The 57,007-nt window shown below is 72.4% G+C and carries 49 protein-coding genes (1 of these 49 cut by a window edge); 19 read left to right on the forward strand and 30 right to left on the reverse strand.

Annotated features, from left to right (window positions below; genetic code table 11):
* Positions 1-122: 122 nt before the first annotated feature.
* Positions 123-677, reverse strand: a complete 555-nt coding sequence (locus MRBLML1_RS00005; protein ID WP_364509715.1) for a DUF998 domain-containing protein — start codon at positions 675-677, stop codon at positions 123-125.
* 162 nt (positions 678-839) lie between these two features.
* On the opposite strand from MRBLML1_RS00005, the gene MRBLML1_RS00010 reads away from it, so the two are divergent.
* The 3 genes from MRBLML1_RS00010 (at position 840) to MRBLML1_RS00020 (ending at position 3,566) form a co-directional block, all read left to right on the forward strand.
* Positions 840-1,349: an RNA polymerase sigma factor gene (locus tag MRBLML1_RS00010; RefSeq protein WP_364509716.1), complete on the forward strand. Its 510-nt coding sequence runs from the start codon at positions 840-842 to the stop codon at positions 1,347-1,349.
* Positions 1,342-2,769 carry a hypothetical protein gene (locus MRBLML1_RS00015; protein ID WP_364509717.1) on the forward strand — a complete coding sequence of 476 codons (1,428 nt, stop codon included), beginning with the start codon at positions 1,342-1,344 and terminating at the stop codon, positions 2,767-2,769. The genes MRBLML1_RS00010 and MRBLML1_RS00015 overlap by 8 nt, the downstream gene beginning before the upstream one ends.
* A 74-nt stretch (positions 2,770-2,843) precedes the next feature.
* Complete coding sequence (locus MRBLML1_RS00020) at positions 2,844-3,566, forward strand: hypothetical protein (RefSeq protein ID WP_364509718.1); 723 nt, start codon at positions 2,844-2,846, stop codon at positions 3,564-3,566.
* 69 nt (positions 3,567-3,635) lie between these two features.
* Here MRBLML1_RS00020 and sucD read toward each other — a convergent pair whose 3' ends face one another.
* On the reverse strand, positions 3,636-4,532 hold the full coding sequence (gene sucD / locus MRBLML1_RS00025) for a succinate--CoA ligase subunit alpha (protein WP_364509720.1): 897 nt from the start codon (positions 4,530-4,532) through the stop codon (positions 3,636-3,638).
* 29 nt (positions 4,533-4,561) lie between these two features.
* Positions 4,562-5,728, reverse strand: coding sequence for an ADP-forming succinate--CoA ligase subunit beta (gene sucC, locus MRBLML1_RS00030; RefSeq protein ID WP_364509721.1), 1,167 nt, complete (start codon positions 5,726-5,728; stop codon positions 4,562-4,564).
* A 322-nt stretch (positions 5,729-6,050) separates the two neighbouring features.
* On the opposite strand from sucC, the gene MRBLML1_RS00035 reads away from it, so the two are divergent.
* A complete protein-coding gene (locus MRBLML1_RS00035; RefSeq protein WP_364509722.1) occupies positions 6,051-7,100 on the forward strand; it encodes a M23 family metallopeptidase in 1,050 nt (349 codons plus the stop codon).
* A 273-nt stretch (positions 7,101-7,373) separates the two neighbouring features.
* Positions 7,374-8,300 (forward strand): hypothetical protein, encoded by a 927-nt coding sequence (locus MRBLML1_RS00040; protein WP_364509724.1) that lies wholly within the window; start codon positions 7,374-7,376, stop codon positions 8,298-8,300.
* Between the two features lie 103 nt (positions 8,301-8,403).
* On the opposite strand, the gene pcrA is transcribed toward MRBLML1_RS00040, so the two are convergent.
* From pcrA to MRBLML1_RS00065, 5 genes are read right to left on the reverse strand one after another with little or no spacing between them, the layout of a single operon-like run.
* The gene (pcrA, locus tag MRBLML1_RS00045) at positions 8,404-10,851 is read right to left on the reverse strand and encodes a DNA helicase PcrA (protein WP_364509725.1); all 2,448 of its coding nucleotides are present in this window, start codon (positions 10,849-10,851) and stop codon (positions 8,404-8,406) included.
* Between the two features lie 45 nt (positions 10,852-10,896).
* Positions 10,897-11,253 carry a hypothetical protein gene (locus tag MRBLML1_RS00050; RefSeq protein ID WP_364509726.1) on the reverse strand — a complete coding sequence of 119 codons (357 nt, stop codon included), beginning with the start codon at positions 11,251-11,253 and terminating at the stop codon, positions 10,897-10,899.
* A gap of 20 nt (positions 11,254-11,273) precedes the next feature.
* Positions 11,274-12,167, reverse strand: coding sequence for a M15 family metallopeptidase (locus MRBLML1_RS00055; protein WP_364509727.1), 894 nt, complete (start codon positions 12,165-12,167; stop codon positions 11,274-11,276).
* Positions 12,164-12,823 (reverse strand): response regulator transcription factor, encoded by a 660-nt coding sequence (locus tag MRBLML1_RS00060; RefSeq protein WP_364509729.1) that lies wholly within the window; start codon positions 12,821-12,823, stop codon positions 12,164-12,166. Before MRBLML1_RS00060 ends, MRBLML1_RS00055 begins: the two co-directional genes overlap by 4 nt.
* The gene (locus tag MRBLML1_RS00065) at positions 12,816-14,111 is read right to left on the reverse strand and encodes a PspC domain-containing protein (protein WP_364509731.1); all 1,296 of its coding nucleotides are present in this window, start codon (positions 14,109-14,111) and stop codon (positions 12,816-12,818) included. Before MRBLML1_RS00065 ends, MRBLML1_RS00060 begins: the two co-directional genes overlap by 8 nt.
* Positions 14,112-14,254: 143 nt before the next feature.
* Here MRBLML1_RS00065 and MRBLML1_RS00070 point away from each other — a divergent pair, with 143 nt between their 5' ends.
* From MRBLML1_RS00070 to MRBLML1_RS00080, 3 genes are read left to right on the forward strand one after another with little or no spacing between them, the layout of a single operon-like run.
* Entirely contained in the window at positions 14,255-15,430 is a 1,176-nt protein-coding gene (locus MRBLML1_RS00070; protein ID WP_364509733.1) for a PspC domain-containing protein, read from the forward strand.
* Positions 15,427-15,720, forward strand: coding sequence for a hypothetical protein (locus MRBLML1_RS00075; protein ID WP_364509735.1), 294 nt, complete (start codon positions 15,427-15,429; stop codon positions 15,718-15,720). The genes MRBLML1_RS00070 and MRBLML1_RS00075 overlap by 4 nt, the downstream gene beginning before the upstream one ends.
* Positions 15,711-16,259, forward strand: a complete 549-nt coding sequence (locus tag MRBLML1_RS00080) for a YbaK/EbsC family protein (RefSeq protein ID WP_364509737.1) — start codon at positions 15,711-15,713, stop codon at positions 16,257-16,259. The genes MRBLML1_RS00075 and MRBLML1_RS00080 overlap by 10 nt, the downstream gene beginning before the upstream one ends.
* A gap of 96 nt (positions 16,260-16,355) precedes the next feature.
* On the opposite strand, the gene npdG is transcribed toward MRBLML1_RS00080, so the two are convergent.
* A complete protein-coding gene (gene npdG, locus MRBLML1_RS00085) occupies positions 16,356-17,054 on the reverse strand; it encodes an NADPH-dependent F420 reductase (protein WP_364509739.1) in 699 nt (232 codons plus the stop codon).
* A 154-nt stretch (positions 17,055-17,208) separates the two neighbouring features.
* Here npdG and MRBLML1_RS00090 point away from each other — a divergent pair, with 154 nt between their 5' ends.
* The 5 genes from MRBLML1_RS00090 to MRBLML1_RS00110 all read left to right on the forward strand — a co-directional run bounded on the left by MRBLML1_RS00090 (position 17,209) and on the right by MRBLML1_RS00110 (position 25,668).
* Positions 17,209-18,246, forward strand: coding sequence for an LLM class F420-dependent oxidoreductase (locus MRBLML1_RS00090; RefSeq protein ID WP_364509741.1), 1,038 nt, complete (start codon positions 17,209-17,211; stop codon positions 18,244-18,246).
* Positions 18,246-19,394, forward strand: a complete 1,149-nt coding sequence (locus tag MRBLML1_RS00095) for an acyl-CoA dehydrogenase family protein (RefSeq protein WP_364509743.1) — start codon at positions 18,246-18,248, stop codon at positions 19,392-19,394. The genes MRBLML1_RS00090 and MRBLML1_RS00095 overlap by 1 nt, the downstream gene beginning before the upstream one ends.
* A 177-nt stretch (positions 19,395-19,571) precedes the next feature.
* Positions 19,572-21,704 carry an MMPL family transporter gene (locus tag MRBLML1_RS00100; RefSeq protein WP_364509745.1) on the forward strand — a complete coding sequence of 711 codons (2,133 nt, stop codon included), beginning with the start codon at positions 19,572-19,574 and terminating at the stop codon, positions 21,702-21,704.
* 59 nt (positions 21,705-21,763) lie between these two features.
* Entirely contained in the window at positions 21,764-23,068 is a 1,305-nt protein-coding gene (locus MRBLML1_RS00105; protein ID WP_364509747.1) for a hypothetical protein, read from the forward strand.
* A gap of 53 nt (positions 23,069-23,121) precedes the next feature.
* On the forward strand, positions 23,122-25,668 hold the full coding sequence (locus MRBLML1_RS00110) for a bifunctional FO biosynthesis protein CofGH (RefSeq protein ID WP_364509749.1): 2,547 nt from the start codon (positions 23,122-23,124) through the stop codon (positions 25,666-25,668).
* Here MRBLML1_RS00110 and MRBLML1_RS00115 read toward each other — a convergent pair.
* Positions 25,644-26,270, reverse strand: a complete 627-nt coding sequence (locus tag MRBLML1_RS00115) for a DUF4126 domain-containing protein (protein WP_364509751.1) — start codon at positions 26,268-26,270, stop codon at positions 25,644-25,646. The two genes, MRBLML1_RS00110 and MRBLML1_RS00115, sit on opposite strands and share 25 nt — an antisense overlap.
* Positions 26,271-26,313: 43 nt before the next feature.
* Here MRBLML1_RS00115 and MRBLML1_RS00120 point away from each other — a divergent pair, with 43 nt between their 5' ends.
* Positions 26,314-26,769, forward strand: coding sequence for a DUF5709 domain-containing protein (locus tag MRBLML1_RS00120; protein WP_364509753.1), 456 nt, complete (start codon positions 26,314-26,316; stop codon positions 26,767-26,769).
* Positions 26,770-26,832: 63 nt separating this feature from the next.
* Here the strand turns inward: MRBLML1_RS00120 and MRBLML1_RS00125 are convergent, their stop codons facing one another.
* The 4 genes from MRBLML1_RS00125 to MRBLML1_RS00140 form a co-directional block, all read right to left on the reverse strand.
* On the reverse strand, positions 26,833-28,071 hold the full coding sequence (locus MRBLML1_RS00125) for an endonuclease/exonuclease/phosphatase family protein (RefSeq protein ID WP_364509754.1): 1,239 nt from the start codon (positions 28,069-28,071) through the stop codon (positions 26,833-26,835).
* Positions 28,072-28,182: 111 nt separating this feature from the next.
* Positions 28,183-29,592 (reverse strand): sugar ABC transporter permease, encoded by a 1,410-nt coding sequence (locus tag MRBLML1_RS00130; protein WP_364509756.1) that lies wholly within the window; start codon positions 29,590-29,592, stop codon positions 28,183-28,185.
* A gap of 9 nt (positions 29,593-29,601) precedes the next feature.
* A complete protein-coding gene (locus tag MRBLML1_RS00135) occupies positions 29,602-30,381 on the reverse strand; it encodes an ATP-binding cassette domain-containing protein (RefSeq protein WP_364509758.1) in 780 nt (259 codons plus the stop codon).
* Between the two features lie 82 nt (positions 30,382-30,463).
* Complete coding sequence (locus tag MRBLML1_RS00140) at positions 30,464-31,669, reverse strand: sugar ABC transporter substrate-binding protein (protein ID WP_364509760.1); 1,206 nt, start codon at positions 31,667-31,669, stop codon at positions 30,464-30,466.
* Positions 31,670-31,846: 177 nt separating this feature from the next.
* Between MRBLML1_RS00140 and MRBLML1_RS00145 the strand changes: the two genes are divergently transcribed.
* Entirely contained in the window at positions 31,847-33,022 is a 1,176-nt protein-coding gene (locus tag MRBLML1_RS00145; RefSeq protein WP_364509762.1) for an ROK family transcriptional regulator, read from the forward strand.
* 73 nt (positions 33,023-33,095) lie between these two features.
* The gene (locus tag MRBLML1_RS00150; protein ID WP_364509764.1) at positions 33,096-33,239 is read left to right on the forward strand and encodes a GPGG-motif small membrane protein; all 144 of its coding nucleotides are present in this window, start codon (positions 33,096-33,098) and stop codon (positions 33,237-33,239) included.
* 60 nt (positions 33,240-33,299) lie between these two features.
* Here the strand turns inward: MRBLML1_RS00150 and MRBLML1_RS00155 are convergent, their stop codons facing one another.
* From MRBLML1_RS00155 to MRBLML1_RS00170, 4 genes are all read right to left on the reverse strand, one after another.
* On the reverse strand, positions 33,300-34,397 hold the full coding sequence (locus MRBLML1_RS00155; RefSeq protein ID WP_364509766.1) for an FAD-dependent oxidoreductase: 1,098 nt from the start codon (positions 34,395-34,397) through the stop codon (positions 33,300-33,302).
* Entirely contained in the window at positions 34,394-35,275 is an 882-nt protein-coding gene (locus tag MRBLML1_RS00160) for a DUF1295 domain-containing protein (protein WP_364509768.1), read from the reverse strand. The genes MRBLML1_RS00155 and MRBLML1_RS00160 overlap by 4 nt, the downstream gene beginning before the upstream one ends.
* A gap of 45 nt (positions 35,276-35,320) precedes the next feature.
* Positions 35,321-35,695, reverse strand: a complete 375-nt coding sequence (locus MRBLML1_RS00165) for a hypothetical protein (protein WP_364509770.1) — start codon at positions 35,693-35,695, stop codon at positions 35,321-35,323.
* Positions 35,696-35,778: 83 nt separating this feature from the next.
* Positions 35,779-37,185, reverse strand: coding sequence for a lamin tail domain-containing protein (locus tag MRBLML1_RS00170; RefSeq protein ID WP_364509772.1), 1,407 nt, complete (start codon positions 37,183-37,185; stop codon positions 35,779-35,781).
* A 197-nt stretch (positions 37,186-37,382) separates the two neighbouring features.
* Between MRBLML1_RS00170 and MRBLML1_RS00175 the strand changes: the two genes are divergently transcribed.
* Positions 37,383-39,044, forward strand: coding sequence for a calcium-binding protein (locus MRBLML1_RS00175; RefSeq protein WP_364509774.1), 1,662 nt, complete (start codon positions 37,383-37,385; stop codon positions 39,042-39,044).
* Between the two features lie 27 nt (positions 39,045-39,071).
* On the opposite strand, the gene MRBLML1_RS00180 is transcribed toward MRBLML1_RS00175, so the two are convergent.
* A complete protein-coding gene (locus MRBLML1_RS00180) occupies positions 39,072-40,055 on the reverse strand; it encodes a LysR family transcriptional regulator (RefSeq protein ID WP_364509776.1) in 984 nt (327 codons plus the stop codon).
* 149 nt (positions 40,056-40,204) lie between these two features.
* Between MRBLML1_RS00180 and MRBLML1_RS00185 the strand changes: the two genes are divergently transcribed.
* Positions 40,205-41,338 (forward strand): hypothetical protein, encoded by a 1,134-nt coding sequence (locus tag MRBLML1_RS00185; protein WP_364509778.1) that lies wholly within the window; start codon positions 40,205-40,207, stop codon positions 41,336-41,338.
* Between the two features lie 7 nt (positions 41,339-41,345).
* Here MRBLML1_RS00185 and MRBLML1_RS00190 read toward each other — a convergent pair whose 3' ends face one another.
* The 3 genes from MRBLML1_RS00190 to guaA form a co-directional block, all read right to left on the reverse strand.
* Positions 41,346-43,142, reverse strand: a complete 1,797-nt coding sequence (locus MRBLML1_RS00190) for a thiamine pyrophosphate-requiring protein (RefSeq protein WP_364509780.1) — start codon at positions 43,140-43,142, stop codon at positions 41,346-41,348.
* Positions 43,143-43,147: 5 nt separating this feature from the next.
* Positions 43,148-43,627, reverse strand: a complete 480-nt coding sequence (locus MRBLML1_RS00195; RefSeq protein ID WP_364509782.1) for a pyridoxamine 5'-phosphate oxidase family protein — start codon at positions 43,625-43,627, stop codon at positions 43,148-43,150.
* Between the two features lie 73 nt (positions 43,628-43,700).
* Positions 43,701-45,287 (reverse strand): glutamine-hydrolyzing GMP synthase, encoded by a 1,587-nt coding sequence (gene guaA / locus MRBLML1_RS00200; RefSeq protein ID WP_364509784.1) that lies wholly within the window; start codon positions 45,285-45,287, stop codon positions 43,701-43,703.
* A gap of 105 nt (positions 45,288-45,392) precedes the next feature.
* Here guaA and MRBLML1_RS00205 point away from each other — a divergent pair, with 105 nt between their 5' ends.
* Complete coding sequence (locus MRBLML1_RS00205) at positions 45,393-48,719, forward strand: InlB B-repeat-containing protein (protein WP_364509786.1); 3,327 nt, start codon at positions 45,393-45,395, stop codon at positions 48,717-48,719.
* Here MRBLML1_RS00205 and MRBLML1_RS00210 read toward each other — a convergent pair.
* The 8 genes from MRBLML1_RS00210 to MRBLML1_RS00245 form a co-directional block, all read right to left on the reverse strand.
* Positions 48,661-49,275 carry a hypothetical protein gene (locus MRBLML1_RS00210; RefSeq protein ID WP_364509788.1) on the reverse strand — a complete coding sequence of 205 codons (615 nt, stop codon included), beginning with the start codon at positions 49,273-49,275 and terminating at the stop codon, positions 48,661-48,663. The two genes, MRBLML1_RS00205 and MRBLML1_RS00210, sit on opposite strands and share 59 nt — an antisense overlap.
* Positions 49,265-50,521: a DUF7224 domain-containing protein gene (locus tag MRBLML1_RS00215; RefSeq protein WP_364509790.1), complete on the reverse strand. Its 1,257-nt coding sequence runs from the start codon at positions 50,519-50,521 to the stop codon at positions 49,265-49,267. The genes MRBLML1_RS00210 and MRBLML1_RS00215 overlap by 11 nt, the downstream gene beginning before the upstream one ends.
* Positions 50,518-51,255, reverse strand: coding sequence for an ABC transporter ATP-binding protein (locus MRBLML1_RS00220; protein ID WP_364509791.1), 738 nt, complete (start codon positions 51,253-51,255; stop codon positions 50,518-50,520). Before MRBLML1_RS00220 ends, MRBLML1_RS00215 begins: the two co-directional genes overlap by 4 nt.
* Before the next feature lies 1 nt (position 51,256).
* Positions 51,257-51,733, reverse strand: coding sequence for a hypothetical protein (locus tag MRBLML1_RS00225; protein ID WP_364509792.1), 477 nt, complete (start codon positions 51,731-51,733; stop codon positions 51,257-51,259).
* Between the two features lie 286 nt (positions 51,734-52,019).
* Positions 52,020-53,735 carry a GMC family oxidoreductase gene (locus MRBLML1_RS00230; protein WP_364509794.1) on the reverse strand — a complete coding sequence of 572 codons (1,716 nt, stop codon included), beginning with the start codon at positions 53,733-53,735 and terminating at the stop codon, positions 52,020-52,022.
* A 4-nt stretch (positions 53,736-53,739) separates the two neighbouring features.
* On the reverse strand, positions 53,740-55,368 hold the full coding sequence (locus MRBLML1_RS00235) for a succinic semialdehyde dehydrogenase (RefSeq protein ID WP_364509795.1): 1,629 nt from the start codon (positions 55,366-55,368) through the stop codon (positions 53,740-53,742).
* A 123-nt stretch (positions 55,369-55,491) separates the two neighbouring features.
* Complete coding sequence (locus MRBLML1_RS00240) at positions 55,492-56,946, reverse strand: aldehyde dehydrogenase (protein WP_364509797.1); 1,455 nt, start codon at positions 56,944-56,946, stop codon at positions 55,492-55,494.
* Positions 56,943-57,007 carry the final stretch of a hypothetical protein gene (locus tag MRBLML1_RS00245; protein ID WP_364509799.1) on the reverse strand. It continues 1,102 nt past the right edge of the window, so the window shows 65 of its 1,167 coding nt (coding positions 1,103-1,167); its start codon lies beyond the right edge, outside the window — the gene reads right to left on this strand; its stop codon occupies positions 56,943-56,945. Before MRBLML1_RS00245 ends, MRBLML1_RS00240 begins: the two co-directional genes overlap by 4 nt.

Genomic DNA, 57,007 nt, shown 5'->3' on the forward strand with positions numbered 1-57,007 from the left:
GGACATGAGGGCCTCCGGTCGGGTGAAGCGGTTCCTAGACAGCTCCACTTCACAACCGGAGGCCTTCGTCTGTCAGACAGGCTCACCGATGCCGGGCGGTACAACCTCCCTGGACATCACACCTAGCGCGCCAGGACCACCGCGAAGCAGCCGAACCACACCGGCACCACCGTCAGCCACCACCGCTCGGTGAGCCCGATCCAGCCCCGCAGCCGCGGCAGCAGGGTCGCGAGGAAGGCGTAGAACGCGACCCGCGCGACCCAGGTCAGCGCCTCCACCAGCCCCGAGCCGGTGTCCACCGAGGTCATGAAGGTGAACAGGCCGGCGAAGGTGGCGATGGCCAGCACCCAGTGCACGACGCCGGTGGCGGTGCGCGTCGTACCGGTCAGGTCGGTGGGGAAGGCCATCAGCGCCACCTGGGCGACCGCGGCGCCGGCCAGCACGAGCAGTGTCCAGCGCGGCTCCACGCCGGTGTGGGCGGCGCCGATCAGGACCAGCAGGTAGGCCAGCACCGACAGCACCCCCATCAGCGTGTACGCCGGCCGGCTCGGCCCGGTCCCGTAGTCGCTGACCGTGCCGCGCCGTACGTCGACGTGGCGGGCGGTCTGGTGGAGCCGGACGAAGACGATGAGGCGGACGAGGAGCAGCGCGACCGCGGCGTACATCAACAAGGTCATGCGGCAAGCGTGCGCGGACCGGTCGTTCCGGCCACCTGACATCCGTCATCGGATCCGTCGGCGAAATGTCCCGTTCCGGTGCAACCGGGCCGGCCTGCCGGGCGTAGATCCCTCGACAGCCCCGCACCCGGGGGCCCAGGATCGGTCCGAGAGGAGGTCGGCGTGGAGGCCAGCGAGTTCGACGAGTTCTACACCGCGTCGTTCCGGCGGGTGACCGGCCAGGTCTACGCGATGATCGGGGACCTCGACGAGGCGACCGAGTGCACCCAGGAGGCGTTCGCCCGAGCCTGGGCGCACCGCCGCAAGCTGGACCGGGCGGAGTACCCGGAGGCGTGGGTGCGCACCACGGCGTACCGCCTCGCCGTCAGCCGGTGGCGCCGCCGCAAGCGCGCCGAGCGCTCCCCCGACCGCGCGCTGCAGGGCACCGGCACGGTCGCCGCGGCCGACGAGTCGCACGTGGCGCTGGTCGCGGCGCTGCGCCACCTGCCCGAGGCCCAGCGCCAGGCGCTGGTCCTGCACCACATCGCCGACCTCCCCGTCCACCAGGTGGCGGCCGAGGTCGGCGTGCCCGAGGGAACCATCAAGGCCCGCCTCAGCCGCGGCCGCACGGCACTGGCCGCGCTGCTCGCCGACGAGAACGGCCTGGCCGGAGGAGGGGTGACCCATGCCTGAGCAGCACGACCCGATCGACGAGCTCGCCCGGTTCGGGGCGAGCCTCGGCTCCCCGAACCCAGGAGGCGACATGCCCCGCTCCCCGGCCGAGGTACGACGCCGGGGGGACCAGATCCGGCGCCGTCGTGCCGCCCTGGTGGCGGGAGGCGCGGCACTGGCCGTCGCCGCCGTCGCCGTCCCCGTCCTCGCCGTCGTCGGTGACGACGACCCCAAGAGCGACCGCGACCGGATCGCCGAGGACGTCCCCGCGCTCGCCGAGATCGACCTGCTCCGCGACGCCGACACCCAGTACTTCCCCGGTCAGAAGGACGCCTACCGCACCGTCGGCACCTTCGCCGACGACCGTGGGGACGGGCTGGCCCGCTGCGAGCAGAAGAGCCTGAGCACCCTCGGCCCGACCCGCAGCTTCACCCGGACCTACAACTTCGCCCCGGTCTACCGCGAGGGCGAGACCCCGGAGAAGGACCTGACGCCCTACGACCTGGTCGAGCGGGTCGCGGAGTTCACGACGCCCGAGGCGGCCCGGGCGGCGTACGACACCCTCGGCGAGTGGATCCTCGACTGCCGGATCCCGGGGGCCGACCGGCTCACCGTGGTGCCGAAGGCGCGCACGGTCGACCTGCCCGGCGCCGACGGGGTGATCTACAGCGCCACCTGGACCCCGTCCCCGGACCCGTACGCCGGCTACCTCGGTGAGTTCGGCCTGCTGCTCCAGGGCGACCGGATCGCGGTGCTCCAGCAGTCCGTCATCGGCCAGGACCAGGACTGGGAGGAGAACCGCAGCCCCGTCGCGCTGATGATGCCGGCCGTCGCGGCGCGCCTGCTCCCCGAGCAGCCCACCAGCGACCGCCCGTCGGCGGCCATCCCCGACGACTTCCCGCTGACCCGGGGCTGGCCCGCGACGGCCGGCGACGGGGACGGCCCGAAGGGCCCGGCCCGTGACCTGGACCCCGTCGAGCACGCGCCCTGCGGCACCGGGCTCCCCGACCCGCCGCACGAGGACCGGCTGCTGGCGACGTACGAGGACGCCGAGGACTACCGCACCCGCCAGCTCACCACCTACGCCGACCCGGACGCGGCCACCGCCGCCTTCGACGACATCCGGCAGCAGTACGTCGACTGCCCGTTCGGCCCGAAGGGCGCCGACGGCAGCACCCCGGTCTGGGCCGTGCACGACGTCGCCGGCGTCGGTGACGAGGCGTTCGCGCTGCTCGGCTGGGACGAGCTCGACGGTGCGCCGACGCCGCACGGCGAGACCCTGCTCGTCGTACGGCGGGGCGGGTCGGTGCTCGTCGTCGTCCACGCCGGCGAGGCGGGCGCCCCGAGCGGCAGCACGGACCAGGGGGCCATCGACGAGATCACCCAGGAGACGAAGGACGTGGCCACTCGGATGTGCGCCTGGAGCACCGACGGCTGCTGAGCCGGCAACTTTCTGGCGGGTCACGGCGTCACAGCTGACGACGACAGCCCCGCTCCCGCACCAAGGAGATCCCCATGCAGCACCGACTCGCCCTCGCCGTCGCGGCGCTCGCCACCACCGGCCTCCTCGCCGGCTGCGGCGACGACTCCACCGGCGCCGACCCGTCGCCGACCGGCACCCCCACGAGCACGCCGACCAGCCCGGCATCGCTCGGCAAGGACGTCCTGCTGACCGACGACGACACGGTCTACAGCGACGGCGCCGACTGGTTCCGCACCGAGGCCTTCGAGGGCGACGGCCAGGACGTCTTCAACCCGTGCACCCGGGAGAGCCTGGAGGGCACCGGCGCCACCAGTGTGTTCCGCGCGAACTTCGAGCTGCGCAACAGCGCCGCGAAGGCACCCGAGGTCAACGGCGACTTCCTCACCCAGGTCGTCGGTGAGTACGCCGACGAGGCCGCCGCCACCGCGGCGTACGACGAGATCACCGGCTGGCTCGCGCACTGCTCGCCCCGGCCGGAGGGGATGGAGGAGTACCGGTCGCAGCCGCCGCGCGAGGTGAAGGTCGACGGCGCCACCGCCCAGATCGTCGACTCCACCTACGGGCCGGCGCCGAAGGAGATCGACCCGACCGGCGACGCGGCGTACATCATGGAGACCGGGCTGGTCCGCCAGGGCGCCCGGCTGTCCGTGCTGACCTCGGTCATCGTCGGCCAGGACTACAACTTCACCGAGGAGGACGGCGGCACCCCGGTCAACCGGATGCTGCCGAAGGTCGCCGCCCGGATGACGCCGTAGCAGCACGAAGGCCCGCCACCCTCGCGGGTGGCGGGCCTTCGCTGTGCTCAGTGCGTCGTGCTCAGTGCGTCAGAGCGACTGCAGGATCTCGCGCGCGAGCGCCGCGGTCTCGGACGGCGTCTTGCCGACCTTGACCCCGACGGCCTCGAGGGCGTCCTTCTTCGCCTGGGCGGTGCCCGCGGAGCCCGACACGATGGCGCCGGCGTGGCCCATGGTCTTGCCCTCGGGGGCGGTGAAGCCCGCGACGTACCCGACGACGGGCTTGGTGATGTTCTCCTTGATGTACGCCGCCGCACGCTCCTCGGCGTCGCCACCGATCTCGCCGATCATGACGATGACCGAGGTCTCCGGGTCCTCCTCGAAGGCCTGGAGCGCGTCGATGTGCGTGGTGCCGACGATCGGGTCGCCGCCGATGCCGATGGCGGTCGAGAAGCCGAAGTCCCGCAGCTCGTACATCATCTGGTAGGTCAGCGTGCCCGACTTGGACACGAGACCGACCGGGCCCTTGCCCGCGATGGTGTGCGGCGTGATGCCGGCCAGCGACTCGCCCGGGGTGATGATGCCGGGGCAGTTCGGGCCGATCATGCGGGTCTTCTTGCCCTGCAGGTACGACCACACCTCGGCCGTGTCCTGGACCGGGACGCCCTCGGTGATCACGACGATCAGCGGGATCTCGGCGTCGATCGCCTCGATCGCGGCGTCCTTGGTGAACGCCGGCGGGACGAAGAGGACCGAGACGTTGGCGCCGGTCTCCTTCATCGCCTCCGCGACCGTGCCGTAGACCGGCAGCTCGACGTCGGCGCCCTGGGCGTCCTTGTGGGTGACGGTGGTGCCGGCCTTGCGGGCGTTGACACCGCCGACGATCTCGGCGCCCGAGTCGAGCATCAGGGCGGTGTGCTTGGCACCCATGCCGCCGGTGATGCCCTGGACGATGATCTTGCTGTTCTTGTCGAGGTAGATGCTCATGTCTCTTCGCTCTCTATCGTCGTCAGGGCTCAGGCGTTAGCGAGCTCGGCGGCCTTGTCGGCCGCGCCGTCCATGGTGTCGACCTGGGTCACGAGCGGGTGGTCCAGCTCGTTCAGGATCGCGCGGCCCTGGTCCACGTTGTTGCCGTCGAGGCGTACGACGAGCGGCTTGGTCGCCTTGTCGCCGAGCAGCTCGAGCGCGCCCTTGATGCCGTTGGCGACCTCGTCGCACGCGGTGATGCCACCGAAGACGTTCACGAAGACCGACTTGACCTGCTCGTCGTTCAGGATCACGTCGAGGCCGTTGGCCATCACCTGGGCGTTGGCGCCGCCGCCGATGTCGAGGAAGTTGGCCGGCTTGACGCCGCCGTGCTTCTCGCCGGCGTACGCGACGACGTCGAGGGTGCTCATCACGAGGCCCGCGCCGTTGCCGATGATGCCGACCTGGCCGTCGAGCTTGACGTAGTTGAGACCGAGGTCCTTGGCCTTCGCCTCGAGCGGGTCGGCCTCCTCACGGATCTCGAAGGACTCGTGGTCGGGGTGGCGGACCTCGGAGGCGTTGTCGTCGAGCGACACCTTGCCGTCGAGGGCCTCCAGCTTGTCGCCGGCGAGGCGGGCCAGCGGGTTGACCTCGACGAGGGTCGCGTCCTCCTCGACGAAGACCTTGTAGAGGCTCTCGATCATCGCGACGGCCTGCTCGAAGACGGGCTCCGGGAAGCCGGCCTCGGTGGCGATCTCGCGGGCCTTGGCGCTGTCGACGCCCTTGCCCGGGTCGATGGCGATCTGCTTGACGGCGTCGGGGTTGGTCTTCGCGACCTCCTCGATCTCGACACCACCCTCGACGGAGGCGATGCAGAGGTACTGCCGGTTCGAGCGGTCCAGCAGGAAGGAGAAGTAGTACTCCTCCTCCGGCGGGGTCGCCGGCGTGACCAGCACCCGGTTGACCGGGAGGTCCTTGATCGTCAGGTTCAGGATGTCCGTGGCGTACTGGAAGGCCTCGTCAGGGGTCTTCGCGAGCTTGACGCCGCCCGCCTTGCCGCGGCCGCCGGCCTTGACCTGCGCCTTGACGACGGTGACGCCGCCGATCTGCTCGGCCGCCGCCTTCGCCTCCTCGGCGGTCTCGACGACCCCCCCGAGGGTCGTGGCCACACCGTGCTTCGCGAAGAGCTCCTTCGCTTGGTACTCCATCAGGTCCACTGATACGTCCTCACATCTGGGTCAGAGGTTGGTGCGCACACCTGCCGCACCCCCGGGCACACTAGTCCTGACCCACCAGTAGGACGAGTCCGGGCTGTGCTACGTGACACGGGTCACGGCAGTTGTGCGCTTGGGGAGGCGCGTACTGTGCCCAGGTCGTACGATTTCAAGCCTGTGCCGTGATCGGATATGGTCGGCACGCATGTTTCACCCGGCTGTCACCCGACAGCCACCTCGGTCGGAGCCACTCGGGTTCCTCGGACGAGAAGGTGCGGGTCGAAACGACGCCTGCACGAACGTCCCCCAAGGAGTCAGCAGTCGAATGGGTAGCCACCGAGCGGACAACCGCGCGCCGCGACCCGACGCCTCGACCCCCTACGTGGGCAAGCGCGTCGCCCAGCGCACGGAGACCGAGGCTCCCTCGTCGTACGTCGGCAAGCGGGCGGCCCGCCCCGTCGCCGCCGCACCGGCCATGGCCGTCGCCGAGCCCGTCGTACGCCCGGTCGAGCGGACCCCCACGGTCGAGCTCCCGGCGCTGCGCGACATCGCGCTCTTCGACCCGCTGACCGACTCCTCGACCTCGCAGCTCAAGGCGATCCAGCCCGCCGGCAAGCGCCGTGCCACCAAGCACGCCGGCTCCCGCGGACCGCTGTTCAAGACGCTGCCCAGCATCCCCGTCGCCGTCGGCGTCGCCACCCTCGCGGTCGCGATCGGCGGCGCCGTCGTCTCCGCCGACCCGCAGCTCGCCTCCTCCGGCGACCGGGTCACCGCCGCCAACGCCGTCACCGGCTCCTTCGGCAACGGCTCGGTCACCGAGCGGGTCGCCACCGTGAGCCGCGACTCCGAGCGCGACACCCTCGCCCAGGCCAACGGCACCGACCTGGTCGCCCAGGCCGAGCGCTCCGCCGCCGAGCGCAGCAGCGCCCTCGACAGCCTCGCCAAGGCCGCCGAGAAGGAAGCCGCCGAGATCGCCCTCAACCGCTGGGTGCTCCCGCTGCACAGCTACCGGCTGACCGCGAAGTTCGGCGAGTACGGCCTCTGGTCGAGCTACCACACCGGCCTCGACTTCGCCGCCCCCGTCGGCACCCCGATCTACGCCGTCACCAACGGCACCGTCTCCTCCGCGGGCTTCGACGGCGCCTACGGCAACAAGACCGTCATCACCCTCGAGGACGGCACCGAGCTGTGGTTCTGCCACCAGTCGGCCTTCAACGTCTCCGCGGGGCAGAAGGTCCGCGCCGGCGAGCTGATCGGCTACGTCGGCGCCACCGGCCACGTCACCGGCCCGCACATGCACCTCGAGGTGCGCCCCGGCGGCGGCGACCCGGTCGACCCGGACGCCGCCTTGCGCCAGCACGGCGTCACTCCCTGACGCATTCCGACCCCTGAGGTCGGACCCTGGTGCCAGGGTGAGGCATGGCCGTCGACAGCCCTGCCGAACGTGACGACTTCCAGCGGGAGGTCGACGAGGCGCTGCGCCACAAGCGCACCCTCGCGAACATCCTGATCGTCGTCGCACCCCTTCTGGCGTTGGCCTTGAGCGCACTGGCCTACGTGACCACGACCCCGAGCCGCGGCCGCAACCCGTGGACCCGCCACCTCGTCGGCGACTGGATGAGCTGGGCCGACGCAGGTCAACGCCACGGTGATCGGTCTGCTGACGGCGGTGCTCACGCTCTATGTGGCCACCGCCCTGCAGTCGATCGGACCGGACGTCAGTCCTTCGGGGGCGGCCTCTCGCATCCTGCTCGACGACGTCACGGTCCTGGCCTGCTTGGCCGGGTCGGTGCTCTCCTGGGTCCTGGCAGCGGCCGCAGGCTGGCATGCGCGCACCGCGCTGGCGTGGGGGCCCGCTGTCGCAACCGCCGTGCTGCTGTCGGTCCTGGCTGCCAGCACGGAGTCCCGAGCGCTGACTCGTCGGCAGGACCACTACGCCCTACTTCGAGCACGCCGCCAGTTGCAGGACGCCGTCGGGTCCGCGCCACGGCTCAGCTGGCCCCGCGCCTTCCCCTGGCTGTGGGCTGCGGGGCTCGCCGTCGTCGCCACTACCCCTGCAACCATCGGGTTCGGCATCGCCTTTCCAGCGCCGTCGACGGTGGCCGTGCTGACCCTGCTGGTGGCGGCGGTCTGGTTCGTACTGATCGCGGGCCTCTGGGACAGCATCGCAAGGGTCCGTGCCCACCAGGTCCGTCGTGACCAGTTGCTCCCGAGCGACGTCGCCATCATCCTCTGGTGCGACGCCGCCCTCCTCCTCTTGCCGGTCGTCGTCACGTGGTCGGGCACCAACGCCTGGGGAATCGCTAGCCTCGCCATCGCTCTCCTCGTCGGCCTCGCCCCGGTGCGGTTCCCGATGACCGACCGACTGCGCGAGCGTCAGCTGCACCGCCACCTGACCCAGGTCGAGAAGGAGCTCGACCGTGCGCGCACCCGGCTCGCTGCGCTACCCGAACCGCCTGCGCCGCCGTCTGGCGGCGCTCCCTCCTGGGTGGCCGGCGACGGCGACCTCGCCTGGGTGATCCAGATCGGCGGCCTGCGGATCCTCCGCTTCAAGGCCAGGCCGAACGCCGGGTGAGCGCAGCGCGTCGTACCGGACGAAATGGTCGTGATCAGGGCGAATTCACGACCATTCTGCCCGGTGCGACGGGCAAGGACCGCCCGGAGGGGATGACCCCGGGCTAGAGCTTCTCCACCGGCGCGTACCGCAGCAGCAGCCGCTTCACCCCGTCCGAGCCGAAGTCGATCGAGGCGACGGACTTCTCCCCCGCCCCCTCGACGGACACGACCGTGCCCATCCCGAACGAGTCGTGGGTGACCTTGTCCCCGGGGGCGAGCACCGGGATCGGACGCGACGACTTCGACTTCGAGGCGGCGTCGGCGCGGGCGGCGGCGGAGCTGAAGTTGCGGCGGCCGGCGGCGGTGGGGGCGCCGAGGCGGTTGCCGGAGGGGCCGTCGTCGTAGCGCCCGCCCGAGGACCCGTACGACGAGGGCCGGTTCCAGCGCGTCTGGTCCGCCTCTGTGCGACGCCAGTCGACCAGGTCGATCGGGAGCTCGTTGAGGAAGCGGGAGCCGGGGTTCATCGCGGGCGCGCCCCAAGCGGAGCGGACCATTGCCCGGGAGACGTAGAGCCGCTGGCGGGCGCGGGTGATGCCGACGTAGGCGAGCCGGCGCTCCTCCTCCAGCTCCGGGCGGTCCCCCAACGCACGCGAGTGGGGGAAGACGCCGTCCTCCATGCCGGTGAGGAAGACGACGGGGAACTCCAGGCCCTTCGCGGTGTGCAGGGTCATCAGGGTGACCACACCGGTGTCCTCGGGGGCGTCCGGGTCGTCGGGGTCGGGGGCGTCGGGGATCGAGTCGGCGTCGGCGACGAGGGCGACCCGTTCGAGGAAGTCGCCGAGACCGACCTCCACGACGCCCGCGTCGACGTCGGCAGGGTCGGCGGAGGGCCCGGCGACGGGGTCCTCGGCGAACTCGCGGGCGACGGCGACGAGCTCGCCCAGGTTCTCGATCCGGGTGGCGTCCTGGGGATCGTCGGAGTCCTCGAGGCTGGCGAGGTAGCCGGAGCGGTCGAGCGCGGTCTCCAGGATGACGTCCGGCCGCTCGTCGGCCTCGACCATCTGCTGCAGCTCGGTCAGCATCTTGACGAAGGCCTCGATGTTGGTCTGGCTGCGGGTGGCGAGCCCGGGCGCCTCGCCTGCGCGCTGCAGGGCCTCCCAGAAGGTGATCCGCTCGCGGTCGGCGAAGGTCGTGATCGCCAGGACCGCGCGGTCCCCGATCCCGCGCTTGGGGGTGTTGAGGATCCGGCGCAGGGAGACCTGGTCGTCGGGGTTGACCAGCGTGCGTAGGTAGGCGAGCGCGTCGCGGACCTCGCGCCGCTCGTAGAAGCGCACCCCGCCGACGACCTTGTAGGGCATCCCGGTGCGGATGAAGATCTCCTCGAACACCCGGGACTGGGCGTTGGTGCGGTAGAACACCGCGACGTCGGACGGCTTCAGCCCCGTGTCGGTGAGCTTGTCGATCTCCCCGGAGACGAAGCGGGCCTCGTCGTGCTCGTCGTCGGCGACGTAGCCGATGATCTTCTCGCCGTCACCGGCATCGGACCACAGCCGCTTGGGCTTGCGGCTCTCGTTGCGCTCGATGACCGCGTTGGCAGCGGTCAGGATGGTCTGCGTGGAGCGGTAGTTCTGCTCCAGCAGGACCGTCTCGGCGTCGGGGAAGTCCTTCTCGAAGTCCATGATGTTGCGGATGTCGGCGCCCCGGAAGGCGTAGATCGACTGGTCCGCGTCACCGACCACCATCAGCTCCGCCGGCGGCACCCGGCCGGCCGGCACGCCGTCGAGGGTCTCCGGGTCGTGCTCCTCCAGGTCCTGCCCGCAGAGCTGGTGGATGAGGGCGTACTGGGCGTGGTTGGTGTCCTGGTACTCGTCGACCAGCAGGTGCCGGAACCGCCGCCGGTAGGTCTCGCGCACCTCCGGCTTGAGCTGGAAGAGCCGGACGGTCTCCATGATCAGGTCGTCGAAGTCCATCGCGTTGGCCTCGCGCAGCCGCCGCTGATAGATCTTGTACGCCGCGGCGTACGTCTCGTCGATGCTGTTGCGGGCCTCCGCGGCCACCTCGTCGGGCTCGCGCAGCTCGTTCTTCTGGTTGCTGATCCAGTGCAGCACCGGCCCGGGCTGGTAGCGCCGCGGGTCGAGCTCGAGGTCGTTGCAGACCAGCGTGATCAGCCGCTTCTGGTCCTGGGCGTCGTAGATCGAGAAGTTCGACCTCAACCGCTCGTAGCCCAGGTGCTCGACCTCCTTGCGCAGGATCCGCACGCAGGCCGAGTGGAAGGTGCTGACCCACATGATCCGGGCGCGGTTGCCGACCAGCTCGGCGACCCGCTCCTTCATCTCGGCGGCCGCCTTGTTGGTGAAGGTGATCGCGAGGATCGAGCCCGGGTGCGCCTTGCGGACGGCGATCAGCCAGGCGATCCGACGGGTGAGCACCCGCGTCTTGCCGGAGCCCGCACCGGCGACGACGAGCAGCGGCCGGCCCTCGTGCCGGACAGCCCGGCGCTGGGGGTCGTTGAGCCCGTCGAGGAGGGCGTCGGCGGTGAGGGCGGGCGGTGCGGCGGTGGTCTCAGACATGCTCCACCCAGCCTACGGCGCCGTACCGACGACGGCACGGCGCGGTCAGCTGTGGACGGGCGACCAGAGCACGGCGACGCAGACCTCGGCGACGGCGAGCACGAGCAGGCCGGCCCACAGGCCCTGCGGGATCTTCGCCTTGCGCATGTTGGCCATCACCAGGACCAGCAGGACCAGCCCGATGACGAGCTTCACCGCGACCTTGGCGTGGTTGACCGGGTCGTCGCCACCCTCGAGCACGCCGACGAGCAGCAGGCCGGCGAGGAACGCCGTGCCGATGCCGTCGCGCATCACGCCGGTGACCTTCTTCTCACCGGGCCCCACCTGCGCCAGCAGACCGCCGATCAGGGCCGAGAAACCGAGGATGTGGACGATGAGCAGGATCAGGCGCAGGGTCTCCATGGCCGAACTGTAGTGGTCGCTCAGCGGCCGGTCGCGGTGAAGTGCTGGTAGTCCTTCAGTGAGCTCCACGAGCCGCCCCACGACCACCCGATCCGTGCGAACTCGCGCACGACCAGGTCGCCGGGATGGATGATCCCGGGCTGCGTCCGGCTCCGGTCGAGGTACGCCGAGGCACGCTCCGGCAGCACGACCTCGCCCTTGCTGTAGGGGTTGAGGAACGGGTTGACGTCGATCGCCAGGCCGTAGGCGTGCGCCGACCAGCTCGTCGCGCCGCGCGTCGCCCGGCACACCAGGGCCGCCGTGTCGTTGCCGTCGCCGGTGGGCTCCGCCTCGAGGTCGGCGGTGGTCGGCAGCCGCATCTCCTCGATCGGGTAGTCGGCCGCGAACAGCGCGCGGAAGACCGACACCACGTCCTCGGCCTCCGACGCCGCCAGCACCAGCTCGCCGGTGTGCGCGGCGCCGTCGAAGCCGCGGAAGGAGACGGTGAGGTAGCGCAGGTCCGCCAGCCCCACCGGGCAGGCGGGCGACCAGGTCTCCCCCATCCGCTCGCGGATCGCGGGCGTCACCGGCCCGGTCGTGGAGTGGAAGCGCCCGTCGGCCGGGGGCGGCAGCAGGTCCTTCGTCCTGAACAGCCGGTGCCGCAGCGCCTTCGGCGTCGGCCGGACCTCGCCGAAGCCCGCGGGGGTGCGGGGCAGGACGTGGACGCCCAGCTCCCAGTCGGAGTACGCCGGCCCCGGGCTCGCGCTGGCGCTCGGCGCGCTGCTCGGCGTACGGCTCGGCGCGGGCGAGGGCGTGGTGGCCGCGGCGCCGGGCGAGGTGGGCGAGCCCGAGGGCTCCGCGACGGGCTCGTCCGCGTCCGAGCAGCCGGCCAACAGCAGCACCGCGGCGACGAGCACCGCGGCGAGCCGCCTCACAGCAGCCGCCGGTCCGAGGCCCAGCGGGTCAGCTCGTGCCGCGAGGAGAGCTGGAGCTTGCGCAGCACCGACGACATGTGGGTCTCGACGGTCTTGATCGAGATGAACAGCTCCTTGGCGACCTCCTTGTAGGAGTAGCCGCGCGCGATCAGCCGCATCACCTCGCGCTCCCGCTCGGTGAGCCGGTCGAGGTCCTCGTCGACGCTGGCGAGGTCGGCGGAGAGGCCGGCCCCGGCGAAGGCGTCGAGCACGAAGCCCGCCAGCCGCGGCGAGAACACCGCGTCCCCGTCGGCGACCCGGGCGATGGCGTCGACGAGCTCGGGGCCGGTGATGGTCTTGGTGACGTAGCCGCGGGCACCGCCGCGGATCGTCCCGATGACGTCCTCGGCGGCGTCGGAGACCGACAGGGCGAGGAAGCGGACGTCGGAGTCGTTGACCCGGCGGATCACCTCGACCCCGCCACCACCGGGCAGGTGCACGTCCAGCAGCACGACGGAGGGCCGGTGCTGGGTCACCGCGGCGACGGCCTCGTCGACGTCGGCGGCCTCGGCGACGACCTCGACCCGCCCGGCGCCGGTGGCGCCCAGCTCGGCGCTGACCCCGCGGCGGAACATGGCGTGGTCGTCGACGACCACCACGCGCACCGGCTCACTCATCGGACTCCTTCGCTCGTCGGTCCAGGTGCAGGCGCACCTCGGTCCCCTCACCGGGCGCCGAGCGGATCTCCGCCCGGCCGCCGTGCCGCTCCATGCGGTCGATGATGCTGCGTCGTACGCCGAGCCGGTCCTCGGGGGTCGCGTCCGGGTCGAAGCCGGCGCCCCGGTCGCGGACGAAGACGTCGATCGCCACGGGGGTGATCTCGGCGTAGACGTCGACCCGCGCGACGCCGGCGTGCTTGGCGGCGTTCGTGGTGGCCTCGCGCGCGGCCATCACGACCGGGCGGGCCGGCTCGTCGTAGTCGCAGTCACCGACGGCGACCACGTCGACGGTGATGCCGTAGGCGTCCTCGATCTCGGCCGCGGCGGCGCGCAGGGCGCTGGCGACGGTGGCCTCGTCGAGCGACTCCCCGGCGTAGAGCCAGGCGCGCAGGTCGCGCTCCTGGGAGCGGGCCAGGCGGGCGGCGTCGGTGGGGTTCTTCTGGATCAGGGCCAGGGTCTGCAGGACGGAGTCGTGCAGGTGCGCGGCCACGTCGGCCCGCTCCTGGGTGCGCACCCGCTCCTCGCGCTCCTCGCTCAGCTCGGTCATCAGCCGGTAGACGAAGGGCCCGACGACGATGCCGATCCCGCCGATGCCGAGCAGGATCGCCAGGGTCGCGTCGCGGGCGACGCTCAGCGAGCCGTCGCGCAACGCGAACAGCAGCATCGCGACGACCACCAGGCCGAGCCCGGCCGCGATCCTCGCCCAAGCGGCCCAGCCGCCCCCGCCGAGCACGACCCGGACCGGGTCGACCTTGCCGGTGGCGTCCAGCCAGCGCTCGCGCTGCGCCTCGTCGGCCTGGCGCCACAGCAGCGCGACACCGACCACGGCGATGGCGACCGGCCACAGCCACCAGCCGGTGCCGAGCAGCGTGCCCAGCGCGAAGATCGCGCCCACGCCGAGCACGGACAAGATGATGACCGGCCCGACGTCGGAGAACCGCCGGCCGCGGCGGCCCGGGCGCCGGCCGTCCCGGCTCGCGCTCTCCAGCCCGGGGGCGAGCACCGACGGCGGCGGCCCGGCGGGGAGCATCACCCACAGGACGGCGTACGCCGCCACCCCGGAGCCGCCCACGAAGGTCAGCACGACGAACGCGGCCCGCACCCACAGCACCGGCGCGCCGAGGTGCGCCGCCAGCCCGGCCGCGACCCCGCCGAGCACAGGCGAGCGCAGGTCGCGCCACGCGCGCCGGGTCTCCCGGGGCGCGGGCGCGGCGGCGGGGGCGCTCGCGGCGGCAGTGCTCGTCATGATGGTTCCATCGTCACACAGCGGGTCGCCCGCGAGCAGGGGGAACGACCCTGGTCCGACCCTGAGCCGGACCTCGGGGGAATGCGGCAGGATCAGGGCTTCCCCCGATGGTGCAGGACGCCGACCGACAGCAGGCTTGAGGCATGAGTTCACCGCACGACACCGAGACCGGGCCCGAGGCGGGCCACGACGGCCCCCGGGTGACCCGCGACGAGATCAAGGACCTCGGCCGGCTGCGCCGCAGCCGCACCGAGCGCAAGATCTCCGGTGTCGCCGGTGGCATCGCCCGCCACTTCGACGTGGACCCGCTGCTGGTGCGGGTCGCCTTCGCGATCCTCACCTTCTTCGGTGGCGGCGGCATCCTGCTCTACGGCGTCGCCTGGGTCCTCGTGCCCGAGGAGGACACCGAGGACACCGTGATCCGCACCGAGGAGTCGGTGCGCACCATCGCCCTGCTCATCGCGGGCGTCATCGCGGTCGCGTCCGTCGTGGGCGACTCCTTCGGCGGCCTCGACTTCCCGTGGCCGCTCATGCTGGTCGGCCTGGTGCTGCTCGTCGTCTTCGGCGGCAAGCAGGCCAAGGAGAACCGCGCGGCGGGACTCGGCACCGCCACGCCCCCGCCGCCGCCTCCGCCGGGGGCCGGCGCACCGACGTACTCCAGCTATCGGCCGGGACCGGTGCCGCCGCCGCGGGTGCGCGACCCCCGCAAGCGCGGTCCGCTCCTGTTCCCCTTCACCTTCGGCCTCGCCGCGCTCGGCCTGGGCGTGGTCGGGACCCTGCAGCTGGCGGGCGTGGACGTCACCCCCTCGGCGTACCCCGCGACCGTGCTGGGCGTGGTGGGCGTGATGCTCCTGGTCGGCGCGTTCTACGGCCGGGCCGGGGGGCTCATCCTGATCGGCCTGCTCGCCGCCGTCGCCACGGCCGCGACGACCGCCCTCGACGACGTGACCGCCGGGCAGGAGACGCCGACGCCGCGGACGGCGGCGGCCCTGCAGGACGGCTACGACCTGGGTGTCGGCGAGATCGTCCTCGACCTGACGAAGATGGACGCCGCCGAGCTGGCGAAGCTGGACGGCCGCACGGTCGACGTCGACCTGAACGTCGGCCACATCCGCGTGATCGTCCCCGACGAGGGCCTGCGCGTCGACGTGGACGCCTCCCTCGAGGTCGGCGAGGTCGTCCTGTTCGGCGACAAGTCCGACACCTCCACGAAGGCCTCCCACGGCGACCCCGACAAGCCCGACGAGCCCACCCTCGGCATCGACGCGGACATGTTCCTCGGCCAGATCGAGGTCATGACCAAGAAGGAAGCAGCATGAGCACCTCCGAGCACGACCTCACCGAGCGCCCCCGCGAGGAGACCACTACCGAACGCCCCGGGGGCACCCACCCGGTCAACGTCGGCCACCTGGTGATGGGCGTCGCCTTCGTCGGCCTGGTGGTCGTGTGGGGCCTGGTCCGCAGCGAGACCGTCCACCTGCGCGACGCCGGCTGGATCCTCGGCCTCCCCTGGCTGGCCGCCGGCGCCGCGGGCCTGCTCGCCACCGCGCTGCGGCACCGGGGCGCCGCCGATCAGGGGTCGTCGGGCACGATGCACGGGTGGCAGTAGCACTCCCTCACCTGGCCGGCCTGACCTCGCTCCCCGCGCGGGAGCACCCCGAGCTCCTCGCCCCGCCCGTCGCGGCCGCCCTGGCTGCGTGGCCGGTGGCCGAGGGCGTCGCGGTCGTGGAGATCGACCCGGAGCTCGCGGACACCGCGGCGATGAGCGCGGCCTACGACGTACCGATGGAGGCCGGCGCCAACTGCGTGCTGGTCGCCGGCAAGCGCGAGGGCCAGGAGCGGGTCGCGGCCTGCCTGGTCCGTGCCGACACCCGGGCCGACGTCAACCACACGGTCAAGCGACTGCTCGACGTGCGCAAGCCGTCGTTCCTGCCGCTGGACCGCGCGGTCGCCGAGTCGGCCATGGAGTACGGCGGCATCACCCCGGTGGGCCTCCCCGCCGGCTGGCGGCTGCTGGTCGACGCCCGCGTCGCGGACATCGAGGTCGCGGTGATCGGCTCCGGGCTGCGCCGCTCGAAGCTGCTCGCGCCGGGCAGCCTGCTGGTGCGGCTGCCCGGCGCCGAGGTCGTGGAGGGCCTGGCGGGCTAGCGCCGGAACATGTAACTAAGTGTTCAGACCTCTACCAGGGTGCTGTGACTGGTCACAGCACCCTGGTAGAGGTCTGAACACTTAGTTACAAGGGGATCAGTGCTCGCCGAGCCCGGTCACCCGGATGCCCGAGTGCGCCTTGTACTTCCGGTTGATCGAGATCAGTACGGCGGTGAACGGCTCGAGCACCCGCGCCAGGCGGAGCTTGCCGCCGTCGATGCCGGGCCGGCCGGTCACGGACGCGGCGAGGTCGATCGCGACCTGCTTGCCCTCGGCGGTGTCGCCGACGACGATCACGTCCTCGTCGAGGAACGCGTCCTCGCCCCACAGGCCCACGGCGGAGACGTTGTGGAAGGCGCCGACGACGGTCGCCTCGGGGGCCAGCCGCGCGGCGGACTCCGCGGCGGAGCCCTCGCCGCCGTCGATGACCTGGCCGTGCGCGCCGCGCTTGTCGAAGGCCAGCGGGTTGACGCAGGAGACGACGGTCTTGCCGGCGAGCGCACCGGCGAGGGAGGCGACGAGGTCGTCGTGGCCGTCGTAGGGGACGGCGAGGAGGACGACGTCGGCGGCGGCGATCGCGTCGCCGTTGGCGGCGCCGCGCGCGCTGCCGGCGCCGTCGACGCCGGCGAGGCGCTCGGTCACCTCGGCCGCGACGCTCTCGGCCTTCTCGGCGGCACGGGAGCCGAGCACGACGTCGTGCCCGTGCCGGGCGAACCGGTAGCCCAGGCCCTTGCCCTGGGGGCCGGTGCCGCCGATGACGGCGACGGTGTAGCGGGTGGTGGTCTCAGTAGTCACGCTTCCTCCTATCACGGCCACGCCCGGCGGGCCGGGCGGAGGTCTCGACCAGGGAGACCATGGACATTGTGACAGTATTACTGTCACAGTTGTGCTGGCGGGCCCGGACCCGTCCACTCACGTCGATCGCGGCCACCGGCCGGAAGGGAACTCCATGAAGCTCTCGATGCCCCTCGTCTACGCGGGCAACCCGCGCGAGTCGGCCGACCAGGTCGTCGCACTGGAGAAGGCCGGCCTCGACACGATCTGGGTGGCGGAGCCCTACGGCTTCGATGCGCCCACGCTGATGGGCTACCTGGCCGCCAAGACCGAGACGGTCGAGATCGGCGCCGGCATCCTCAACGTCTACTCGCGCACCCCCGGTGCCCTGCTGCAGACCGCCGCCGGGCTCGACAACGTCTCCGGCGGCCGTGCCGTGCTCGGCCTCGGCGCGTCCGGCCCGCAGGTCATCGAGGGCTTCCACGGCCTGCCCTACGACCGCCCGCTGACCCGCACCCGCGAGGTCATCGAGGTGCTCCGCGCGGGCCTGCGCGGCGAGCGCCTGGACTTCCAGGGCAAGACCATCCAGGTCCCGCTCCCCGAGGGCCAGGGCCTCGGCCTCGGCAAGCCGCTGAAGCTGCTCAACAAGCCCGAGCGCGCGGACCTGCCGATCTGGGTCGCCGCGCTCGGCGACAAGAACGTCGCCATGACCGCCGAGGTCGCCGACGGCTGGCTGCCCTTCCTCTACTACCCGGAGAAGGCCCAGGAGGTCTGGGGCGAGGCGCTCGCCCGGGGCGCCGCGAAGCGCTCGGCCGACCTGAAGCCGCTGGAGATCTCCGCGGGCGGCATGGTCGCCATCGGCGAGGGCCCCGAGACCAAGGCCCTGCTCGACTTCATGCGCCCCCTCTACGCCCTGTACGTCGGCGGGATGGGCGCGCGCGACAAGAACTTCTACAACCAGCTGGCCTGCGAGTACGGCTTCGAGAAGGAGGCCAAGGAGATCCAGGACCTCTACCTCTCCGGCAAGAAGAAGGAGGCCGAGGCGCTGGTCCCGCTCGAGTGGCTGGAGGCCGGCAACCTGGTCGGCCCGGCGTCGTACGTCCAGGAGCGGATCGCCGCCTTCAAGGAGTCCGGCGTGACCAACCTTTCCGTCGCGCCGGCGTCCGACGACCCGGCCGGCACCATCGCACAGATCAAGGAGTGGGTGAGCTGATGCCCGAGCGTCCCAGCATCTACGAGACCGAGCACGAGGACTTCCGCACGACCGTGCGCGCCTTCATGGAGCGCGAGGTCATGCCCTACCACGACCAGTGGGAGAAGGACGGCGTCGTCGACCGCGAGGTCTGGCGCAAGGCCGGTGCGGCCGGCCTGCTGTCCTTCGAGGTCCCCGAGGAGTACGACGGGCCGGGCATCAAGGACTTCCGCTACAACGCGATCGTGGCCGAGGAGACCGCTCGGGCCGGCGCGAGCGGCCCCGGCTTCGCCGTCCACACCGACATCATCGTGCCGTACCTGATCGCGATCGGGAACGAGGAGCAGAAGCAGCGCTGGCTCCCGGGCACGGTCTCCGGCGACATCATCACCGCCATCGCGATGACCGAGCCGGGCGCGGGCTCGGACCTGCAGGGCATCCGGACCACGGCCGTCGACAAGGGCGACCACTACGTCCTCAACGGCTCGAAGACGTTCATCAGCAACGGCATCCTGTCCGACCTGGTGATCGTCGTCGCGCGCACCAACCCCGAGGCGGGCGCCCACGGCATCAGCCTGCTCGTGGTGGAGCGCGGCATGGAGGGCTTCACCCGCGGCCGCAACCTGGAGAAGCTCGGGCTCAAGGCACAGGACACCGCCGAGCTGAGCTTCGACAACGTGGTCGTGCCGAAGGAGAACCTGCTCGGCGAGGAGGGCCAGGGCTTCATCTACCTGATGCAGAACCTGCCCCAGGAGCGGATCTCCATCGCCACCATCGCCGTCGCCGCGATCGAGCACGTGCTGGACCTGACCCTCGACTACGCCAAGACCCGCGAGGCCTTCGGCAAGCCGATCGGCAAGTTCCAGAACACCCGCTTCGAGATCGCGGAGATGGCCACCGAGGCCTACATCGCGCGGGTCTTCGTCAACCACTGCATCGAGCGGCTCAACGCCGGCGACGTCGACACCGCGCTCGCCTCGATGGCGAAGTGGTGGACGACCGAGCTGCAGAAGAAGATCGTCGACCAGGGCCTGCAGCTGCACGGCGGCTACGGCTACATGCTGGAGTACCCGATCGCCAAGGCGTACGCCGACACCCGGATCCAGACGATCTACGGCGGCACGACCGAGATCCAGAAGGAGATCATCGGCCGGTTCCTCGGCCTCTGATCCTCCTCGTCCACCACCGCAGCACCCCGGGACGTCACGTCCCGGGGTGCTGCGGTGTCTGGTGGGTGCGGGAAAGGCAAAAAGTTCCCGCCGGGCGATGACTCAGGGGCGATCTCAGGGTCGGATCGGGAGAAGTCCCGATGCCCGCGTCGGCCCCCCAGGAGAAGAGTTCCCGCCATGCACCGTCAGATCGCCGGCAAGCTGACCGGCCCCGTCACCAAGTGGATCGTCCTCGTCGCGGTCGTCCTGATCGCGGGCGGCCTCGCCTCCTTCGCGGGCAAGCTGGTCGACGTCCAGAACAACGAGACCGAGTCCTGGCTCCCCGACAGCGCGGAGTCCACGAAGGCCTTCGAGAAGCTCGAGGCGTTCCAGGACCCCTACGACGTCGGCACGACCGTCGTCTACCACCGCTCCTCCGGCCTGACCGCCGCCGACCTCTCCGCCATCGAGGAGGACGCGACCGAGATCGCGAAGCTCGACGGGGTCAGCAAGGTGCTCTCCCCCGCGCAGGCGAAGACGGCCGGCTCCCCGGTGCCCTTCGTCTCCGAGGACGGGCAGGTCGCCAAGCTCGAGTTCACCGTCAACTACGGCGACAAGCTGTGGGAGGAGCTGCCTGACCTCAAGCCGGAGATCGACAAGATCATCAAGATCGACGGCGTCGACTCCTACCTCGCCGGGGCCGGCGGCCAGAGCGCCGACGCGGCCACCGTCTTCTCCTCCGGTGACGGCAAGCTGCTCGGGATCACCCTGCTGGTGGTGATCCTGATCCTGCTGGTGACCTACCGCAGCCCGATCCTGTGGCTGCTGCCGATCATCAGCGCGGTCGTCGGGCTCGGCGCCTCCATGGGCCTGCTCTACTTCCTGGCCAAGAACACCAGCCTCACCGTCAACGGCCAGACCCAGTTCATCCTCACCGTGCTGGTGATCGGGGCCGGCACCGACTACGCCCTGCTGCTCGTGGCGCGCTACCGCGAGGAGCTCCGGCGGCACGAGGACCGGCACGAGGCGATGGCCTTCGCCCTGCACCGGGCCGCGCCGGCCATCCTCGCCAGCGCCGCCACCGTGGTCGTCGGCCTGCTCTGCCTGATGTTCGCCGACCTCAACTCCACCGCGGGCATGGGCCCGGCCAACGCCGTCGGCGTCGCGGTCACCTTCGTGGTGATGGTGACCCTGCTCCCCGCCCTGCTCGTCATCTGCGGCCGGTGGGTGTTCTGGCCGTTCGTGCCGCGCTTCGGCAGCGAGGAGCCGACCGCCTCGGGCCTGTGGGCCAAGGTCGGCAGGGGCATCGCCCCGCGGCCTCGCATCGTCTGGGTCGGTACGGCGGCCGCGCTCGCCGTCGTGTGCCTGGGCTTCCTGCGCCTCGACACCAGCGGCATCCCCAGCGACGAGCAGTACACCACCACGCAGGACTCCGTCACCGGCCAGAAGATCCTCGTCGAGCACGGCCTGGTCGACGCCAGCACGCCGGTCCAGGTCGTCGCGAACGCCGACGAGGCGCCCGCCGTGATCGAGGCGATGTCGAGGGTGGAGGGGATCGCCGCGCCGGTGCAGGTCGCGGAGAAGGACGGCATCGCGCTGATCGTGGCCGAGCTGACCAGCGATCCCTACTCCGACACCGCCTTCGACGCGGTCCACGACGTGCGCCGAGCCGTGCACGCCGTACCGGGTGCCGATGCGCTGACCACCGGCATGTCCGCGGTGAGCGTCGACGTCATGGACGCCTCCTCGCGCGACAACAAGGTGATCATCCCGATCGTGCTGGGTGCGGTGCTGCTGATCCTGATCGGGCTGCTGCGCTCGCTCGTGTCGCCGGTGCTGCTGATCGGGACGGTGATCCTGTCCTTCGGGGCGGCGCTGGGCATCTCCGGGCTGGTGTTCGACTTCCTCTACGGACGCGAGCACACCGATCCGGGCTTCCCCCTGTTCGCCTTCGTGTTCCTCGTCGCCCTGGGCATCGACTACAACATCTTCCTGATGACCCGGGTGCGGGAGGAGGCCGCTCTCCACGGCACCCGCAAGGGCTCGCTCATCGCGCTCTCCTCGACCGGTGGCGTGATCACCTCGGCAGGGCTGGTGCTGGCGGCGACCTTCGCGATGCTGGGCACGATGCCGATGACCTTCACCCTGCAGCTCGGCACGACGGTCGCGCTCGGCGTCCTGCTCGACACGATCATCGTCCGCTCGGTGCTGGTGACCGCGCTCAACCTCGACCTCGGGGGCAGGATCTGGTGGCCGAGCAAGCTCGACGCCGGTGCCCCGGTCGTCGAGCCACCGGCCACGGAGCAGGACAAGGTCCCGGCAGGCGTCTGAGGTTTGCCTACGATGCTCCCACGGGCCGTACGGGCGGTCCGTGGGAGCAAGGGGACGACATGAGCGACGGGAACGGGCCGATCTGGCCGGCCGACCAGCCGACCAACCCCGGCGGACGGCCGAGCGCGCCGCCGCCCGCGGGACCGCCGCCGGCGCAGCCGCCGACCGCGCTGCCGCCCCAGCAGTGGGGTGCTCCGCCCCAGGGCCCGCCCCAGGGCCCGCCCGCACCGCCGTACGGCGGCCCGCCGCCCGGCTTCCCCGGCCCCGGCGGCTGGGGCGGTCCTCCTCCCCCGCCCCGCAAGAGCCGCGTGGGCCTGGTCATCGCCGGCGTGCTCGCGCTGGCCCTGGTGATCGGCCTGGGCGTCGGCGGCTTCCTCTACTTCACCGGGCGCCTGGGCTTCGGCCCGCTCAGCGCCAGCGACAAGGCGGCCGCGGCGGCGATCTCCGACGGCGTGGAGAAGCCGGACTGGGCCAGCGACGGCGACGTCGAGTGCGCGGTCGACGACCTGGTCGGCGAGCACCGCTCGGGCGGCCTGGAGGAGCGGGGCCTGGTCAGCGGCAGCGGCGAGGACTGGTCCTACTCCGGTGAGTGGCAGCGCGAGGACGCCACCGCGTTCTACGACAAGCTGCTCGACTGCACCGACGACTGGGCCGACCAGGTCGGCAAGGAGTGGAAGCTGGAGGACACCGACTGCCTCGACGACATCGGCAGCTCCACGATGGCCGCCTACTTCGCCCAGGACGGGCTGAAGCTCTCCGACGGCGAGGACGCCGCCGAGGAGGACCGCGACAAGGCCGTGAAGAAGCTCGACGAGTGCTACGTCAAGACGCCCCCGGCTCCGCAGGCCACGGCCACGCCCGCCTACCGCGCGGTGACCTTCACCTTCACCCAGGCCGCCTCCGAGGGCGGCCAGGTCGTCATCAAGACCGGCGGCGAGGGCAGCTGGTCCCCGCTGAGCGGTACGACGACCGACGTCGACACCGAGGAGGGCGGCGCCCGGGGCTGCGTCGAGGCGCAGGCCGAGACGTCGTACCCGTGGGGCTCGACGGCGACCTCGGAGAAGGAGTTCTGCGGGACCTCGAAGCCGAAGCGGGTCTACTGGACGAAGGTGAGCCGTTGCACGGCCGAGCCGGGCTGCTACGCCTTCAAGCTGCAGTACGAAGGCTTCAAGGACTTCGCGCCGGTGACCGCGAGGTACAGCAGCAACGGCGGCAGCTGCCTCGCGGTCAGCGGCAGCTGCACCGACACGGTGTCGGCGCTGCCCGGCGGACGCGGGACGGTGACCACGTGGAGCTTCCCCGGCTCCTACCGCGGGAACTTCGTCGCGCGGGTCGGCAACCTGAAGGTCAAGCTGCCCAACTGACGGCGTCCGACGATGACTGGAACGTGTTCTAGTTTTCAGGAAGGCCCGGTACCATGAGCATCGTTATGACCGATGGCCCGAACCCCCAGCAGATCCGCCGGGCGCTCGCGCGCGCCGAGCGCGGAGCGGCCCTCGACGTGGCGGAGGCCGAGGCCCTCCTCGCCGCCACCGGGGACGATCTCGACCGGCTGACCGCGGCCGCCGCGAAGGTCCGCGACGCCGGGCTGACGGCGGCCGGCCGGCCCGGCGTGGTGACCTACTCCCCCAAGGTCTTCATCCCGATCACCAAGCTGTGTCGCGACCGCTGCCACTACTGCACCTTCGTCGAGACGCCGGCCCAGGCCGCGCGGGAGGGCCGCGCGCCGTACCTCTCCCCCGACGAGATCCTCGACATCGCCCGCCAGGGCGCCGAGCTCGGCTGCCTGGAGGCGCTGTTCACCCTCGGCGACCGGCCCGAGGAGCGCTGGCCCGAGGCGCAGGCATGGCTCGACGAGCAGGGCTACGACTCGACGCTCGCCTACATCCGGGCGATGGCGATCCGGGTGCTGGAGGAGACCGGGCTGCTGCCCCACCTCAACCCCGGGGTCATGTCGTGGGAGGAGCTCAACCGGCTCAAGCCGGTCTCCCCCTCGATGGGGATGATGCTGGAGACCACCTCGCGCCGGCTCTTCGAGACCAAGGGCCTCGCCCACTTCGGCTCCCCCGACAAGGACCCCGCGGTCCGGCTGCGGGTGCTGGAGGACGCCGGGCGGCACGGCATCCCGTTCACCACCGGGCTGCTCGTCGGCATCGGCGAGACGCTGACCGAGCGCGCCGAGACGATCTTCGCGCTGCGCGCCAACGCCCGGGCCTACGGCGCGGTGCAGGAGGTCATCGTCCAGAACTTCCGGGCCAAGCCGGACACCGCGATGCGCCACGTCGACGACCTCGACCTGGCCGACTACCGCGCCGCCATCGCCGTCACCCGGCTGGTCCTCGGGCCCAAGGCCCGGATCCAGGCGCCGCCCAACCTGGTCGACCTCGCCGAGTGCCGGGCGCTGCTCGACGCCGGCGTCGACGACTGGGGCGGCGTCTCCCCGCTCACCCCCGACCACGTCAACCCCGAGCGCCCGTGGCCCTCGTTGGAGCGGCTGCGCTCGATCACCGCCACCTGCGGCTTCACGCTGACCGCGCGGCTCACCGTGCACCCCGAGTACGTCGTCGGCGCGCTCCGCGACGGCCAGGCCTGGATCGACCCGCGGCTGCACGCCCACGTCGCCGCCCTCGCCGGGCCCGACGGCCTCGCCATCCCCGAGGTCCGCCCGACCGGCCTGCCCTGGCAGGAGCCGGACGTCGTCCTGGAGTCCGCCGGGCGCACCGACCTGTTCGCCGCCGTCGACACCGAGGGGCGCACCGAGGACCGGCGCAGCGACTTCGCGTCGGTCTACGGCGACTGGGACGCTGTCGGCGAGGCGGCCGCCCGCACCGGTGCCCCCGCCGTGCTGCACGCCGAGGGCGGGGACGCCCTGCGCGCGGCCGAGGCGGACCCGGGCAACCTCTCCGACGAGCACGCGCTGACGCTGATGACGGCCGAGGGCGACCTGCTGCGCTCCGTCGTACGGCTGGCCGACGACCTGCGCCGCGAGACCGTCGGCGACGACGTCACCTACGTCGTCAACCGGAACATCAACTTCACCAACGTCTGCTACGTCGGCTGCCGGTTCTGTGCCTTCGCGCAGCGCAAGACCGACGCCGACGCCTACTCGCTGTCCTACGACGAGGTCGCCGACCGGGCCCAGGAGGCCTGGGACCTGGGCGCGACCGAGGTCTGCATGCAGGGCGGGATCGACCCGGAGCTGCCGGCGTCGGCGTACTTCGACATCGCCGCGGCCGTGAAGACGCGGGTCCCCGGCATGCACGTGCACGCCTTCTCGCCGATGGAGGTCGTCAACGGCACCGCCCGCACCGGGCTGTCCATCGAGGACTTCCTCATCAAGGCGCGCGAGGCCGGCCTCGGCTCGCTGCCCGGCACGGCGGCGGAGATCCTCGACGACGAGGTCCGCTGGGTGCTCACCAAGGGCAAGCTGCCGACCCGCACCTGGGTCGAGATCGTCTCCACCGCGCACCGGATCGGGCTGCCGACGACGAGCACGATGATGTACGGCCACGTCGACAACCCCCGGCACTGGGTCGGCCACCTGAACGTCCTTAAGGGCATCCAGGACCAGGCGCTGGAGAACGGCGGCACCGGGTTCACCGAGTTCGTGCCGCTGCCGTTCGTGCACACCAGCGCGCCGATCTACCTCGCCGGTGTCGCCCGCCCCGGGCCCAGCCTGCGCGACAACCTCGCCGTGCACGCGATGGCCCGGATCCTGCTGCACGGCCGGATCTCGAACATCCAGACCAGCTGGGTCAAGCTCGGCGTCGAGGGCACCCGCGCGATGCTGAGCGCCGGCGCCAACGACCTCGGCGGCACGCTGATGGAGGAGACCATCTCCCGGATGGCCGGCTCCGAGCACGGCTCGGCCAAGACCGTCGCCGAGCTGGTCGAGATCGGCGCGGGCATCGACCGGCCGGTGCGCGAGCGGACGACGCTCTACGGCGTGCCCGTGCGCGACTGACCCGGCCCCACCGCAGGTCCGGTACGACGGGTGCGCCACGCCTGCAGGCGGGCCCAGCCGCGCCGTACGAGCCGCCAGGCGAGCCACAGCAGCACCAACCCCGCCACCAGCAGGACCAGCGCGACCACGGCTGCCGCCACCGGGTGCTCGACGGCGAACCAGACGACCGCGAGCACGGTGACGTCCTCGCCGAGGCTGATCCCGATGTTGGTGAACGGCTCCGGCACGGTGTTGACCGCCATCCGGGTGCCGGTCTTCACCGAGTGCGACGCGAGCGCGCTGCCGCCGCCGACGACCCCGCCCACCAGCCCATCGAGCGAGGTGGAGTCGCCGGCGATCAGCACCCCCACGACCCCGCCCACCACCGGGCGGATCGCGGTGGACACGACGTCCCAGGCGGAGTCGACGTAGGGGATCTTGTCGGCGACGAACTCGAACGCGTAGAGCAGCGCCGCCACCGCGAGCACCTCCCACCGGCCCAGCACGTCCGGGATCGAGGCGACCGTGCCGACCCGGTCGGCCACGCCGAGGACGAGGACCACGAGATAGCTGTTGATCCCGCTGGCCCAGCCCGAGGAGAAGGCGAGTGCGAGTGACTCCACGACGACAGCGTAGGACGAGCGGACCTTCGGGTACCGCAGGCGCATGACGAACAACGATCCCGAGACCTACGAGGGCTACAGCGTCGACGACGAGGACCAGCTCCAGCCGGAGGACACCCTGGTCGGCGACGACGTCGAGGACGAGCTGGACCGCGGCTTCTCACCGCCCGAGAAGTACTCCCCCGCGCAGAAGTACGGCACCACGCCCTGGGAGCAGGCCCACGCCCGCCCGCTCGACGACCGGCTCGCCGAGGAGGTGCCCGAGCCCGACCCCGCGACCGAGACGCTCGACGAGGACGGGCTCCCGCACGAGGCCGAGGAGGAGGGCGTCGACGTCGGCGAGGAGCGCGCCGGACGCCTGCTCGCACCCGACGAGGGCCTCGGCGAGGACACCGAGAAGAGCCTCGTCGCCGAGGACGTCGGGATCGACGGCGCGGGGGCCAGCGCCGAGGAGGCCGCCATGCACGTGGTGCCGGAGGACGGGACGGGAGCCGACTGAGCCGCCGCTGACGTCCGGGGCCGGGCGGGCGCGCGTGGGACCACGCGCGCCCGCCCGCCTGCGTCAGCGCACGTCCAGCCAGACCATCCGGTGGTCGGAGGTCGGGAACGGGAAGACGCCGGTCAGCCGGGAGAGCGGGTCGCCGGCAGCCGGCCAGAAGACGCCGCCGCCGACGGGTCGCAGACGCCGCGAGGGCAGGACGTAGTCGACCCGGAGGTTGCCCGGCGCGCCGTCGGCGAAGTCGGCGGTGTCGAGGCGGGGGTCGCCGGTCTGGGTCAGGTTGGCGCCGCCCTGCAGCACGGCCGCCTCCGGGGCGCCGGCGGAGGACGGTGGGAAGCGGCTGTCGATCCGCGGGTGGTCGAGCAGCTGGCGGGCGGCGTGCTCGACGGAGTCGCCGTCGAGGGGGTCGGCGTTCAGGTCGCCCGCGATCACGAAGGACGCCCCGGGGCGCAGGCCGCCGCGGTGACCGGCGTCGTCGTAGATGTAGCGGCTGCGGGCCGGGCCGGCGACGTAGTCGGCCCAGAACCGGATCTCGTCGTGGTTGCGGGTGCCGTTGCGGTCCTCGGGCCCGTCGAAGGTGGGCGGCGTGGGGTGCGAGACGAGGAAGTGGACGGTGCGCCCCGGCAGCCGGATCGGCAGGTCCCAGTGCGACTTGGAGGAGAGCCGGAGGACCTCCTGCTCGGCGGGTGAGTACCAGTCACGGGGCGCGGCGGTGGCCGGGTCGTCGGGCAGCAGCGCGCCGGGCATGTCCTTCCAGCGGAAGGTCCGGAAGGTGCGCGCCGCGCGGGTGTCGATGGGGTACTTCGAGTAGACGACCAGGCCGTACTGGCCCGGGAAGAGCCCGAAGCCGAAGGCGTCGTCGCCGCCGGCGACCTTGCCGTCGTTGTTGAGGTCGAAGCCGCTGGGCACGCCGGTGTTGACCGGCGCGACGAAGGCGTACGGGTAGCGCACCGGGGCGGCCCCGTGGTGAGCGACCTCGAGGTAGTTGCGACGGAAGAGGTCGACAGCGTCCGGGGCGTGGTCGAACTCGTTGACCAGCACGACGTCCGGGTCGACCCGCTGGATCGTCTCGGCGACGTTGCTCGCCTGGGGGTCGTCCGGGGTCGACAGGTCGGCCACCAGCTCGCCCTCGGCACCTCGGTTGAGCGAGGCGTTGAAGGTCGCGAACCGGACCGGCTCCCGGTGGCCGTGCCCACCGGGCCCGTGACCCCCGCCCGGTGGGTGCGCCTCGGCCGGCGCCAGCAGCGCGCCGAGCGGGGCCAGGACGGCCAGGGTGAGCAGGATGGTCAGCAGACGTCGCACGAGCGTTCCTCCGAGCAGGGGTGCGGGACCCGACCGACCCTAGGCGCCGGGTCCGACACCATGCACCCCGTGCGGCGGTGAAGACTCGGTGAACGCCGTCGGCGCGACGCGTCAGCGGGTCCGGGCCCGCCGCCGCGAGATCGCGTCCACCGCCGCCGCGAGGAGCAGCACGACGCCCGTCGCGACCTGCTGCCACTGCGGGTCGAGGCTCGGCCGGAGCAGCAGGCCGTTCGGGATGATCACGATGACGAGCGCACCGATCACGGCGTCCCGGGGCTTGCCGCGACCACCGAAGAGCGACGTACCGCCGATCACCGCCGCGGCCACCGAGAACAGCAGCGTGTTGCCGCCACCGAGGTCGAGCGAGGCCGAGGACTGGAAGGACACCAGCATGATCACGCCGAAGGCGCCGAACGCCGAGCACAGGATGAACGCGGTGACCTTCATGTGCACGACGTCGATGCCGGCCCGGCGGGCCGCCTCCTCGTTGCCGCCGGTGGCGTAGAGGTGGCGGCCCCAGGTGGTCTTCGACAGCAGCAGGGTGCAGGCGATCATCAGCGTGATCACGACGACGGCCGCGACCGGGATGCCCTCGATCGCGCGGTAGGGGTTGAGGCTGCGGTTGCCGCTGGCGAGCGCGGTGATGACGACGCCCGCGAGCGCGAGCGCGCCGCCGCGCAGCAGCACCAGGCTGAGCGAGTCGCGGGCGAGCCCGGCCCGCTTGGCCCGCAGCGACTCGAGGACGCTGTAGGCGACGTAGCCGGCGATCACCACGATCACGAAGACCCAGCTCCAGGTCACGCTCAGCGTGCCGTAGGTCAGGTCGTGCCACAGGTCGAACTCGGAGACGTTGATCGGCTGGCCCTGGAGCGCGAACTGCACCACGCCCTGCCAGGCCAGGAACAGCGCGAGGGTGACGACGAAGCTCGGGATGCCGACCTTCGCGACCAGGAAACCGTTCAGCGTGCCGACCGCGGCACCGATGCAGACCGCGGCGATCAGGCCGGGGACCAGGTGCTGGGTCAGGTTGGTGACGACCAGCACGAAGCCGATCGCGACGACCACCGCCCCGGTCCAGGCCTTCAGCCAGGCGGCGAGCGCGACCGCGACGGCGAGGCCGACCACCAGCGACCAGTACATGAAGCCGGGGAGCTGGCCGTGCAGCTGGCCGTGGAAGATGCCGACGGCGGCGATGCCGGCGGCGGCACCACCCGCCGTACCGGCGGAGAGGTCGATCTCGCCGAGCAGCAGCACGAACACCAGGCCCATCGCGATGACGGCGATGTAGGCGCCCTGGCCGGGCAGGTTGCCGATGTTGTAGCGGCCGAGGAACTTGTCGCTGACCTGCATGAAGATCAGCGTCAGGACGACGAGCCCGAGCACGCTCGGCAGCGCACCGGGGTCGCCGGCGCGCAGGCGGCCGATCCAGTCGCGGAAGGCGTTGCCGATCGAGCGCTCCTCGACGTCGAGGGAGAAGCCGCCGCGCTGGTTGGCCAGGGGCTCGGTGGTGGGCGAGGTCATCTCGGCTCCTCAGATGCTCTGGTTGGCGACGGCCGGCGTGAGCCCGATGTCGCCGCTGCGGCCGGCGGTGATCAGCTCGACGATCTGGGTGGTGCTGCTCTCGCTGGTCTTGACCTCGGCGGCGACCTGCCCGAGGTAGAGCGCGACCACGCGGTCGGCGACCTCCATGACGTCGTTCATGTTGTGCGAGATGAGCACGACGCCGCGGCCCTGGTCGGCGAGGCGGCGGACCAGGTCGAGCACCTGGCGGGTCTGGGCGACGCCGAGCGCGGCGGTCGGCTCGTCGAGGACGACGACCTTGCTGTTCCACAGCACGGCCTTGGCGATCGCGACGGTCTGCCGCTGGCCGCCGGAGAGGCTGGCGACCTTCTGGCGCACCGAGGAGACCGTCCGCACGGAGAGGCCCTCCAGCGTCTCGCGGGCCTTCTTCTCCATCTCGCCGTCGGCGAGGAAGGTGCCGAAGCGGCGGATCTCGCGGCCGAGGAACATGTTCTGGGTGATGTCGAGGTTGTCGGCCAGCGCGAGGTCCTGGTAGACGAACTCGATGCCGAGACCGGTGGCGACCCGCGGGTCGTCGAGGGTGACCGGGACGCCCTCGAAGGAGACCTCGCCCGAGTCGATGCCGTGGATGCCGGCGATGCACTTCACCAGCGTCGACTTGCCGGCGCCGTTGTCGCCGACGAGCGCGGTGACCTCGCCGGGGTAGACGGACAGATCCACGTCGCGCAGGACGTGCACCGGGCCGAAGCTCTTGTTCAGCTTGCTGATCTGCAGGATCGGTGAGGTCACGGGTTTCCGTTTCGGTTCGACGGGCAGCGGTGGGCAGCCCGCTGGCGGTGGCCGGACGAGCCGGCCACCGCCAGGGGGTGGATCAGGACAGGCCGAGCTCGGCGCAGGCGTCCTCGATGCCCTTGCAGAGCTCTTCCTGGGTCAGCGCGCCGGCGTCCACGACGTCCTTCACGTTGGCCTGGGTGATCACCTGCGCGGGCAGCAGCAGCGCCTGGATCTTGTGGTTGGGGTCCTTCGGGTCGGAGAAGTCCGACAGCGTCAGGCCGACCGAGGCCGGGTCCTTGCCCTGGATGAGCGCGATCGCGAGCTGCGCGGCGGCCTGGGCCTCGAGCTTGACGTCCTTGAAGATCGTCATGCTCTGCTTGCCGGTGATCACGTTCTGCAGGCCCTCGACCGAGGCGTCCTGGCCGGTGATCACGACGTGGCCGGCGAGGCCGTTGTCGGTGAGCGGGCCACCGATGATCGCGTTGGCGATGCCGTCGTTGGCCGCGACCACGCCCTCGACCACGCCGTCGGCGGAGGTCAGGGTCTGCGCGAAGGGCTGCGGCGCGTTCTCGTTCTTCCAGCCGAGGACGGTCTGCTCGCCGACGACGTCGACCTTGCCGTCCTTCTTCAGCGGGTCGAGCACGGTGTGCGCGCCCTTGGAGAAGAGCACGGCGTTGTTGTCGACGTCCGTGCCGCCGTTCATGATGATGACCTTCGGGTTGCTGACGTCCTGCTGCTCCAGGCAGTCCAGCATCGTCTGCGCCTGCAGCTTGCCGACGTCCTCGTTGTCGAAGGAGACGTAGTAGGGCGCCGAGCCGCCGAGGTTGACCCGGTCGTAGTCGATGACCTTGATGCCGGCGGCCGCGGCCTGCTTCTCCACGCTGGCGCCCGACGCCGCGTCGATCGAGTCGATGATGAGCACGTCGACGCCGTCGCCGATCATGTTCTGGGCGATCGAGGCGAACTTCTGCACCGAGCCCTGGGCGTTCTGGATGTCGGCCTGGACACCGGCGTCCTTGAGGGCCTTGGCCAGCAGCGGCTTGTCGTAGAGCTCGTAGCGGGTGGAGGAGGTCGTGTCCGGAAGGATCACGCCGACCTTGCCGGAGGCCTTGCCCAGGTCGAGGTCGGTGGGGGCGGCCGCTCCGCTCTTCGGCGGGTTGTCCAGCTTGCAGGCGGCGGTCACCTTGGCGGAGCCCGAGCCGCCGTCGTTGCTGTCGTCGTTGCCACCGCACGCGGCGAGGCTGGCGGCGGCCGTCAGGGCCGCGACCAGCGAGATCACGGGACGGCGAATGTGGATGGACATGTTCCTCCTCGGCGAGGCGTCAGGAGCTCCCGGACGCGTGCATCGTTGCGACTCCGAGTGTCGTGGCTCACAGGTTAATGGTCAAGACTTGAACACAAAATCGCTCGATCTCGCTTCTGACAGCGATTAATGGATGGCACTTGACCATTCCGCGGTACGACGGGCAGGGTGCTCCCCATGAGCGACCCCGACGCACAGCCGGCCCGGTCCGCCGGCCCCCTGCGCTGGGCCAACGAGCAACGGGTCCTCGACGTGCTGCGCCAGCCGGGCGACGGCGACGGCCAGGACGGGCACGTCCCGCACACCCAGGCCGACATCGCCCGGGCGACCGGGCTGGCCCGCGCCACCGTGTCCAACATCGTGCGCGACCTGTCGGCGCGCGGCCTGGTCGAGGCCAAGGCCGGCGCGGGCCGGCGCGGCTCCTCGGTCCGGCTCTCCGGCAGCGTGGGCGTGGTGCTCGGCGTCGACTTCGGCCACTCCCACCTCTCGGTCGCGGTCGGTGACCTGACCGGCAACGTGATCACCGAGGAGCGGCACGCGGTGCGCTCGCCGCTGCCGCCGCTCGACGCGCTGCGCCGGGCCCGCGAGATCGCCGAGCACCTGCACCCCGACCTGAGCGAGGTGCGCACCATCGGGCTGGGCCTGCCGGCGCCGGTCATCCACGACACCATCGGCACGCCGGCGATCTTCCCCGGGTGGGACGACGTCGACGCCCGTTCGCTGGCGAGCAGCGTCTTCGGCGTGCCCGCGCTGGTCGAGAACGACGCCAACCTGGGCGCCCTCGCCGAGCACCGGGCGGGCGTGGCCCGCGGGGCCCGGCACGCGGTCTTCGTCAAGGTCTCCTCCGGCGTCGGCGCCGGGCTGATCCTCGACGACCGGGTCTTCCACGGCGCCCACGGCACCGCCGGCGAGATCGGCCACCTGACCCTCGACGACCAGGGCCCGTTGTGCCGGTGCGGGAGCCGGGGCTGCCTGGAGGCCTACAGCTCGACCACGGTCGTCACCGAGATGCTCGCCGACCAGCTGCCCGGCGCCGGCTTCGACGACGTCGTCGAGGCGGCCGAGGGCGGCAACGGCGCCGCGCGCCGCGCCCTGGAGGACGCGGGGCTGCACCTGGGCTGGGCGATCGCCACGATCGTCAACCTGATCAACCCCGAGATCGTGATCATCGGCGGCGAGCTGGCCAAGGCCGGCGACCACCTCCTGGAGCCCGCCCGGGTGGGCCTCCGACGGCACGCGCTGGACTCGGCCACGAGCACGCCGCTGCGCGCCAGCGAGTTCGGCGAGCGGGCCAGCCTGGTGGGCGCGGTGCTGCTGGCCTCCGACGGCACCGACCTGCGCGCTCCCGCCTGACCCGTCTGCCCTCGTCGTCCGGGGGTATTGACGTTGCGGGCCGGAAGGCCCGCGAACGAATCTGGAGGGAACAATGTCACTCATCTTGTGGATCCTGGCCGTCATCCTCGTGGTGTCGGGCATCGTGAGCCTTGTCCGCGGCGAGCTCCTGTGGGGCATCGTCCTCATCGTCGTCGGGCTGCTGGTGGGCCCGGGCGGCGTCAGTCTCTTCACCTGACGCGCACCGCAAGACTTCGCGGCGTGCCCCTCGCGCAGGGGCACGCCGCGTCGTGCTTCTTCAGCTCCGGCGCACGCCGCGGTAGATCCCGCGGCGCACGATCCACGGCTGCAGCACCCGGCGCACCGACCAGGCCGGGAAGCGGAACGGGTGGCCGGACGGCGCGAACACGCGCAGCCCGTCGGCCTCCGGGCCGAGCACCGATCCCCACCGCGTCTCCCGCCCCCGGTACGACGCCAACGGCTGCCCCGCGAGGTGTGCCACCACGTTGCGGGCGAGCAGCCCGTCGGCCCGGTTGCGCGCGGAGGTGCGCAGCGGGTCGGTCGCGGCGACGTCCCCGATCGCGAAGACGCCGGGCGCACCGGGCACCTCCAGCGTCGGGCCGACCGCGACGAAGCCGTCCTCGTCGAGGACCTCCGGGGGCAACCACCCGGTGTTCGGCCGCACCCGGCCGATCGCCCACACCACGGCGTCCGCGGGCGTCGGGGGCTGGCCGGTCGACCAGGCGACCGGTCCGGTGCCGATCGCGTCGGCGGCGAAGCCGGGCGCGAGGTCGGCGCGGTGGCCGGGCAGCAGCTCCACGCCCGCGCGCAGCAGCCGCCGGCGGGCCACCGACCACACCCGCGGGTGGTGCCGCGGCAGCGCCCGCTCACCCGGGAACGCCAGGCTCACCGCGCGCTCGGGCCACCGGGTCGCGACCTGCAGCGCGGTGCTGACGGCCGCGGCGCCGCCGCCCACGACCAGCACGGAGTCCGCCGCCGCGAGCCGCGCGTGGTCGCTCGCGAGCGCGGCCGAGACGTCGGCGTCGGTCTGGAACGCCGGGCGGCGCCAGAAGCCGTTGCTGACGCCGGTCGCGATCACCAGGACGTCGTAGGTGATCGGGCGGCCGGCGAGGACGGTGCGCTCGGCGAGGTCCAGGCCGGTCAGCTCGGCGTGCACCACCTCGGCGCCGTCGAGCCGGCGGAAGCGGTCGAAGCCGATCCGGTAGTCGCGTGCCCAGTCCACCGGCCGGGCCAGCCGCAGGCCGAGCTCCTGGCCGCTGACCAGGCCGGGCTTGCTGGAGACGCCGACGACGTCGACGTCGGCCCGGGCCAGGTGGATCGCGGTCAGCAGGCCGCTGTCGCCGAGACCCGCGACGACGACGCGGGGCCGGGTCACGACCGGCGCGGCGGGCGCGGGACGAGCCGGGGCACCCGGTCGATGACGTCCTGGTACGTCGGCCGCCGCTCCAGGCTGCGCTTCTCCATCATCGGGATGCTGGCGCCCTGGAACATCGCCGTCATCGCGACGCCGCCGACGACGAGCCACCACCAGTCCTCGGGCGCTCCGGCGATGCCGAACAGCGCGAGCGACCACCAGAACGCGACCTCGCCGAAGTAGTTCGGGTGCCGCGACCACGACCACAGCCCCTGCTCCATGGCCTGGCCGGGCTGGCGCACCTTGATGAAGGCCCGCATCTGCGCATCGGCGACGTACTGCAGGACGGGGGCGCCGATGCCCACCACCGTCGCCACCACGTCGAGCCAGCCGAGCGGCTCGCCGGGCCGGGCCAGCACGGCGTACGCCGGGACCAGGCCGAGGAACACGATGAGGGTCGGCACCAGGTGGATCGCGACGAAGTCGGCGACGATGCCGAAGCGGCCGGCGTTCTCGCGCAGCGGGGCGTAGCGGAAGTCCTCGTGATGCAGGCCGGGCCAGTCGTGCAGCCAGTTGCCGGTGAGCCGCACCGCCCAGACGAGCACCACCACGAGGAGCAGCACCGAGCGTCCGTCGTCGATGCCGGCGAGGTCGCGCGCCGCGAGGAACCAGAACACCACCAGGAACGGCGGCAGCACGCTCCAGTAGGGGTCGTAGCAGCTGGAGTTCCCCAGGGTGCGGCTGCCGACGAACACGACGACGGTCGCGACCAGGTCGGCGACCAGCCCGTCGAGCCAGAGGTGGTCGGTGTCGGGGCCCACGAGGAGGTAGGCCGTGGCGGCACCGAACGCGATCAGGTACACCAGGCCGACCCGGGCCAGCGACGCGGTCTTGCTCATCCCGGGAGCGTACTGGAACGTGTTCTACTTTGCGGACCTTCTCGGCTACTCGTCCGCGAACACCACCGTGTGCCCGGGAGCCGGGTCACCCTGCGTGTTCAGCGGCGCGTCGGCGATCGCCTCCCGCGCCTGCTCCCGTGCCTCCACGGTCCGTGCGTCGATGAGCAGTCGCTGGGACGTGGTCCCGGAGTCCGGCTCCGCGGTGAGCCCCGCCTCGCTCAGCGCGGTGAGGACGGCCACCGGGTCCTGGCCCGGCGGCACGTCGTAGGCGAGCACGTCGCCCGTGCCCCGGCGCTCGACGAGCACGTCCGCGCGCTCCTGACGGCCGCGGAGCCAGGGCGCGAACACCAGCACGCCGGCGAGCGCGAGCACCCCGACCACCACGACGATGACCAACCACGGCAGACCTGCGCCACCCATGGCGCCTCCCGTCCTCGGCACCGGCGGCGGGTCCACCGGCCTTGTCGCCGGGCGGTACCCGTCCGCCGGTGCCGCCATCCGGGTCAGCGACCCGAGCAGGACACCGTGCCGGTGCGCAACGCGTGGCCGCCGTCGTTGCCGTCGTCGGCCCAGACCACCGGCTTGCGGTCGCTCACGCACTCGCTCTGCGGCGCGATCGCGAAGCCCTCGTCGTTGTAGTCGGGCAGGCCGCTCGGGCGGTCGTGGACGGCCTTCGCGGTGAAGCTGCCGCCCGTGGTGATCCCGAAGGTCGCCGCCTTGCCCGAGCAGGTGTCGTCGCAGACGGCCCACAGGGTCGCCAGCGCGGGCTCCCACTCCAGGTCCATCACGCCCGCCAGGCCGCTGGCGAACGAGGTCACCCGGGTGAACCCTCCGGCCTCGTTCAGCACGTAGCCGTGCACCGCGCCGCCCGTCTCGATGCCGACCAGGAAGATCCCCCCGAAGTGCGCCGGATAGCCCGCCGGGTCGTACGCCGTGCCCGCGCCCGTGCGGAAGCCGGCCGCCGTCAGGGCCGCGTCCGGCACGAAGGTGAGCGCCTCGATGCCGCCGTTCGACGACACCGACGGCAGGTCCGCGGTGAGGTTCCACTCGCGAGTGGCGGTCAGGCTCGTGGTGGACCCGCTGACGTCGTACCGCAGGACCGAGAGGCGGCTGGTGCTGCTCGAGCCGTCCCGCTCGCTGCCGACGAACACGCCGGCGGACGCGCCCGCGTCGGTCAGCGCCACGGCCTCCGCGTCCGGGGCGCCGCTGCCGCCCGGGAACCTCACGCTCTTGCCGCTGGTCCAGCCCGAGGTGGTGTCGGGCTTCCAGCCGCCCGAGCCGTTCGGCACCAGGCGCCACAGCCGCCCGCTGTTCTGCGCCGCCCACAGCGTGCCGCTGCCCTGGAAGGCCAGGCCGCTCAGGTCGCTGCCGAGGACGTTGGCGCCGTCCGCCGTCACGACCGTGCTCCCACCCGGCCACGCCTGGGTGGGCACCGGGCACCGGTTGGCCGCGCCCTTGGTCGCCGCGCTCGTGGTGGCGAAGGCGCCGGTGCCGTTCGGGCACCGACCCCACGTGGTGCTCGCGTGCGCGCTCCAGCTCGTCGCGTCGACGACCGTGCCGGAGGCAGTCAGCAGCCTCGCCTCGTCCGCCGCGCCGAGCCCGAAGCCCGGCTCCACGGTCACCACCCGGTAGCCGCCCGGTTGCAGCACGGTGCCGCTCGGGATCCGGACCGGGCTGTGCGAGGAGTCGTCGTCGACGATCCCCCAGCCGGAGACGTCCACGGCCGCCGTACCGGTGTTGAGGATCTCGACCCAGTCCCCGGCGCTGTCGCCGTTGGACTCGACCTCGTTGATGTGGACGTCGCTCGTCGCGGCGCCCGCCGGCTGCGTCAGCAGCGGCAGGCCGAGGGCGACGGTCAGGACAGGCAGGGCGGTCAGCGCCGCGAGGCGCGCCCGAGAGTGCAAGGACATGCGCCGGAGCGTCGTGGCTGCGGGCGAACGGCAGGTGACGGGCGGGTCGGAGACTGGTTGGCCAGACGGTGACCGGGCGGCGTCAGCCGTGCCGATACCCGATCCGGCAACGGTTCACCGGAACCGGTCACCTCGCGCCGGCGGCCGTGTGAGACTGCGGCTCGCCAACGTGGACCAGCACAGGGAGAACCCGACCGATGAACCGCCGACGTACGGTGATGGCACGCGCGAGCGTCGCCCTCGCCGCGACCGCCGCCCTCCTCCTCGTGCCGGGCACGGTGCCGTCCACCCACGCGGCTGCCACCGTGGCCAGTGCGGCGGCCAAGGCTCCGCGCTGCACCATCGTCGGCACCCCGCGCAGCGATCGCCTCGTCGGCACCAAGGGCAGCGACGTCATCTGCGGGCGCGGCGGCACGGACGTCATCGTCGGCGGTGGCGGCAACGACATCATCTACGGCGGCCCGGGCAACGACCGGATCTACGGCGGCGCGGGCAACGACCGGCTCTACGGCCAGGGCGGCGGCGACACCGTCGAGGGCGAGGCCGGCGCCGACGTCCTGCTTGGCGGACCGGGCAACGACGACCTCACCGGTGGCGCGCAGACCGACCAGGTCGACGGTGGTGGCGGCACCAACTGGTGCACGCTCGGCGGCGGCGACCGCGGCGCGCGCTGCGTCTACGACCGCAGGCCGGGCGCTGCCGACAGGCTGTCCGTGGCCGCGCGCAGCGTCGACGTGACGCTTGCCGATCGTCGCGTCACGGTGCAGGTCCACATCACCGACGACACCGGCGTCACCGACGTGCTGGTCAACCCCAGCAGCGACACGCCCTGGTTCGCCGGCACCAACCTCCGGCTGGTCAGCGGCGACGTCCGCAACGGTTGGTGGGCGGGCACGCTCACCCTGCACCGGTGGTCCCAGCCCGGCACGTTCGTGCCGACGGTGCGGATCGCCGACCGGGTCGGACGCGAGAGCAGGACGCCGTTCCCCGGCGCGGGCATCGCGGTGCTCGACCGGACCCCCGACCTCGAGCAGCCCGAAGTGACCCTGCTGTCGCCCGAGCCCACGACGACGTACGACGTGCGCACGGGGTCGGCGAAGGTCACCGTGCGCGCACGGATCACCGACCTGCTCTCCGGCGTCGACACGGTGTCGATGTCGATCTGGGCACCGCGCCACAACGGCATGGTGACGTCCGGCTACGGCGACGGCATCCGGCTCACGTCCGGCAACCGCAACGACGGGACCTGGACCGGCACGGTCTTCATCCCGCCCGGCGAGGTCGGCGGCGACTGGAGCGTCAACATCGCCGTCGACGACCGCGCCCGGCGCGGCGCGCGCAGCTGGGCCTACTACTGGGGCCCCGGCGAGTACGTCGGCCGGATCGACTCCGCGGTCGACCACCCCTTCCCCTCCGGCATGGGCTCCTTCCGGGTGATCGGGCGGGCGCGCACCGACAGCAGCGCGCCCACCATCGGTGACGTCAGCCTCACCCCGAGCTCCGTCGACACCCTGCCGGGCCCGGCGCAGGTGCAGCTCAGCCTCCGCGCCGCGGACGTCGGTCTCGGCGTCGACGGCATCCGTGCGGAGCTGGTGCCGGCCCAGGAGGACGACAACTCACCGGCAGCCGTCGGCATCAACCCGGACCTGTCCAGCGGCACCGTCAACGACGGGACCTGGACCGGGACGCTCACCTTGCCGCAGGGCCTGCCGCCCGGCGCCTACTACCTCCGGGTCTACGTGTGGGACCGCGAGCAGAACGCCGCGATGTACCTCTCCTCGGGCCACCCCGAGGCGGCGTCGTGGACCAACGTGCTGCCGGGCAGCCCGATGGTCACCGTCGTCGACACGACCCCGTAGGCGAGGCCGCCGGACGATCCGGGTGCGTCAGCGCTCGCCGAAGACCCCGTCGAGCGCACGCACCCGGTGGTCCGCGGCCCGCCCGCGCTCCCACCAGGAGACGAAGGCCGGCGAGCGGCGCGCGCACGTCGCGAGCACCTCGCTCGCCACCGCGCAGATCCGGTCCGCCAGCGCCACCTCGACCCTGTCGCGCTGCCAGGCGGCGACCACGCGGTAGCGGATCGGGTCGCCGGCCAGGGCCTTCACGACGATGCCCGGCTGCTCCGCCGCGGTCGGCAGCACCAGCTCGACGGCCCGGCCGTCCGCGACCAGCGCCCGGCCGCGCCCGTTGGCGAAGTGGTAGCGCACCTGGGGGTCGAAGCCGGCCTTCGAGGTCGCGACGCGCAGCTCGGCGAGCGAGCCGTCCTCGGCGCCCGCCGGGCTGATCCAGGTGTCCCGGGCGAGCTGCTCCAGGGCCACCTCGGGCTCCCCTGCCAGCGGGTGCGTGGCCGGCAGGGCGACGAACACGGGCAGCGTCGCCAGCAGCACGCGGTTGCTCACCTCCGGCGGCAGCTGGTACTCCGCGTCGTCGGAGATGACGACCACCGAGAAGTCGTGGTGGCCGTGGGCGAGGCCCTGGGCGAGCTCGGCCGTCGAGTTCGCGACGGTGTAGACCACCTCGTTGTCCGGCAGCGCGTCGTCGAGACGGCGCACCAGCTCGGCCGCGAAGTCCGTCTGGGAGATGCCGGCCCGCAGCACCGTGCCGCGCAGGGCGCCGGTGAGGTCCACCTCGAGGTGGTCGAACTCGGCGAGCGCGACCTTCGCGCGTCGTACCAGCTGAGCGCCGATCGGCGTCGGTACGACGCCCGCGTGGTCGCGCACGAACAGCTGCGTGTCGACCTGGCGCTCCAGCCGCTGGAGCAACGCGGTGAGCGCCGGCTGGCTCATCCCCAGCTCGACGGCGGCCCGGGACAGGCTGCCCGCCGCGTCGATGGCACAGATCGCCCGCAGGTGCCGGACCTCCAGAGCCATGCGGCGAGGGTAGTCGAGCCCGCGACCGCACGCCGGTCATAACCGTGGTCGATACCGCTTTGGGATGAGCCAGGGCACTGTGACGGCGGCCACACTTCCGGGCACGGGGCCGCGGCCCCGCCACTCGCAGACACGGAGGAGTCCCACCCATGAAGCTGTTCTCGCGAACGCCCCGGCGCGCCGCCCGGCGCCACCTGGCCGCCGCCACGCTGGCCGGCCTGGCCGGCAGCGTGCTGCTCTCGACCACCGGCCTCGCCACCGCGCCGGCCGCCAAGGCCGCCGACCCCACCTGCCTCACCGGCACGCTGAAGTACACCTTCGCCAGCGCCGAGGCCAAGACCACGGTGACCCAGCCGGCACGCGGGCTCACCTGGGAGCTGTGGGGCGCGACCGGCTCCGGCTCGGTCGCCAAGCTCAGCACGGGCACGACCTCGAGCACCGGCGCCTACAACGCGTGCTCGGCGAGCGCGAGCCTCGGCTCGGCGTACGTCCGCTTCGTCGCCGGGCGCACCGGTGCGTGGAAGGTGGTCAACAAGGAGTCCAACGGCACGACCTACACCGCGCAGACGGCGACCCAGACGAACGTGAGCGGCAGCAAGGCGCTCGGCACCACGACGGTCACCGACTCCCGCGCCGGAGCCTTCAAGATCGCCGACGTGGTGAGCGACTTCTACGCCGTGCGGGACAGCGGGACCGCCTGCTGGACGCGGTTGCAGTCCAGCGGCTGCGAGCAGCTGACCTACGTCTGGACGAGCACCCGCACCAACGGCGGCTACTTCGACCTCGACGGCACCAACTTCGTGATCCTCGCCAAGGACGACGCCAAGTCGGCGCACATCATCGTGCACGAGGCCGGTCACTGGTTCCAGTGGGCGCTCTACAGCGGGTGGTTCCCGCCGTCCGACTGCCCCTCGACCCACTACGTCGACAAGGCCAGCGCGGTCTCCTGCGCGTGGACCGAGGGCCTCGCCAACGCGGTGGCCGGCTGGGTGCTCGGCGACAAGCGCTACGTCCGCGCCGACGGCAGCGTGGTCCCGTACGTGCCGGCCGGCGGCGGCTACTACAGCGGCGGCGACAAGACCGAGGGCAACGTCGCCGCGGCGTTGATCGACCTGTGGCGGCTGGACGGCCCGAACGGGACCTGGGGGGTGAACCTGGACCTCACGATCAAGTACGGCAGCGACCACTTCAAGGAGTACTTCCTGACCAACCGGCCCCGCGCCAGCCTGCCGGTCGACGGCGCCGCCCGCGACATCATCGAGTCGCACGGCATCTTCTACTGACGCACCCCTACCGGGCCACGCCCTCCTCCTGCTCGGTCTGCCGGTCGAGCAGGAGGAGGGCGTGCTCACCGTCGGCCCCCTCCGCCCGCAGCCCCGCACGGAAGTCCTCGAGCTTGTCCCGCCCCGCCGGGAACGGCGGCAGCAGCGGCACGTCGGCGTCCACGACCGCCTCGATCACGAACGGCCGGTCGGCGGCCAGGGCCTGCGCCCAGGCGGCATCGAGGTCCTCGGGGCGGTCCACACGGACGCTGCCGAGGCCGAGCAGCTCGGCGTAGCCGGCGTAGGGGAAGTCGGGCAGGGACTGGCTGGCGTCGAAGCGCGGCTCGGTCTCCATCTCCCGCTGCTCCCAGCTCACCTCTGCCAGGTCGCGGTTGTGCAGCACGAGCAACGCGAAGCGGGGATCCGCCCAGTCCGGCCACATCCGGGCGAGCGTCACCAGCTCGTTGATGCCCACCATCTGCATCGCGCCGTCGCCGGACAGGGCGACCACCGGACGGTCGGGACAGGCCAGCTTGGCGGCGATCCCGTAGGGCACGCTCGACCCCATCGTGGCCAGGGTGGACGACAGGTGCGCGGGGACACCCGGCGGGAGCGCGAGGTGCCGGGCGTACCAGTAGGTCACCGAGCCGACGTCCACCGCGACCAGCGCGTCCGCCGGCAGGTGCGGGTTGAGCGACCGTACGGCGAGCTCGGGGTTGACCGGGTCGGCGGGCAGGTCGGCCCGGTCGGCGGCGAGCTGCCGCGACCGTCGTACGGCGGCCTCGACCTCGCTGCGCCACGGCGAGCCGGACGAGCGGTCGGGCAGGAGCGGCAGCAGCGCGGCCAGCGTCTCCGCCGCGTCGCCGGTCAGCCCGACCTCGACCGGGTAGCGGTTGCCGAGGTGCCGCCCGTCGATGTCGACCTGCACCGCGCGCGCCTGACCGGGCGCGGGGTAGTACTCGCTCCACGGGTCGTTGCTGCCGACCACCAGCAAGGTGTCGCACCGGCCCATCAGCCAGCCGGACGCGTGCGTGCCGAGGTGGCCCATCACCCCGCAGCTCGTCGGCAGCGACTCGTCCCACCAGGGCTTGCCGAGCAGGCTCGTCGTGACGCCGGCACCGAGCCGCTCTGCCACCGCGCGCACCTCGTCCCCGGCCTCGCGGCAGCCCTGGCCGACGAGCAGCGCGACCCGCTCCCCCGACGCCAGCACGTCGGCGGCGGCGCGCAGGTCCTCCTCCCGCGGCACGACCCGGGGCCGGCGCCACTCGACGGCGGTCGGCATGACGCCGTGCTCGTGCGCGGGCCCGTCCGGCGCCGGCAGCTGCTGCACGTCGTGCGGCACGATCACCACGCAGGGCGAGCGGGTCGACAGCGCCGTGCGGAACGCCCGGTCGACGACCATCGCGGCCTGGTCAGGGGTCTGCACGGTCTGCACGAACTGCGCCGCGACGTCCTTGAACAGGGTCTGCAGGTCGATCTCCTGCTGGTACTCCGAGCCCAGCACGCTGCGCTGCTGCTGACCGACGATCGCCACCACCGGCGTGTGGTCGAGCTTCGCGTCGTACAGGCCGCCCAGGAGGTGGACGGCGCCCGGTCCCTGCGTGCTCGTGACGACGCCGACCTCACCGGTGTACTTCGCGTGCGCGACCGCCATCAGCGCGGCGTTCTCCTCGTGCCGCGCCTGCACGAACACCGGGTCGCCGGCGCGGCGCAACGCGCCCATGAACGGGTTGATGCCGTCGCCGGAGTAGCCGAACAGGCGCGGCACGCCCCACGCCCGCAGGCGGTCCACCAGCAGGTCGGCGACCAGCGGCTCGTCCGCCACCGCGATCAGCCGGGCCGGACGGTGCCGTGCTCGGCGTCGTACGTCTCGCCGGTGAGCTTGGTCTTGGCGAGACTGATCAGCGAGGCGACCTTGCCGCCCGGCGTGTCCCAGTACTCCCCCTGCTCGACGTCGACGCGCAGCAGCACGGCGTTCGGGTCCTCGGGGCCCTCCGGCATCCACGCCTCGGCGAAGGTGGTCCAGAGCTCCTCCAGCTTGGCCTGGTCCTCCACGACGGCCGCCCGGCCCCGCAGCGCCACCCACGCGTCGCGCGCGGAGAAGGTCAGAGCGACAGTCGGCTCGCTCTGCAGCGCGCGGACGTGCGCCGTGTCGCGGGCCGTGATGAACCACAGCTCGGCGCTCGGCTCGACCTCCTGGCGCGCCATCGGCACGCTGCGCGGGCCGTCCGGCCCGAAGGTCGTGAGCATGCCGATCGGCATGTCCTGCATCAGCTCGATGAGCTTGTCCTGCTCCGCGTCGGCGGTCATGGGGCTCCCTCGTCGTCGGTCGGTGTCGACCCTCGGGGTACCCCTGCGCCCGGTGCTCAGCCGGGCGGCGCGCTCACTCCCACTCGATGGTGCCCGGCGGCTTGCTCGTGATGTCGACGGCGACCCGGTTGACCTCGGCCACCTCGTTGGTGATCCGGGTCGAGATCCGCTCCAGCACGTCGTAGGGCAGGCGGGCCCAGTCGGCGGTCATCGCGTCCTCGGAGGTCACCGGTCGCAGGACGACGGGGTGGCCGTAGGTGCGGCCGTCGCCCTGGACGCCGACGGAGCGGACGTCGGCGAGGAGCACGACGGGGAACTGCCAGATGTCGCGGTCGAGGCCCGCGGCGGTCAGCTCGGCGCGGGCGATGGCGTCGGCGGCACGGAGGATGTCGAGGCGCTCGCGGGTGACCTCGCCGATGATCCGGATGCCGAGGCCGGGGCCGGGGAACGGGTGGCGCCAGACGATCTCAGGCGGCAGCCCGAGCTGCTCGCCGACGAGGCGGACCTCGTCCTTGAAGAGCGTGCGCAGCGGCTCGACGAGCTCGAACTCGAGGTCCTCCGGCAGGCCGCCGACGTTGTGGTGGGACTTGATGTTGGAGGTGCCCGCTCCCCCGCCGGACTCGACCACGTCGGGGTAGAGCGTGCCCTGGACGAGGAAGCCCACCTTGGTGCCCTCGGGGGCGTCCTTGACGATGTCGAGCTCGGCAGCCTCGAACGTCCGGATGAACTCGCGGCCGATGATCTTGCGCTTGGTCTCCGGGTCGGTGACCCCGGCGAGGGCGTCGAGGAACTGCTTCTCGGCGTCGACGACGACCAGCTTGGCGCCGGTGGAGGCGACGAAGTCCCGCTCGATCTGCTCGGTCTCGCCCTGGCGCATGAGGCCGTGGTCGACGTAGACGCAGGTGAGGCGGTCACCGATGGCCTTCTGCACGATCGCGGCCGCGACGGCGGAGTCGACGCCGCCGGACAGCCCGCAGATGGCACGGCCGTCGGGGCCGATCTGCTCACGGATCCGCTCGATCTGCTCCTCGGCGATGTTGCCGATGGTCCAGGTCTGGCGGCACCCGGCGATGTCCCACAGGAAGTGCTCGAGCACCTTCTGGCCGTGCTCGGAGTGCAGCACCTCGGGGTGCCACTGGACCCCGGCGAAGCCCCGGTCGACGTTCTCGAAGGCGGCGACGGGGGTGACCTGGGTGGAGGCGAGCACCTCGAAGCCGGCGGGGGCGGCGGTGACGGAGTCGCCGTGCGACATCCATACCTTGTGCTCGGTGGGGATGCCGCCGAGCAGGGTGCCGGCCTGGCCGACGTGGACCTGGGTGCGGCCGTACTCGCGGGCGCCGGTCGCCGACACCGTGCCGCCGAGGCCCTGGGCCATCAGCTGGAAGCCGTAGCACATGCCGAACACCGGGGTGCCGGCGTCGAAGAGGGCCGGGTCGATGCCGGGGGCGCCGTCGGCGTAGACCGAAGACGGACCGCCGGAGAGGATGATCGCCTTCGGGCCGCGAGCCACCATGTCGGCGATCGGCATCGTGTGCGGGACGATCTCGGAGTAGACCCGCGCCTCACGGACCCGGCGCGCGATGAGCTGCGCGTACTGCGCCCCGAAGTCCACCACCAGGACCAGGTCGTGCTCGGCGGGGGTCTCCTGGGGCACCGTCATGGGCGCATCGTATCGAGGGCGATCGGGCGGGCCGAACCGGCGGCTCGTCCGGGATCCGGCTGTTTCAGGTGAGCCCTCACCAATTTGTCGGTAGCGTGCTCGCCCGTGACGTGCCTTCCCGGGACCGGCGGTCCCGATCTCGGTCTGCTCCTGCTCGGTCTCGGCCTGCTCCTGCTCGGCGTCCTCCTGGTCGTGCGGTCGCGGATGGCGCGCGCGGCCGGGGCGGGCCTGCTCGTGCTGAGCCTGCTGACCGCGAGCGCGCTGAGCCCGACCGACGCTCAGGCCGCCGAGCCCTGCCCGCCCGGCCACTCGGGGAGCACCGGGCCCGGCACCGGCGGCGGCTCGACCGACCCCGGCGACGGCACGGGCAACGGCGAGCCCGCCACGACCCGGTACGACGTCACCTACTCCGCCGCGCTCGGCGGGACCCTGGACGGCCCCACCAGCCAGCGCGTGCGGCGTGGCGGGGACGCGGAGCCGGTGACCGCCGTGCCGGACGCGACGCACCGGTTCGCCGGCTGGAGCGACGGCGTCACCACCGCGCGCCGCCACGACACCGACGTCCGCTCCGACATCACCGCGCGGGCGACGTTCGCGCTGCGCACCTACACGCTGACCTACGCCGCCGGCCCCGGCGGCACCGTCGGCGGGACCTCGCCGCAGACCGTCGAGCACGGCACCGACGGCACCGCGGTGACCGCGATCCCCGCCGCGGGCTTCCACTTCGTGCGCTGGAGCGACGGCAGCACCGCCAACCCCCGCACCGACACCGACGTGACCGCCGACCTGAGCGTGAGCGCCCAGTTCACCGCCGTGACCTACGCCGTGACCTACGCCGCCGGGCCGGGCGGCTCGGTCACCGGCGACCTCACCCAGACCGTGGCCCACGGCGCGGACGCGACACCGGTGACCGCCGTACCGGACGCGGGGCGGCACTTCGTGCAGTGGAGCGACGGCAGCACCGCCAACCCGCGCACCGATGGCGCGGTCGTCGCGGACATCTCGGTGACCGCGCAGTTCGCCATCACCACCCATCGCCTCCAGTACGCCGCCGGGACCGGCGGCTCGCTCACCGGCGACGACGACCAGACCGTCGACCACGGCACCGACGGGACGCCCGTCACCGCCGTGCCCGACACCGGCTACGACTTCCTGCGCTGGAGCGACGGCAGCACCACCAACCCCCGCACCGACACGAACGTCACCGCCGACCTCTCGATCGCCGCGGTCTTCGCGCTCCACGAGTACGCCGTGACCTACGCCGCGGGACCGGGCGGCTCGGTCAGCGGGCCGGTCGCGCAGACCGTCGAGCACGGCACCGACGCGGACACCGTGACGGCGGTCCCGGACACCGGCTACCGCTTCGTGCGCTGGAGCGACGGCAGCACCACCAACCCCCGCACCGACACGAACGTCACCGCCGACCTCGCCGTCACCGCCGAGTTCGCGGTCCTCGAGCACACCCTGACCTACGCCGCCGGCGCGCACGGCAGCCTCGGTGGCACCACGCCGCAGACCGTGCAGCACGGCAGCGACGGCACCGCGGTCACCGCCATCCCCGCCACCGGCTACCACTTCGTGCAGTGGAGCGACGGCAGCACCACCAACCCCCGCACCGACACGAACGTCACCGCCGACATCTCGGTGACCGCGCAGTTCGCGATCACCACCTACCGTCTCCGGTACGTCGCCGGAGCCCACGGGAGCATCGCGGGCGACGACGACCAGACCGTCGACCACGGCACCGACGGCACCGCGGTGACCGCGGTGCCGGACACGGGCTACTTCTTCGTGCGCTGGAGCGACGGCAGCACGGCCAACCCGCGCACCGACACCAGCGTCGTCGCCGACCTCAGCGTCACCGCGGTGTTCGACGACGCGGTGGCACTGCCCCTGCACGACAGCCTGCGTGGCGAGCTGACCGGCAGCGCACCGGGCACCCTCGCGCTGCGCAACCCGGACACCACCGAGGCGGAGTACCTCCTCGTCCCCACCAACGACGGCGCCCAGCAGACCAAGGTCCAGGTGGCGATCAGCGGCAACGCTCCGCTCACCGGTGCCGACCCGGCCGGCGCGGTCAGCGCCCCCGACCCCCACGCCAGCGACCGGCGGGCCGCGGTCGCGCTCGCCCAGGGCCTGCGCGGCGGCGTGGGTGCCGGGACGCCGATCAGCCCAGCCGCGCAGCTGCCGGCGGGCGTCGTACCGGCGGTCGGGGACGCGCTGCGCCTGAACGGCAGCCTGGCGAACACCTGCGCCACCGGTGTCGGCGTGGACGCGACCGTGCGCCGCGTCGGGCCGCACGTCGTGATCGCAAGCGACGACCTCAACCCGATCGGCGGCTTCGACGCCGTGCAGTACGACGACCTGCTCGACGCCCTCGAGACCGTGGTCACCGCGATCACCGGGTCGCTGGGCGCCACCTCCGACATCGACGGCAACGGCCGCGTCGTGGTGCTGCTGACCCGCCAGGTCAACGAGCTCAGCCCGCCGGCGAGCGCCGCGGCCGACTTCGCGCTCTCCCGGCCGCGGGACCTGCTCAGCCAGGTCGAGTGCCCGACGAGCAACGTCGGGGAGGTCTTCTACGCGATGGCGCCGGACCCGACCGGCGTCGTCAACAGCAACGTCCGGACCCAGTCGGTGGTGCTCGGCACCGTCCCGCGCGAGGTCGGCCACGAGCTCGGCCACCAGATCACCGACGCCGCGCGGCTGGCCGCCGGAAGCCCGCTCGACGGCACCTGGCTGGGCGAGGCGATCGCCGACATCGCGACCGACGCGGTCTACTACGCCACGTCGTTCGGGCTCACGCCGCTGCAGAACATCGTCGTCGGCAACATCACCACCGGCCCGAACGCCTCGCGCCGGGTCGCGGCGTTCAACACCTACATCAACCAGAACTTCGGCCGGTACCGCCCGTGGCTGCAGGAGTCGACCCGCAACCCGGTCTTCGCCGCCACCCCGTCGACGGCCAGCCGGGGCGCTGCCTGGGCGTTCCTGAACTACGCCGCCGACCGCACCTCCGGTGGCTCGCTGACCGCGCGAGAGGCCTTCCTGCGCTCGCTCGTCACCGGCACCCAGACGGGGACTCCCGCCCTCGCTGCCGCCCTGGGCACGGACCCGGACAGCTGGCTGGAGGCATGGGCGGTTGCGGCGTACACCGACGACCAGGCGGACGCGGGCGCCCTGGGCACGAGCGGCCCGTTCGCGGCGCTCTCGTGGAGCTTCCGCTCGCTCTTCACCGCGCTCAACGGGTCGTACCAGCTCAGCGTCGCAGCCCTCGACACCGGCGGCACGATGACCAGCGACTACGCCGCGCGCGGCGGGTCGCGGCACATCCGCTTCCTGGTCGCGGCCGGCCAGACGGCGACGCTGAGCCTCACCTCGCTCGACGTGGCGAGTCCGAGCGTGGCCTATCGGGTGGTGCGGCTGCGCTGACCTGGCGCCGCACCCACCAGGACTCGACGGCGACGTAGCCGGCGCCCCCGAGGAGGAGCAGGCCCAACGAGCCGACCAACCAGGCGGTGCTCGCCGTGACCTCCAGGTACGCCGGCCGGACCTGCACCCACGCCACGAGCACCCCGAACATCGGCACCCAGTACCACAGCCCCAGCACCGTCACCAGCAGCGCGGCGACACCGACGAAGCCGAGCACGACGGTCGCCGCGCGCACCGTCCACCCGGCCGCGACCAGGGCGATCGGCACCGGCAGGGTCACCAGCACCACGGCCAGCAGGCGCAGGGTGAACAGCCGCGCCGGCGACCAGGCCACCACCCTGCTCAGCTCCGGCCAGCGGTCGACCATCGGGTAGCCCAGTGCCGTCGCGGTGAGCACCGGCAGGGCGTTGAGCACGGTGGTCCGGTTCTCGATGATCGGCAGCTCGACGGAGACGTCACCGGCGATCGTCGCGACCGCGGCCAGGGCCAGGGCGACGGCCAGGCCGCCACCGAGGCCCCAGGCGCGGGCCACCGCGAGCGCTCGGCTAGCCGACACCGTCGGGCATCCGGATCGCGGCGTAGTCGCAGGCCGAGAGCCGGGCGTAGGTCTGACGCACCCAGTCCGCCTGGACGGCCGGGTCGCCGGCCAGCCACCGGGCGTCGCTGTCGTCGGGGTCCGGGGCCACCTCGCCGAGCCGGACCTGGATCCAGCGGGCGATCAGGTGACGCTCCTCGAAGGGCAACGGCTCCGGGCTGTCGGCGAAGTCCGCCGCGCAGACCGCGGGGCTGAGCAGGCTCTGCAACGCCGAGCGGTCGCTGACGCGGGTGCGGGACTCCTCCTCGGCCCACAAGAACACCGACCCGTCGCCCGAGCCGACCTCCGCCGCCTGGGAGAACCGGTGCGGGAGCCGCACCCCGATGTCGAGCAGGGGCCGCGCCAGCCGCTCGGTCCGGGCCCGGAGGTCGGCGAGCGGGCGCGGGATCTCCCGGTAGACGCAGACCTCGGGAGCGTCCCCGGCACAGGTCACCGCGGGCGTGGCCACCCGGCCGTAGTGGCCGTCGCTGTGGTCGGGTGTCTCGGCCCAGCCCACCCCGAGCAGCACCACGGCCACGGCGCCGACCGCCACCCGGCTCGGGCTCGCGAACGCCTGCCGCCGCTGCGCCAGGGCGAGCACGCACCAGGCCAGGCCGACGGCGAGCAGACCCCGCCCGAAGGCCGGCACCGGCCGGAAGACCGCGCCCGCCAGCGAGCCGGCACCCCCGGTGGTGAAGAGCGCCGGCAGCGGCCCCACCACGGTCCACAGGAAGAGCAGGAACACCAGCACGGCGGCCGCGGGCGCCGCCCACGGCCGACCGCTCGTCCAGCCGATGGCCGCACCGATCGCGGTCTGGCAGCCGAGGACCAGCCAGGCCGGCACCACGATCCACACGTACTGCGGGTAGGCCGGCACGCCGGCCAGGCTCGCCAGCGTCGTGGTCGTCAGGGTCAGCGCCAGGACCGCCGCGCAGCCGAGCGCCCACACGGCGGCGAACGGCTGCAGCCAGCGCAGGGCGTCGTGGCGGCTCTGCAGCAGCACCTCGTGCATCGCCGAGGAGCGCAGCCGGGCGTAGGCCAGGCAGGCGCAGCCCGCCGCCACCGGCCCCACCAGCGCCGTGCTGCCCGCGCCCCAGTCGAGGGCCTGCTTCCACGAGCCGATCCACTCGGTGCGCCCGAGCGCGTAGGCCGCGGCCGCACCGAGCAGCGCCACGACCTGCAGGCCGAGGACCCGGTCGCCGCCCAGCCAGGTGCGCCAGCGGCTCATGCCCGGGCCCGCGCGATCGTCGTCAAGAAGGCCTGCTCGGCGGAGTGCTGGGGACCACCGCGCTCGTCGACGAAGGCCGCCGTGGCGCCGACGTGCAGCAGGCGCCCCTGCTCCAGCACCGCGACCTTGTCCGACATCAGCACGACGTCCTCCATCACGTGGCTGCTCAGCAGGGTGACCGCCCGCGTGCCGAGGTCCGCGAGGATCGCCCGCAGTCCGGCCCGCTGCTCCGGGTCCAGGCCCGTGGTCGGCTCGTCCAGCAGCAGCACCTCGGGCTCGGTCACCAGGGCGACGGCGAGGGCGAGCCGCCGCTGCATCCCGCCGGACAGCTCGCGCACCCGGTGCCGCGCCCGACCGGCCAGGCCGACCCGCTCGAGGATCGCCGGGTTCCGCGCCCGCGCCACCCGAGCGGGTACGTCGCGCACCCAGCTCGCGTAGCCGAGCGCGTCGGCCACCCTCAGCTCGCCGGGCAGGTCCAGCTGCTGGGGCATGTAGCCGATCCGGCCCACCACCGCGCGACGGCGCCGACCATAGAGGTCGACGCCGTCGACGATGACCCGACCCCCGGCGGGTCGACGGCACCCGGCCAGGGTGCGGAGCAGGGTGGACTTCCCTGCCCCGTTGACCCCGACCAGGCCACACACCCCGTCCTCGACGCCGAAGGAGTCGATGTCCACGACGGGGCTCGCGCCGCGCCCGTAGGCGCAGCGCAAGTCACTGACCGCGATGCTCACCTCAGATGACGAAGGTGAAGTACGGCTTGCGGCTGCACGGGTCGGGGCTGAGGTACTGGTCCTCGCACGTCTTCACGTGCACCCGGCCCTGACTGGCCTTGCGGGAGGAGTAGTCGTTGGCGTCGTACTGGTCGACCCAGGAGTTGGTCGTGTTGCGCGAGCTCTGGTCCTTGCCGAGCTCGATGCCCCACTGCTCGCCGTTGGGCGTGGCCTCCTTGTAGGAGTAGGTGGTCTCGGTGTAGGCGCCGCGGTTGTAGCCGTGCGGGTCGCGGTAGAAGGTGTGGTTCTTCAGCATCCCGTCCTTGTTGTAGGCGGTGCCGTAGGCCTTGGCCCGGATGGTGCCGTCCTCGCTCGCCGTGAGCGGCGAGGAGGCGGAGTACCAGTTCGTGGCGTAGGCGGCGGGCGCCGCGGCCAGGAACAGGAGCGCGACCAGCGCCGAGACGAGCGCGGTCGCGACCGAACGAGTCGATGCAAGCATTGAGGAATCCCCCCGAGAAGAAGCCGGCGGATCTCACCGGCGGCCCCATACTCGTGTGGCAATCTTCGTATGTCAAGGCCTGTCGGGCGACCGGGGGAAAACGCACCAGGACCCGGCCGGGGAGGGAGGGTGGCCGGGTCCTGATTGTCCACGCAGCTGATGGACAGTGCCTGGACCGAGCCCGGGCTTCGGGAGGGAGCGTGATTCCCGGGCTCGTGAGTTCAACGAGGCCGCCAACAGCGGGTTACGCCGCGGCGGAACAACTTCTGCGCAAAAAGCTCCGCGCTCAGCTGACGCCGACGATGGGCAGCCGCAGCGCCGCCGGGGCGTCCGCGGGGACCACCGGCGCCTTGGGCGCGACCGGCTCGATCCGGGCGTAGGCCTGGCCCAGGCGCGGGCGCGCGTCCTCCTCGCCCTTGTTCGGCCAGTAGGCCATCGCCCGCTCCGCCTGCGCGGTGATCGTCAGCGACGGGTTCACACCCAGGTTGGCCGAGATCGCCGAGCCGTCGACGATGTGCAGCCCGGGGTGGCCGTACATCCGCTGGTAGCCGTCGACCACGCCGGTCTGCGGGCTGTCACCGATCGTGCAGCCGCCGATGAAGTGCGCCGTCAGCGGCCGGTTGAACGGCTCGCCGATGGTGCCTCCGGCGGTGCCACCGCCCATCGCGGCCGCCATCCGTCGTACGGCGTCGTTGGCGGCGGGGATCCAGGTCGGGTTCGGCTCGCCGTGGCCCTGCTTCGACGACAGGGTCCACTTCCCGGCGACCTTCTTCGGGAAGGTGGTGATCGAGTTGTCCACCGACTGCATGACCAGGGCGATGACCACGCGCTCGGACCAGTGCTTGACGTCGTAGAGGTCGCGGACGCGCCGGCGCTCCTTCCACAGCTCCTTGAGCCACACCTTCCAGCGTGGCTCGTCGCCGTCGCCGTCGGTGAGCACGGTCTGCATGAGCGACATCGCGTTGCTGCCCTTGCCGTAGCGCACCGGCTCGATGTGGGTGTGCTCGTCGGGATGCCACGAGGAGGTGATCGCCACGCCGTCGGTGTAGTCGACGTCCGCGCCCTGCGGGGCGATCGCGCCCAGGATCGACTCGGAGTTGGTGCGGGTCAGGTGGCCCAGCCGGTCGGAGACGTGGGGCAGGTCGCCCTCCGCCTTGAGCCGGTGCAGCAGCTTCTGCGTGCCCAGCGCGGCGGCGGAGAAGACCACCTGCTCGGCGGTGAACGTCTTGGTGGCGCTGCGCCGCGAGAGCTTCGCCTTCGTCCACCGGGTGTCGACGCGGTAGCCCCCGCCGGCCAGCGGCCGGACCCGGGTCACCGTGGTGAGCGGGTGCACCTCGGCGCCGTTCTGCTCGGCGAGGTAGAGGTAGTTCTTGACCAGGGTGTTCTTGGCGTTGTGCCGGCATCCGGTCATGCACTCGCCGCAGTCACGACAGGTGTTGCGGGTCGGGCCGGCGCCACCGAAGTAGGGGTCCTCCACGGACGTGCCGGCCTCCTGGCCGGGGCCGCCGTAGAAGACGCCGACCGGCGTGGCGTGGAAGCTGTCGCCGACACCCATCTCGTCGGCGACCTTCTTCATCACCTCGTCGGACGGCGTCATCCGGGGGTACTCGATCACACCGAGCATCCGCTTGGCCTGGTCGTAGTAGGGCGCCAGCTCCGCCTTCCAGTCGGTGATGTGCGCCCACGACGGGTCCTTGTAGAACGGCTCGAGCGGCTCGTAGAGCGTGTTCGCGTAGACCAGCGAGCCGCCGCCCACGCCGGCGCCGGCGAGGATCAGGCAGTCCTTGACCATGTCGATGCGCTGGATGCCGTAGCACCCGGCGGCCGGGGCGTAGAGGTACTTCTTCAGGTCCCAGGAGTTGTCGGCGAAGTCGCTGTCCTCGAAGCGCGCACCTGCCTCCAGGACGCCGACCTTGTAGCCCTTCTCGGTCAGGCGCAGCGCGGTGACGGAGCCGCCGAAGCCGGAGCCGACGACCAGGACGTCGTAGTCGAAGTCGCTCATTGCCTCACGCCCGTCCCAGCTTGTCCATGATCCGCACGGAGGCGGTCATCACCTTCGCGTAGGTCTCGTCGGACATCCCCAGCATCGGCCCGAAGCGGAGCAGCCGTTGGGTCGCGACGGACTGCGTCTCGGTGTAGCGGTGGATGCCCTCGGAGCCCTGGCGCCGGCCCATGCCGGACTCCCGCATGCCGCCCATCGGGGCGTCGATGCTGGCGAAGGTCGCACCGAAGGCCTCGTTGACGTTGACCGTGCCGCACTTGACCTGGCGCGCGATGGCCCGGCCGCGTGCGGTGTCGCGGGTGTAGACCGAGCCGTTGAGGCCGTACTCGCCGTCGTTGGCGCGGGCGATCGCGTCGGCCTCGTCGTGGAAGCGGTAGATCGAGATGACCGGGCCGAAGGTCTCGTTGCCGAAGCAGGTCATCTCCGGGGTGACGCCCTCGAGGATGGTCGGCTCGTAGTAGTAGGGCGCGAGGTCGGGCCGCGCCCGGCCGCCGGCGAGCACCCGGGCGCCCTTGGCGACCGCGTCGTCGACGTGGGCGGAGACGGTCTCGAGCTGGTCGGCGGAGATGAGCGTGCCCATGTCGGCGTCCCAGTCCATGGTCGCGCCGAGGCTCATCGCCTTGGTGCGGGCCACGAAGCGCTCCACGAAGCGGTCGTAGACCGCGTCGGCGACGAACATCCGCTCGGTCGAGACGCACAGCTGGCCGGCGTTGGAGAAGCACGCCCGGACCGCGCCCTCGGCGGCGCGCTCGATGTCGGCGTCGCGCAGCACCAGGATCGGGTTCTTGCCGCCGAGCTCCAGCGAGCAGCCGATCAGCCGCTCGGCCGCCTGCTTCGCGATGATCTTGCCGGTGGCGGTGGAGCCGGTGAAGCAGATGTAGTCGGCGCGCTGGATGATCGGCGTGCCGAGCACGCGGCCGGGGCCGGCGACGACCTGCCACAGATCACGCGGGAAGCCGGCCTCCTCGAGCAGCTGGGCGCCGAGCAGGGCCGACAGCATGGTCTGCGCGTCGGGCTTGGTCACCACGGCGTTGCCGGCGAGCAGGGCCGGGAGGCCGTCGCACAGCGCCATCGTGAACGGGTAGTTCCACGGCGAGATGATGCCGACGACGCCCTTGGGCACGCGGTTGACCTCGACCCGGGTCAGACCCGGCACGACGCCCGGGCGGCGCTCGGTGTCGAGGTGCTGGTGCGCCGTACGGGCGTAGTAGCGCGCGGTGAGGGCGATGTGCAGCGGCTCGTCGAAGGCGTGCTTGCGGGCCTTGCCGGACTCGAGCTGGATCAGGTCCATGATCTCGGCCTGGCGGTCGAGCACGATGTCGTGCAGGCGGTGGAGGATCCGCGCCCGCTCGTCGATCGAGACCCGCGCCCACGCGGCCTGGGCGACCCGCGCGCGGCGGAACGCCTCGGCGACGTCCTCCTCGCTCGACTGCGGGATGTTGGCGACCGGCGCGCCGTTGACCGGCGAGAACACCTGGGTGCTCTGCCCAGTCGTGGCCAGGATCCGCTCGGTCAGCCGGGCGACGTGCTCCGGCTCGAGGGCGTACGACGCCCGGGGGTCGTGCTCGGGGTCGTGCGGGCCCTCCACCACGGGTCCCTCGGAGGCGCCGGAACCGGAGATCGCTTCGCTCATGACACTGAGCGTAGGTGACCGCCGTCACCGAATCTACCGATCGGTAGCAGATGTGCTGCTTTACACATGCCTTTCTCGTGTCAAGGGCCCGTCCGCGGAGTGACCCGCGGGTCACTTCGGCCCTCAGGCTGGCGGCGCGGACAGGTAGACGGACTTCAGCTCGGTGTACTGCGCCAGCCCCTCCGGGCCGAACTCCCGCCCGGTCCCGGACGCCTTGAAGCCGCCGAACGGCGCGGCGAAGTCCATCGTGTAGGTGTTGATCCCGTAGGTCCCGGTGCGCACGCCCCGCGCGACCTCCAGGCCGGCCTCGGGGTCGGCGGTCCACACGGTGCCGGCGAGGCCGTACTCGGAGTCGTTCGCGATCCGCACGGCGTCGGCCACGTCGTCGTACGGGATCACGGAGAGGACGGGCCCGAAGATCTCCTCCTGGGCGATCCGCATCCGGTTGTCGACGCCGGCGAAGACGGTCGGCCGCACGTACCAGCCGGTCTCCAGGCCCTCCGGGCGGCCGTCGCCGCCGGTGAGCAGGCGGGCGCCCTCGTCCTGCCCGACCCGGATGTACGACGCCACCCGCTCCTGCTGCCGGCGCGCCACCATCGGGCCGATCTCCGTGGCCGGGTCGAGCGGGTCGCCGACCTTCATCGCGCCGATCGCGGCGGCCAGCGCGTCCGCGAAGGCGTCGTGCCGCTCCCGGGAGACCAGCACCCGGGTCTGCGCGACGCAGGCCTGGCCGGAGTTCATCACGCCGAGGAACTTCAGGCCCTCGATCGCGGTCGCCTCGTCAGCGTCGTCGAGGATGATCGCGGCGGACTTGCCGCCGAGCTCCAGCGAGACCCGTTTGAGCTGCTCCCCGCAGATCGCGCCGATCGTGCGGCCCGCGGCGGTGGAGCCGGTGAAGGCGACCTTGTCGACGCCGGGGTGGCGGACCAGGTGCTCGCCGGTCTCCCGCCCGCCGGCGACGATCGACACGACGCCCTCCGGGACGCCGGCCTCGACCAGCAGCTCGGCGAGCAGGTAGCAGTCGAGCGGGCTCTCCGGAGCCGGCTTCACCACGACCGTGCAGCCGGTCAGCAGCGCCGGCACCAGCTTGGACAGGACGGTGAACTGCGGGACGTTCCACGGCGGGATCGCGGCGACGACCCCCACCGGCTCGTGCCGTACGACGACGTCCGCCCCGAGCGCGCCCGGCCGGGTGGACTCCCAGGGGAACTCCCGGGCGATGGCCAGGAAGGCCTCGATCTGCATCCACGGCGCGGGCGCCTGGGCGAGGTTGCTGAACGAGATGGGCGAGCCCATCTCGGTGGAGATGATCGTCGCCATCTCCTCCAGCCGCGCGGCGTAGAGGCCGGAGAGGTTCTGCACCACCTCGATCCGCTCGGCGGGGCTCATCCGCGGCCACGGGCCCTCGTCGAAGGCCTTCCGCGCCGCCGCGACGGCGGCGTCGATGTCGGCGGGCGTGCCCTCGGGGACCCGCGCGACCACCTCCTCGGAGTGCGGCGAGACCACCTCCAGCACGGCGTCGGTGGCGGGCCTCGCCCAGGTGCCGCCGATGAAGAGGGCGTCGCGGTCGAGGGTCATGAGTTCTCCTTCGCAAGGTCGAACCAGTCGGCGAAGCCGCTGGGGTCGTGGCGGCCGAGGG

The organism is Nocardioides sp. LML1-1-1.1 (assembly GCF_040676175.1).
Lineage (GTDB): Bacteria > Actinomycetota > Actinomycetes > Propionibacteriales > Nocardioidaceae > Nocardioides.

What these genes read in the sequence shown, in the direction of transcription:
- MRBLML1_RS00150 (WP_364509764.1), top strand. Translation starts at nt 33,096, where the DNA reads ATGTCACTCATCTTGTGGATCCTGGCCGTCATCCTCGTGGTGTCGGGC.
- pcrA (WP_364509725.1), bottom strand. Translation starts at nt 10,851, where the DNA reads ATGTCTGAGACCACCGCCGCACCGCCCGCCCTCACCGCCGACGCCCTC.
- MRBLML1_RS00215 (WP_364509790.1), bottom strand. Translation starts at nt 50,521, where the DNA reads ATGAGCCGCTGGCGCACCTGGCTGGGCGGCGACCGGGTCCTCGGCCTG.
- MRBLML1_RS00110 (WP_364509749.1), top strand. Translation starts at nt 23,122, where the DNA reads ATGAGCATCGTTATGACCGATGGCCCGAACCCCCAGCAGATCCGCCGG.
- MRBLML1_RS00090 (WP_364509741.1), top strand. Translation starts at nt 17,209, where the DNA reads ATGAAGCTCTCGATGCCCCTCGTCTACGCGGGCAACCCGCGCGAGTCG.
- MRBLML1_RS00105 (WP_364509747.1), top strand. Translation starts at nt 21,764, where the DNA reads ATGAGCGACGGGAACGGGCCGATCTGGCCGGCCGACCAGCCGACCAAC.
- sucD (WP_364509720.1), bottom strand. Translation starts at nt 4,532, where the DNA reads ATGAGCATCTACCTCGACAAGAACAGCAAGATCATCGTCCAGGGCATC.
- MRBLML1_RS00020 (WP_364509718.1), top strand. Translation starts at nt 2,844, where the DNA reads ATGCAGCACCGACTCGCCCTCGCCGTCGCGGCGCTCGCCACCACCGGC.
- MRBLML1_RS00095 (WP_364509743.1), top strand. Translation starts at nt 18,246, where the DNA reads ATGCCCGAGCGTCCCAGCATCTACGAGACCGAGCACGAGGACTTCCGC.
- guaA (WP_364509784.1), bottom strand. Translation starts at nt 45,287, where the DNA reads ATGACGGTGCCCCAGGAGACCCCCGCCGAGCACGACCTGGTCCTGGTG.
- MRBLML1_RS00075 (WP_364509735.1), top strand. Translation starts at nt 15,427, where the DNA reads ATGAGCACCTCCGAGCACGACCTCACCGAGCGCCCCCGCGAGGAGACC.
- MRBLML1_RS00050 (WP_364509726.1), bottom strand. Translation starts at nt 11,253, where the DNA reads ATGGAGACCCTGCGCCTGATCCTGCTCATCGTCCACATCCTCGGTTTC.
- MRBLML1_RS00005 (WP_364509715.1), bottom strand. Translation starts at nt 677, where the DNA reads ATGACCTTGTTGATGTACGCCGCGGTCGCGCTGCTCCTCGTCCGCCTC.
- MRBLML1_RS00180 (WP_364509776.1), bottom strand. Translation starts at nt 40,055, where the DNA reads ATGGCTCTGGAGGTCCGGCACCTGCGGGCGATCTGTGCCATCGACGCG.
- MRBLML1_RS00145 (WP_364509762.1), top strand. Translation starts at nt 31,847, where the DNA reads ATGAGCGACCCCGACGCACAGCCGGCCCGGTCCGCCGGCCCCCTGCGC.
- MRBLML1_RS00070 (WP_364509733.1), top strand. Translation starts at nt 14,255, where the DNA reads ATGAGTTCACCGCACGACACCGAGACCGGGCCCGAGGCGGGCCACGAC.
- MRBLML1_RS00060 (WP_364509729.1), bottom strand. Translation starts at nt 12,823, where the DNA reads ATGAGTGAGCCGGTGCGCGTGGTGGTCGTCGACGACCACGCCATGTTC.
- MRBLML1_RS00240 (WP_364509797.1), bottom strand. Translation starts at nt 56,946, where the DNA reads ATGACCCTCGACCGCGACGCCCTCTTCATCGGCGGCACCTGGGCGAGG.
- MRBLML1_RS00065 (WP_364509731.1), bottom strand. Translation starts at nt 14,111, where the DNA reads ATGACGAGCACTGCCGCCGCGAGCGCCCCCGCCGCCGCGCCCGCGCCC.
- MRBLML1_RS00185 (WP_364509778.1), top strand. Translation starts at nt 40,205, where the DNA reads ATGAAGCTGTTCTCGCGAACGCCCCGGCGCGCCGCCCGGCGCCACCTG.
- MRBLML1_RS00130 (WP_364509756.1), bottom strand. Translation starts at nt 29,592, where the DNA reads ATGACCTCGCCCACCACCGAGCCCCTGGCCAACCAGCGCGGCGGCTTC.
- MRBLML1_RS00100 (WP_364509745.1), top strand. Translation starts at nt 19,572, where the DNA reads ATGCACCGTCAGATCGCCGGCAAGCTGACCGGCCCCGTCACCAAGTGG.
- MRBLML1_RS00175 (WP_364509774.1), top strand. Translation starts at nt 37,383, where the DNA reads ATGAACCGCCGACGTACGGTGATGGCACGCGCGAGCGTCGCCCTCGCC.
- MRBLML1_RS00230 (WP_364509794.1), bottom strand. Translation starts at nt 53,735, where the DNA reads ATGAGCGACTTCGACTACGACGTCCTGGTCGTCGGCTCCGGCTTCGGC.
- MRBLML1_RS00235 (WP_364509795.1), bottom strand. Translation starts at nt 55,368, where the DNA reads ATGAGCGAAGCGATCTCCGGTTCCGGCGCCTCCGAGGGACCCGTGGTG.
- MRBLML1_RS00140 (WP_364509760.1), bottom strand. Translation starts at nt 31,669, where the DNA reads ATGTCCATCCACATTCGCCGTCCCGTGATCTCGCTGGTCGCGGCCCTG.
- MRBLML1_RS00165 (WP_364509770.1), bottom strand. Translation starts at nt 35,695, where the DNA reads ATGGGTGGCGCAGGTCTGCCGTGGTTGGTCATCGTCGTGGTGGTCGGG.
- MRBLML1_RS00225 (WP_364509792.1), bottom strand. Translation starts at nt 51,733, where the DNA reads ATGCTTGCATCGACTCGTTCGGTCGCGACCGCGCTCGTCTCGGCGCTG.
- MRBLML1_RS00035 (WP_364509722.1), top strand. Translation starts at nt 6,051, where the DNA reads ATGGGTAGCCACCGAGCGGACAACCGCGCGCCGCGACCCGACGCCTCG.
- MRBLML1_RS00195 (WP_364509782.1), bottom strand. Translation starts at nt 43,627, where the DNA reads ATGACCGCCGACGCGGAGCAGGACAAGCTCATCGAGCTGATGCAGGAC.
- MRBLML1_RS00160 (WP_364509768.1), bottom strand. Translation starts at nt 35,275, where the DNA reads ATGAGCAAGACCGCGTCGCTGGCCCGGGTCGGCCTGGTGTACCTGATC.
- MRBLML1_RS00015 (WP_364509717.1), top strand. Translation starts at nt 1,342, where the DNA reads ATGCCTGAGCAGCACGACCCGATCGACGAGCTCGCCCGGTTCGGGGCG.
- MRBLML1_RS00120 (WP_364509753.1), top strand. Translation starts at nt 26,314, where the DNA reads ATGACGAACAACGATCCCGAGACCTACGAGGGCTACAGCGTCGACGAC.
- MRBLML1_RS00170 (WP_364509772.1), bottom strand. Translation starts at nt 37,185, where the DNA reads ATGTCCTTGCACTCTCGGGCGCGCCTCGCGGCGCTGACCGCCCTGCCT.